General features: G+C 70.3%; 45 protein-coding genes. 43 read left to right on the top strand and 2 right to left on the bottom strand.

From position 1 onward, the window contains the following. The 15 genes from rho to IFT36_RS05155 form a co-directional block, all read left to right on the top strand. Positions 1–1308 (top strand): transcription termination factor Rho (gene rho / locus IFT36_RS05225; RefSeq protein ID WP_200412589.1); only part of this gene is annotated, 1308 nt, incomplete at its 5' end. Positions 1309–1310: 2 nt separating this feature from the next. Then, positions 1311–2393 (top strand): peptide chain release factor 1, encoded by a 1083-nt coding sequence (gene prfA, locus IFT36_RS05220; RefSeq protein WP_056045910.1) that lies wholly within the window; start codon positions 1311–1313, stop codon positions 2391–2393. Then, the gene (prmC, locus tag IFT36_RS05215) at positions 2390–3280 is read left to right on the top strand and encodes a peptide chain release factor N(5)-glutamine methyltransferase (RefSeq protein ID WP_370516159.1); all 891 of its coding nucleotides are present in this window, start codon (positions 2390–2392) and stop codon (positions 3278–3280) included. Before prfA ends, prmC begins: the two co-directional genes overlap by 4 nt. Before the next feature lie 39 nt (positions 3281–3319). After that, positions 3320–3997: an L-threonylcarbamoyladenylate synthase gene (locus tag IFT36_RS05210; protein ID WP_123570238.1), complete on the top strand. Its 678-nt coding sequence runs from the start codon at positions 3320–3322 to the stop codon at positions 3995–3997. After that, positions 3994–5274 carry an MraY family glycosyltransferase gene (locus IFT36_RS05205; RefSeq protein WP_123570237.1) on the top strand — a complete coding sequence of 427 codons (1281 nt, stop codon included), beginning with the start codon at positions 3994–3996 and terminating at the stop codon, positions 5272–5274. The genes IFT36_RS05210 and IFT36_RS05205 overlap by 4 nt, the downstream gene beginning before the upstream one ends. Then, positions 5271–5696 carry a hypothetical protein gene (locus IFT36_RS05200; RefSeq protein ID WP_123570236.1) on the top strand — a complete coding sequence of 142 codons (426 nt, stop codon included), beginning with the start codon at positions 5271–5273 and terminating at the stop codon, positions 5694–5696. The genes IFT36_RS05205 and IFT36_RS05200 overlap by 4 nt, the downstream gene beginning before the upstream one ends. Positions 5697–5878: 182 nt before the next feature. Next, positions 5879–6685 (top strand): F0F1 ATP synthase subunit A, encoded by an 807-nt coding sequence (gene atpB / locus IFT36_RS05195; RefSeq protein ID WP_043594504.1) that lies wholly within the window; start codon positions 5879–5881, stop codon positions 6683–6685. Positions 6686–6739: 54 nt separating this feature from the next. Beyond that, positions 6740–6973: an ATP synthase F0 subunit C gene (atpE, locus tag IFT36_RS05190; RefSeq protein WP_043594505.1), complete on the top strand. Its 234-nt coding sequence runs from the start codon at positions 6740–6742 to the stop codon at positions 6971–6973. A gap of 20 nt (positions 6974–6993) precedes the next feature. Beyond that, positions 6994–7554 (top strand): F0F1 ATP synthase subunit B, encoded by a 561-nt coding sequence (locus tag IFT36_RS05185; protein ID WP_056045898.1) that lies wholly within the window; start codon positions 6994–6996, stop codon positions 7552–7554. 2 nt (positions 7555–7556) lie between these two features. Continuing rightward, the gene (locus IFT36_RS05180; RefSeq protein WP_056045895.1) at positions 7557–8351 is read left to right on the top strand and encodes a F0F1 ATP synthase subunit delta; all 795 of its coding nucleotides are present in this window, start codon (positions 7557–7559) and stop codon (positions 8349–8351) included. Between the two features lie 59 nt (positions 8352–8410). Beyond that, entirely contained in the window at positions 8411–10048 is a 1638-nt protein-coding gene (gene atpA, locus IFT36_RS05175; protein WP_056045891.1) for a F0F1 ATP synthase subunit alpha, read from the top strand. Between the two features lie 44 nt (positions 10049–10092). Beyond that, entirely contained in the window at positions 10093–10992 is a 900-nt protein-coding gene (locus IFT36_RS05170; protein ID WP_056045889.1) for a F0F1 ATP synthase subunit gamma, read from the top strand. 41 nt (positions 10993–11033) lie between these two features. Beyond that, positions 11034–12494 carry a F0F1 ATP synthase subunit beta gene (atpD, locus tag IFT36_RS05165; RefSeq protein WP_043594513.1) on the top strand — a complete coding sequence of 487 codons (1461 nt, stop codon included), beginning with the start codon at positions 11034–11036 and terminating at the stop codon, positions 12492–12494. Positions 12495–12496: 2 nt separating this feature from the next. Continuing rightward, entirely contained in the window at positions 12497–12757 is a 261-nt protein-coding gene (locus IFT36_RS05160) for a F0F1 ATP synthase subunit epsilon (protein WP_043594515.1), read from the top strand. A gap of 28 nt (positions 12758–12785) precedes the next feature. After that, a complete protein-coding gene (locus IFT36_RS05155; RefSeq protein WP_123570233.1) occupies positions 12786–13541 on the top strand; it encodes a YaaA family protein in 756 nt (251 codons plus the stop codon). 33 nt (positions 13542–13574) lie between these two features. Here the strand turns inward: IFT36_RS05155 and IFT36_RS05150 are convergent, their stop codons facing one another. Then, on the bottom strand, positions 13575–14135 hold the full coding sequence (locus IFT36_RS05150; RefSeq protein WP_123570232.1) for a methylated-DNA--[protein]-cysteine S-methyltransferase: 561 nt from the start codon (positions 14133–14135) through the stop codon (positions 13575–13577). Between the two features lie 211 nt (positions 14136–14346). On the opposite strand from IFT36_RS05150, the gene IFT36_RS17075 reads away from it, so the two are divergent. The 9 genes from IFT36_RS17075 to IFT36_RS05110 all read left to right on the top strand — a co-directional run bounded on the left by IFT36_RS17075 (position 14347) and on the right by IFT36_RS05110 (position 30782). Then, positions 14347–14901, top strand: a complete 555-nt coding sequence (locus tag IFT36_RS17075) for an FHA domain-containing protein (protein WP_374058383.1) — start codon at positions 14347–14349, stop codon at positions 14899–14901. Next, positions 14898–15695, top strand: a complete 798-nt coding sequence (locus IFT36_RS05145) for a PP2C family protein-serine/threonine phosphatase (protein WP_123570230.1) — start codon at positions 14898–14900, stop codon at positions 15693–15695. The genes IFT36_RS17075 and IFT36_RS05145 overlap by 4 nt, the downstream gene beginning before the upstream one ends. A gap of 175 nt (positions 15696–15870) precedes the next feature. Beyond that, the gene (locus IFT36_RS05140) at positions 15871–17292 is read left to right on the top strand and encodes a serine/threonine-protein kinase (RefSeq protein ID WP_123570229.1); all 1422 of its coding nucleotides are present in this window, start codon (positions 15871–15873) and stop codon (positions 17290–17292) included. Between the two features lie 44 nt (positions 17293–17336). Beyond that, entirely contained in the window at positions 17337–23096 is a 5760-nt protein-coding gene (locus IFT36_RS05135) for an Ig-like domain-containing protein (RefSeq protein WP_200412588.1), read from the top strand. Between the two features lie 34 nt (positions 23097–23130). Further along, a complete protein-coding gene (locus tag IFT36_RS05130; protein WP_200412587.1) occupies positions 23131–24102 on the top strand; it encodes an AAA family ATPase in 972 nt (323 codons plus the stop codon). A gap of 53 nt (positions 24103–24155) precedes the next feature. After that, positions 24156–25562: a DUF58 domain-containing protein gene (locus IFT36_RS05125; protein ID WP_173150992.1), complete on the top strand. Its 1407-nt coding sequence runs from the start codon at positions 24156–24158 to the stop codon at positions 25560–25562. Beyond that, positions 25559–27931 (top strand): transglutaminase domain-containing protein, encoded by a 2373-nt coding sequence (locus tag IFT36_RS05120; protein ID WP_200412586.1) that lies wholly within the window; start codon positions 25559–25561, stop codon positions 27929–27931. The genes IFT36_RS05125 and IFT36_RS05120 overlap by 4 nt, the downstream gene beginning before the upstream one ends. After that, on the top strand, positions 27931–29826 hold the full coding sequence (locus tag IFT36_RS05115) for a zinc-ribbon domain-containing protein (RefSeq protein ID WP_200412585.1): 1896 nt from the start codon (positions 27931–27933) through the stop codon (positions 29824–29826). Before IFT36_RS05120 ends, IFT36_RS05115 begins: the two co-directional genes overlap by 1 nt. A gap of 95 nt (positions 29827–29921) precedes the next feature. After that, entirely contained in the window at positions 29922–30782 is an 861-nt protein-coding gene (locus tag IFT36_RS05110; RefSeq protein WP_200412584.1) for a hypothetical protein, read from the top strand. Here IFT36_RS05110 and IFT36_RS05105 read toward each other — a convergent pair. Then, positions 30779–31795: an asparaginase gene (locus tag IFT36_RS05105; protein WP_200412583.1), complete on the bottom strand. Its 1017-nt coding sequence runs from the start codon at positions 31793–31795 to the stop codon at positions 30779–30781. The two genes, IFT36_RS05110 and IFT36_RS05105, sit on opposite strands and share 4 nt — an antisense overlap. A gap of 69 nt (positions 31796–31864) precedes the next feature. On the opposite strand from IFT36_RS05105, the gene IFT36_RS05100 reads away from it, so the two are divergent. The 19 genes from IFT36_RS05100 to IFT36_RS05010 all read left to right on the top strand — a co-directional run. Next, positions 31865–32356: an OsmC family protein gene (locus tag IFT36_RS05100; protein ID WP_056045857.1), complete on the top strand. Its 492-nt coding sequence runs from the start codon at positions 31865–31867 to the stop codon at positions 32354–32356. Positions 32357–32430: 74 nt separating this feature from the next. After that, entirely contained in the window at positions 32431–32991 is a 561-nt protein-coding gene (locus IFT36_RS05095; RefSeq protein ID WP_056045854.1) for an FKBP-type peptidyl-prolyl cis-trans isomerase, read from the top strand. A gap of 36 nt (positions 32992–33027) precedes the next feature. After that, on the top strand, positions 33028–34041 hold the full coding sequence (locus IFT36_RS05090; RefSeq protein ID WP_200412582.1) for an FKBP-type peptidyl-prolyl cis-trans isomerase: 1014 nt from the start codon (positions 33028–33030) through the stop codon (positions 34039–34041). Between the two features lie 74 nt (positions 34042–34115). Then, positions 34116–35192, top strand: a complete 1077-nt coding sequence (dxr, locus tag IFT36_RS05085) for a 1-deoxy-D-xylulose-5-phosphate reductoisomerase (protein WP_123570223.1) — start codon at positions 34116–34118, stop codon at positions 35190–35192. Between the two features lie 84 nt (positions 35193–35276). Further along, entirely contained in the window at positions 35277–36608 is a 1332-nt protein-coding gene (locus IFT36_RS05080) for a M50 family metallopeptidase (RefSeq protein ID WP_199736192.1), read from the top strand. 80 nt (positions 36609–36688) lie between these two features. Continuing rightward, positions 36689–37837: a flavodoxin-dependent (E)-4-hydroxy-3-methylbut-2-enyl-diphosphate synthase gene (ispG, locus tag IFT36_RS05075; protein ID WP_171007237.1), complete on the top strand. Its 1149-nt coding sequence runs from the start codon at positions 36689–36691 to the stop codon at positions 37835–37837. A gap of 230 nt (positions 37838–38067) precedes the next feature. Continuing rightward, a complete protein-coding gene (locus IFT36_RS05070; RefSeq protein ID WP_056045848.1) occupies positions 38068–38991 on the top strand; it encodes a MetQ/NlpA family ABC transporter substrate-binding protein in 924 nt (307 codons plus the stop codon). Positions 38992–39072: 81 nt separating this feature from the next. Continuing rightward, a complete protein-coding gene (locus IFT36_RS05065) occupies positions 39073–40134 on the top strand; it encodes a methionine ABC transporter ATP-binding protein (RefSeq protein ID WP_200412581.1) in 1062 nt (353 codons plus the stop codon). Beyond that, the gene (locus IFT36_RS05060; protein WP_056045843.1) at positions 40134–40793 is read left to right on the top strand and encodes a methionine ABC transporter permease; all 660 of its coding nucleotides are present in this window, start codon (positions 40134–40136) and stop codon (positions 40791–40793) included. Before IFT36_RS05065 ends, IFT36_RS05060 begins: the two co-directional genes overlap by 1 nt. A 55-nt stretch (positions 40794–40848) precedes the next feature. Next, entirely contained in the window at positions 40849–41880 is a 1032-nt protein-coding gene (locus IFT36_RS05055; RefSeq protein ID WP_200412580.1) for an AAA family ATPase, read from the top strand. Positions 41881–41885: 5 nt separating this feature from the next. Next, entirely contained in the window at positions 41886–42773 is an 888-nt protein-coding gene (locus IFT36_RS05050; RefSeq protein ID WP_192123398.1) for a DUF58 domain-containing protein, read from the top strand. Continuing rightward, complete coding sequence (locus IFT36_RS05045; RefSeq protein ID WP_123570222.1) at positions 42760–43242, top strand: hypothetical protein; 483 nt, start codon at positions 42760–42762, stop codon at positions 43240–43242. Before IFT36_RS05050 ends, IFT36_RS05045 begins: the two co-directional genes overlap by 14 nt. After that, entirely contained in the window at positions 43233–44231 is a 999-nt protein-coding gene (locus IFT36_RS05040) for a vWA domain-containing protein (protein WP_056045834.1), read from the top strand. The genes IFT36_RS05045 and IFT36_RS05040 overlap by 10 nt, the downstream gene beginning before the upstream one ends. After that, positions 44228–45322 carry a VWA domain-containing protein gene (locus tag IFT36_RS05035; protein ID WP_056045832.1) on the top strand — a complete coding sequence of 365 codons (1095 nt, stop codon included), beginning with the start codon at positions 44228–44230 and terminating at the stop codon, positions 45320–45322. Before IFT36_RS05040 ends, IFT36_RS05035 begins: the two co-directional genes overlap by 4 nt. Next, positions 45319–46155, top strand: coding sequence for a hypothetical protein (locus tag IFT36_RS05030; protein WP_056045829.1), 837 nt, complete (start codon positions 45319–45321; stop codon positions 46153–46155). Before IFT36_RS05035 ends, IFT36_RS05030 begins: the two co-directional genes overlap by 4 nt. Positions 46156–46181: 26 nt before the next feature. Next, the gene (locus IFT36_RS05025) at positions 46182–47942 is read left to right on the top strand and encodes a proline--tRNA ligase (protein ID WP_200412579.1); all 1761 of its coding nucleotides are present in this window, start codon (positions 46182–46184) and stop codon (positions 47940–47942) included. 163 nt (positions 47943–48105) lie between these two features. Beyond that, the gene (nusA, locus tag IFT36_RS05020) at positions 48106–49095 is read left to right on the top strand and encodes a transcription termination factor NusA (protein ID WP_056045823.1); all 990 of its coding nucleotides are present in this window, start codon (positions 48106–48108) and stop codon (positions 49093–49095) included. A gap of 4 nt (positions 49096–49099) precedes the next feature. Next, positions 49100–49591, top strand: coding sequence for a YlxR family protein (locus tag IFT36_RS05015; RefSeq protein WP_307785028.1), 492 nt, complete (start codon positions 49100–49102; stop codon positions 49589–49591). An 88-nt stretch (positions 49592–49679) separates the two neighbouring features. Beyond that, the coding region (locus IFT36_RS05010) for a translation initiation factor IF-2 N-terminal domain-containing protein (protein ID WP_200412578.1) at positions 49680–50284 on the top strand (605 nt) is incomplete at its 3' end.

Genomic DNA, 50284 nt, shown 5'->3' with positions numbered 1-50284 from the left:
CGCGGCGAGCAGTCCGGCAACGGGCCCCAGTCCGGCGGTCAGAACGACGAGGGCGGCCGACAGGGCCGTGGCCGTCAGAGGGACCGCAAGCGCGGTCGTGGGGCGCAGAACGACGACGTCGAGCCCGAGATCGGCGAGGACGACGTCCTCATCCCCGTCGCGGGCATCCTCGACGTGCTCGAGAACTACGCCTTCGTGCGCACCACGGGCTACCTGCCCGGTGCCAGCGACGTCTACGTCTCGCTCGGTCAGGTCAAGAAGTACCACCTGCGCAAGGGCGACGCGGTCGTCGGCGCCATCCGTCAGCCCCGCGAGGGCGACCAGGGCCAGGGGCGCCAGAAGTACAACGCGATCGTCAGGATCGACTCGATCAACGGTCAGCCCGTCGACGAGGCCGCCAAGCGCGTCGAGTTCAGCAAGCTGACCCCGCTCTACCCGCAGGAGCGCCTCCGTCTCGAGACCGAGCCCCAGAAGCTCTCGACCCGCATCATCGACCTCGTGTCGCCGATCGGCAAGGGGCAGCGTGGTCTGATCGTCTCGCCGCCGAAGGCGGGCAAGACGCTCGTGCTGCAGTCGATCGCCAACGCCATCGCGATCAACAACCCCGAGGTCCACCTCATGGTCGTGCTCGTCGACGAGCGCCCCGAAGAGGTCACCGACATGCAGCGGACGGTCAAGGGCGAGGTCATCGCCTCGACGTTCGACCGTCCGGCGGAGGACCACACCACCGTCGCCGAGCTGGCCATCGAGCGCGCCAAGCGCCTCGTCGAGCTGGGCCACGACGTCGTCGTGCTGCTCGACTCGATCACGCGTCTCGGCCGTGCGTACAACCTGGCCGCACCCGCGTCGGGCCGCATCCTCTCGGGTGGCGTCGACTCGTCGGCCCTGTACCCGCCCAAGCGCTTCTTCGGTGCCGCGCGCAACATCGAGAACGGTGGCTCGCTCACCATCCTCGCGACCGCACTCGTCGAGACCGGTTCGAAGATGGACGAGGTCATCTTCGAGGAGTTCAAGGGCACCGGCAACATGGAGCTCCGCCTGTCGCGCCACCTGGCCGACAAGCGCATCTTCCCCGCGGTCGACGTCAACGCCTCGGGCACGCGACGTGAAGAGATGCTGCTCAGCCCCGACGAGGTCAAGATCACCTGGCGTCTGCGCCGCGCCCTGGCCGGGCTCGACCAGCAGCAGGCCCTCGAGATCGTCCTGCGCAACCTGCGCGAGACGCAGTCGAACGTCGAGTTCCTCGTCCAGGTCCAGAAGTCGGTCCCCGCGTCGAACGGACACGACTCCGGCCACAAGGAGCACTGAGCGTGTTCGAGTCGGTGGCCGTGCTGCTGGCCGAGCACGACGACCTGCAGACGCAGCTCAGCGATCCGGCGGTCCACGCCGACGCCGCACGCGCCAAGAAGATCAACCGCCGCTACGCCGAGCTCAGCCGCATCGTGGCTGCTCACTCGACGTGGCAGCAGGCGGCTGAAGACCTCGAGGCCGCGCGCGAACTCGCGAAGGAGGACGAGGCGTTCGCCGACGAGGTGCCCGTCCTCGAGCAGGCGCTCGACGAGTCCCAGGAGCGCTTGCGGCGCCTCCTGATCCCGCGCGACCCGGACGACGGGCGCGACGTCATCATGGAGATCAAGGGCGGCGAGGGCGGGGCCGAGAGCGCCCTGTTCGCGGCCGACCTGCTGCGCATGTACCTGCACTACGCCGAGTCGAAGGGCTGGAAGTCCGAGATGATCGCGAGCGACGACTCCGACCTCGGTGGCTACAAGAACGTGCAGGTCGCGCTCAAGTCGAACGCGTCCGACCCCTCGCAGGGCGTCTGGGCGCACCTCAAGTACGAGGGTGGCGTCCACCGCGTGCAGCGGGTGCCGGCGACCGAGTCGCAGGGCCGCATCCACACCTCGACCACGGGCGTGCTCGTGTTCCCCGAGGTCGACGAGCCCGAAGAGGTCGACATCAACCAGAACGACCTCAAGATCGACGTCTACCGGTCGAGCGGCCCCGGCGGCCAGTCGGTCAACACGACCGACTCCGCCGTCCGCATCACCCACCTGCCCACGGGCATCGTGGTCGCGATGCAGAACGAGAAGAGCCAGCTGCAGAACCGCGAGGCGGGCATGCGCGTCCTGCGGGCCCGCATCCTGGCCCGTCAGCAAGAAGAGCAGGCGGCCATCGCGTCGGACGCCCGCAAGAGCCAGATCCGGGGCATGGACCGGTCGGAACGCATCCGCACCTACAACTTCCCCGAGAACCGCATCGCCGACCACCGCACCGGCTACAAGGCGTACAACCTCGACGCCGTCATGGACGGTGCGCTCGACGCGGTCGTCGAGTCGTGCATCCAGGCCGACGAAGAGGCACGTCTCGCCGAGATCGGTGACACCGCGTCGTGACCGATGCGATCGCCACGGCCTTCGACGGCGTGACGACGGTCGACGTGGCCCTCCGGGTCGCGTCGACCGTCCTCGTCGACGCCGGGGTACCGTCGCCCGACGTCGACGCCGAACTCCTGCTCGGCCACGTCACGGGCCTGACCAGGGGAGCCGTGCGGGCGAGGGCCGTCACGGCCGCGTCGTTGACACCGGACGAGCAGGAGGCGCTGGTCGCCGCGATCACGCGCCGCGCCTCCCGCGAGCCCCTGCAGCACATCACGGGGCGGGCGTCGTTCCGCCACCTCGAGTTGCGCGTGGGGCCGGGTGTCTTCGTCCCGCGACCCGAGACCGAAGGCGTCGCCCAGTTGGCGATCGACGCCCTGCGCTCCAGGGCGGACGCGTCACCCGTCGCCGTCGACCTCGGGACCGGGAGCGGCGCCCTGGCCCTGGCGATGGCCTCCGAGGTGCCGACGGCCACGGTCGTCGCCGTCGAGCTGTCTCCCGAGGCGGCCGTCTGGACCCGTCGCAACATCGACGCGGTGGGGGTCGACAACGTGCGCCTCGTCGAGGGCGACCTCGCCGACGCCCTGCCCGAACTCGACGGCACGGTCTCGGTCGTGGTGTCGAACCCGCCGTACGTGCCCGTCGGCATGGTCCCGCGCGACCCCGAGGTGAGACTCCACGATCCTGCGCTCGCCCTCTACGGCGGTGAGGACGGCCTCGACCTGGTCCGCGCACTGTCCCTCACGGCCCGGCGGCTGCTGCGCCCGGGCGGAGCGCTCGTCATCGAGCACGGCGAGCTCCAAGGAGGCGCCATCCGCGACCTCCTGACGGCCGACGGTTGGCGCTCCCCGGCCACGCATCCCGACCTCACCGGCCGCGACCGGGCCACGACGGCGGTGCGCTGACCGGGTTCTCCCGGTCCGTCGCACTATCATCGTCAGGTCATGGCCACTTTTCACGACTGCTCCGTCGACTCCGAACTCCTCGCCGGCATGCGCATGGCGCGCGGTGCCGTCGGTCGAGGCGAGCTCGTCGTCCTGCCGACCGACACGGTGTACGGCGTCGCGGCCGACGCGTTCGACCCGACCGCCGTCCAGCGCCTGCTCGACGCCAAGGGTCGTGGTCGCCAGTCCCCGCCTCCGGTGCTGATCAAGGGTCAAGAGACCCTCGCCGCTCTCACCGACCGGGTGCCCGAGGTCGTCCGTCCGTTGCTTGACGAGTTCTGGCCCGGCCCGCTCACGGTCATCTTCCGTGCCCAGGCGTCGCTCAGCTGGGATCTCGGCGAGACGCGCGGCACCGTCGCCCTGCGCGTGCCGAGCCACCGCATCGCCCTCGAGCTGCTCGAAGAGACCGGCCCGCTCGCGGTGTCGAGCGCCAACCTCACGGGCCAGCCCGCGGCCGAGACGGCAGGCGACGCCCGCCGCATGCTCGGCGACTCCGTGTCGGTGTACCTCGACGACGGCCCCGCGGGTGCCACGTACGAACACCGGGCCGGCGCCAACACGGGGTCGACGATCGTCGACGCGACGGGCGGTGCCGACGGGGTGTTGCGCATCGTGCGCCACGGCGTCCTGTCCGACGCCGAGATCATCCGCGTCGTCGGGGTCGACGCCCTCGCGTGAGGTACTACCTCCTCGCGCTGGCGATCTCGGCGGGGGTCAGCTTCGTGTTGTCCGTCGTCGTCTGGCGGGTGGGCCTCAAGTACCGCCTCTATCCCCAGATCCGCGAGCGGGACGTCCACCAGACGCCCACGCCGCGTCTCGGGGGAATCGCGATGTGGGCCGGCATCGTGGTCGCGCTGCTCGCGGCGTGGTTCGTCTTCCCCTTGATCTCGGGTGTCGACTACTTCCGTCTCGTCTTCGCCGACGCGGGGCCTCCTCTTGCCATCATCGGCGCCGCCACGATCATCGTCGTCATCGGAGTCGTCGACGACCTGTACGACCTCGACTGGATGACCAAGCTGGCGGGCCAGATCGTCGCCGCGGGAGTCCTCGCGTGGCAGGGCGTCCAACTCGTCTCGTTGCCCATCGGGGGCAGCCTGGCCATCGGCTCGCCCTACATGTCGCTCGTCCTCACGGTCCTCACGATCGTCCTCGTCATGAACGCCGTGAACTTCATCGACGGACTCGACGGTCTCGTGGCCGGGGTCGCGATCATCGCGAACGGCGTCTTCTTCGTCTACAGCTTCGTGATCTCGATCACCATCGGCCAGACCGAATACTTCAACCTCGCCGCCCTCCTCTCCGCCGTGTTGATCGGGGCCTGCCTCGGCTTCCTCCCGCTGAACTGGCACCCGGCGAAGCTCTTCATGGGCGACGCGGGTGCGCTCCTCACCGGACTCGTCATGGCGACGAGTGCGATCTCGGTCACCGGGCAGATCGACCCGGCCGGGATCTCCCGGACGGCACTCCTGCCGGCGTTCATCCCGATCGTCCTGCCCTTCGCGATCCTCGTCGTGCCGTTGCTCGACTTCGGCCTGGCCGTCCTCCGCCGACTCAGTGCCGGGAAGTCCCCCTTCACCGCCGACCGCAAGCACCTGCACCACCGCCTGCTCGACATGGGACACTCGCACTTCCAGGCCGTCCTGATCTTCTACGCCTGGACGATCGTGGCGGCCGTCGGGGGCCTGATGTTCCTCTTCGTGAAGCCGACCTACCTGGTCGCCGTCTTCCTCGGCGTCGGCCTGGTCGCCTGCACCGCCGCCACGTTGTCTCCCCTCAGCCGTCGCAAGAAGGTCGAGATCGCCGTCCAGACGACCCGCACGGGTGACCTGTCGACGACGGAGTCCGACCGGTTCGACCCACTCGACGCCGCCGCGGACGTCCTCGACCCGCACGACACCGACACCGCGGCCAAGGCCGAGGTGCCCGAACTGACGAACCCGAAGGACCACCCATGAACGCCAGCTCGATCTTCACCCAGATCCTCAAGTACACGGGCGCACTCGCCCTCGTCATCGCCGTGGTCGGAGGAGGGCTCGGCTACCTCTTCGCCGGCACCGACGGCCTGTGGAGCGCCCTCGTGGGGGTGGGGCTCGCGATCCTCTTCGCGGCGATCACGGCCGCGAGCATGCTCGTGGCGATCCGCTTCACCCTCGGTGCGTTCTTCGGCATCGTGATGGGTGCCTGGCTCCTCAAGCTGGTCATCTTCATCGTCTTGCTCGTCCTGCTGCGCGACCAACCGTTCGTGGACGACGTCGTGTTGTTCCTGGCCCTCGTGGTCTCGATCATCGGCACGCTGGCAGTCGACGCCCTCGTGGTCGTCCGGGGGCGCCTGTCGTACGTGAGCGATGCCACGCTTCCCCCTGCTCCGCAGGACTGACGACCATGCGTGCACACGGTGAAAATACCTCGACCGATTCGTGGAAGCAACCATTACCTTGATAGGGTTGACGACGTTCCCCGGCCGCGTCTCCAGCGTGCACGGATGACAAACCCCACCAATCGTCGCGACACTTCAGGGTGCTCGCCCCGACACAGGAGATAGCGCTGATAGCGAACGCTGTGAACCTGCTCTCCGCTGCCGAAGCCGGCCACGGGGACGGGGGATTCCATGCCCCGACTCTTGACGAGTTCTTCCCTCCCGCCATCTTCTTCGAGGGCACCCCCTTCGAGCTGAACCGCATCATGCTGGTCCGCCTCTTCGCGATCGCCGTCATGTTGCTGCTGTTCTGGCTGGCCCTGCGCAAGGGGCGGCTCATCCCGTCCCGCGGGCAGAGCATCGCCGAGCTGGGCCTCGACTTCGTCCGCATCCAGATCGTCGAAGAGATCCTCGGCGAGAAGCTCGGACGCAAATACCTGCCGTTGCTGGCCGCCATGTTCTTCGGCATCTTCGCCATGAACATCACGGGAATCATCCCCGGCCTCAACATCGCAGGCACGTCGGTCATCGCCATGCCCCTGCTGCTGGCGGTCGTGGCCTACATCATGTTCATCTACGCGGGCTTCCGCGAGGCCGGTGGCGCGACGTTCCTGCGCAACGCCCTCTTCCCGCCCGGTGTGCCGTGGGTCATGTACATCCTGCTGACGCCCATCGAGTTCATCAACATCTTCATCGTGCGGCCGATCTCCCTGGCCCTCCGACTCCTGTTGAACATGATGGTCGGCCACCTCTTGCTGGTGCTCTGCTTCGCGGCGACGCACTTCTTCTTCTTCAGCATGAGCGGGGGCTTCATGGCCTTCGGTGCTCTCACCCTCATCGGTGGCTTCGTGATGACCATCGTCGAGATGGCCGTCGCCGTGCTGCAGGCCTACGTCTTCACGCTCCTCGCCTCGGTCTACATCCAACAGGCCGCGGCGAAAGAACACTAAATACAGACGACGCACGTCATCCGACGTGCATCGCCCAACCGGAAGGAAACACAAGTGGACACCACCACGATCCTCGCTGAGATCAACGGCAACATCGCGACCGTCGGCTACGGCCTCGCTGCGATCGGCCCCGGCATCGGTATCGGCATCGTCGCGGGCAAGACCGTCGAGGCCATGGCCCGCCAGCCCGAGCTGGCCGGCCGCCTGCAGGTCACGATGTTCCTCGGCATCGCGTTCACCGAGCTGCTGGGCTTCATCGGCCTCGCCGCCGGCTTCATCTTCTCCTGATCAGTTAGGACGACACACCGATGATCGAGACGATCCTCGCGGCCGAGGGTGGTGCGCCCGAAGGCGCCGCCATCTTCTTCCCCGCTGGTTACGACATCCTCTGGTCCTTGGTCGTCTTCGTGGTCATCGCCGCGTTCTTCGGGCTCTTCGCGATCCCCAAGTTCCGCAGGATCCTCGACGAGCGTGCCGAGCGCATCGAAGGCGGCATCAAGCACGCCGAGGCCGCACAGGCCGAGGCTGCCAAGGCCCTCGACGAATACAAGAAGCAGCTGGCCGACGCTCGTGCCGAGGCCGCTCGCATCCGTGAGGCTGCGCGCGCCGAGGGCAACGAGATCATCGCCGAGCTCAAGCAGCAGGCGCAGGCCGAGGCCGACCGCATCACCGCCTCCGCCCACGCGCAGATCGAGGCCGAGCGCCAGGCCGCCGTGGCCTCGCTCCGGTCCGAAGTCGGATCGCTGGCCATCGACCTCGCCTCCGGCGTCATCGGTGAGTCGCTGAGCGACGACGCGAAGGCGTCGGCCGTGGTCGACCGCTTCCTGGCCGACCTCGAGGCGGACGAGAACGCTAAGGCGGGCAACTGACGATGGGTTCCATGTCCCGAGAAGCACTCGGTTCGGCGCGGTCGGTCTTGTCCGACCTCGGCGGGTCGGTCGACCTGACGACCGGCGAGCAATTGCTCGACGCCGGTCGGGTCATCGGCGGCTCCGTTCAGCTGCAGTCGTACCTCGCCGACCCCGCTGTCGACGTGGCGACGAAGAAGCAGCTGCTCGACCGGCTCTTCGGGTCGTTCTCCGAGTCGACGCGAGCGGTGCTCGTATCGGTCGTCGGCAGCCGCTGGTCGTCGTCCGACGATCTGCTCGCCGGCATCGAAGAGGTCGCCTTCCGAGCGATCGCGACGACCACGCCGGCCGACAGCAGCATCGAGAACGAGCTCTTCGCCTTCGATGCCGCCGTCCGCACGGATTCGCAGCTCGAATTGGCCCTCGGCTCCAAGCTGGGCGATCCCGCCGCCAAGGCGGACCTCGTCGAGCGCCTGCTCGGAGGGAAGGCCAGTCGTCAGACGGTCGCCATCGTGATGCACCTGGTGCAGCAGCCCCGTGGCCGTCGGATCGGTGAGCTCCTCCGTCACGCAGCCGACATCGTCGCCGACCAGTCCGATCAGCTCGTCGCCACCGTCACGAGCGCCGTCCACCTCGACGACGCCCACGTCACTCGGTTGCAGCACGGTTTGGCCAGGCAGTTCGGGCGTAGCCTGCGCATCAACCAGGTCATCGATCCCGCCGTCGTCGGCGGCCTCCGCGTCCAGGTGGGCGACGAGGTCATCGACGGCACCGTTGCGACGAAGCTCAGCCTGCTCCGCCTGCAGCTCGCCGGCTAGTCACGCTCTCACACACAGACTCGAGGCCTCCCGAAGCCTCGCTACGAATAGGAATCACAATGGCAGACATCAAGATCAGCCCGGATGAGATTCGCGACGCGCTGAAGGATTTCGTCTCGTCGTACGACCCTTCGAAGGCCTCCACCACCGAGGTCGGCCACGTCACGGACGCAGCCGATGGCATCGCCCACGTCCAGGGGCTCCCCGGCGTCATGGCCAACGAGCTCATCCGCTTCGCGGACGGCACGCAGGGTCTCGCTCAGAACCTCGACGAAGACGAGATCGGCGCCATCGTCCTCGGCGAGTTCTCCGGCATCGAAGAGGGCATGGAGGTCACCCGCACGGGTGAGGTCCTCTCCGTCCCCGTCGGCGACGGCTACCTGGGTCGCGTCGTCGACCCGCTGGGCGCACCCATCGACGGTCTCGGCGACATCGCCACCGAGGGTCGTCGGGCCCTCGAACTCCAGGCCCCCGGTGTCATGCAGCGCAAGTCGGTCCACGAGCCCATGCAGACCGGCATCAAGGCGATCGACGCCATGATCCCCGTCGGTCGAGGGCAGCGCCAGCTCATCATCGGCGACCGCCAGACCGGCAAGACGGCCATCGCGATCGACACGATCATCAACCAGAAGGCCAACTGGGAGTCCGGCGACGAGAACAAGCAGGTCCGCTGCATCTACGTCGCCATCGGCCAGAAGGGCTCCACGATCGCCTCGGTCAAGGGTGCCCTCGAAGAGGCCGGAGCCATGGAGTACACGACGATCGTCGCCGCTCCCGCCTCGGACCCCGCCGGCTTCAAGTACCTCGCTCCGTACACCGGGTCTGCCATCGGTCAGCACTGGATGTACAGCGGCAAGCACGTCCTCATCATCTTCGACGACCTGTCGAAGCAGGCCGAGGCCTACCGTGCCGTCTCGCTCCTCCTTCGTCGTCCGCCGGGACGCGAGGCCTACCCGGGTGACGTCTTCTACCTGCACTCGCGTCTGCTCGAGCGTTGCGCGAAGCTGTCCGACGAGCTGGGCGCCGGCTCCATGACGGGTCTGCCCATCATCGAGACCAAGGCCAACGACGTCTCGGCGTACATCCCGACCAACGTGATCTCCATCACCGACGGCCAGATCTTCCTGCAGTCCGACCTCTTCAACGCGAACCAGCGTCCCGCGGTCGACGTCGGCATCTCGGTGTCGCGCGTCGGCGGTGACGCCCAGGTCAAGTCGATCAAGAAGGTCTCCGGCACGCTCAAGCTCGAACTGGCCCAGTACCGCTCGCTCGAAGCTTTCGCGATGTTCGCGTCCGACCTCGACGCGGCGAGCCGTCGTCAGCTCGCACGTGGTGCACGTCTCACCGAGCTCCTCAAGCAGCCGCAGTACTCGCCCTACCCGGTCGAGGACCAGGTCGTCTCGATCTGGGCCGGCACCAACGGCAAGCTCGACGAGGTCCCCGTGCCCGACATCCTGCGTTTCGAGCGCGAGTTGCTCGACTACATGGGTCGGAACACGTCGGTGTTGTCCGATCTCAGGGAGAAGAACGTGCTGTCGGACGACATCGTCGCGGCTCTCGAGAGCGGCATCGACTCGTTCAAGCAAGAATTCCAGACCGGTGAGGGCAAGCCTCTCGCTTCGGTGGGACGTGAAGAGTTCGAGGCCACCGACGCCGACGACGTCAACCAGGAGAAGATCGTCAAGACGAAGCGCTGACGCGCCCGTTCGACGTTCACGACTGACGAGACAACAGGAGAGTAATGGGAGCCCAACTCCGGGTCTACCGGCAGAGGATCCGCTCTGCGCAGACGACCAAGAAGGTCACTCGCGCGATGGAGCTCATCTCGGCCTCGCGCATCCAGAAGGCGCAGGCCCGGATGAAAGCCTCCGGGCCGTACTCGCGAGCCATCACCCGCGCGGTGTCGGCCGTGGCGACGTTCTCGGACGTCGACCACGTGCTGACCACCGAGCCCGAGACGGTCGAGCGTGCCGCGATCGTCGTGTTCACGTCGGACCGCGGCCTCAACGGTGCATTCAGCTCGAACACGCTGAAAGAGAGCGAGCAGCTCGCGCAGCTGCTGCGGAGTCAGGGCAAAGAGGTCGTCTACTACCTCGTGGGTCGCAAGGCCCAGGGGTACTTCGCCTTCCGTCGTCGTGACGCCGAGCAGGTGTGGACGGGCAACACGGACCAGCCCGAGTTCGTCACGGCGAAAGAGATCGGCGACGCGGTCGTCTCCAAGTTCCTCACCGAGGCGGCCGAGGGTGGCGTGGACGAGATCCACATCGTCTACAACCGTTTCGTGAACATGGTCAGCCAGGTTCCCGAGGTCGTCCGTCTGCTTCCCCTCGAGGTCGTCGAGGGCATCGAAGAGCCCGGAGAGGACGAGGTCCTGCCGCTGTACGACTTCGAACCCGATCCGACCGAGGTCCTCGACGCCCTGTTGCCGGTCTACATCGAGAGCCGCATCTTCAACGCCATGCTGCAGTCGGCCGCCTCCGAGCACGCCGCCCGTCAGAAGGCCATGAAGGCTGCCAGCGACAACGCCGACACCCTCATCCGCGACTTCACCCGTCTGGCCAACAACGCGCGTCAGGCCGAGATCACGCAGCAGATCTCCGAGATCGTGGGCGGCGCAGACGCCCTCGGGTCGGCCAAGTAGAGCTCTGCACCACAGCATCATCATCCGAAGAGAGAGAAGCCATGACTGACACCGCAACCGCACCGGTCGCGACCGAGTCGGCTCCCGGCGTCGGGCGCATCGCCCGGGTCACGGGCCCCGTCGTCGACATCGAGTTCCCGCACGATGCCATCCCCGGCGTCTACAACGCGCTGACCACGAAGATCACCATCGGTGACACGACCACGCAGATCACGCTCGAGGTCGCCCAGCACCTCGGTGACGACCTCGTCCGTGCCATCGCCCTCAAGCCCACCGACGGCATCGTCCGTGGGCAAGAGGTCATCGACACCGGCGCGCCCATCTCCGTGCCCGTCGGCGACGTCACCAAGGGCAAGGTCTTCAGCGTCACGGGCGAGATCCTCAACCTCGAGGGTGACGAGACGGTCGAGATCACCGAGCGCTGGCCCATCCACCGCAAGCCCCCTAAGTTCGACCAGCTCGAGTCCAAGACCCAGCTGTTCGAGACGGGCATCAAGTCCATCGACCTCCTCACGCCTTACGTGCAGGGCGGCAAGATCGGTCTCTTCGGTGGTGCGGGTGTCGGCAAGACCGTCCTCATCCAGGAGATGATCCAGCGTGTCGCGCAGGACCACGGTGGTGTGTCGGTCTTCGCCGGCGTCGGTGAGCGTACCCGCGAGGGCAACGACCTCATCGCCGAGATGGACGAAGCGGGCGTGTTCGACAAGACCGCGTTGGTCTTCGGCCAGATGGACGAGCCGCCGGGAACCCGTCTCCGCGTCGCGCTGTCGGCCCTCACGATGGCCGAGTACTTCCGCGACGTGCAGAAGCAGGACGTGCTCCTCTTCATCGACAACATCTTCCGCTTCACGCAGGCCGGTTCCGAGGTCTCGACCCTTCTGGGTCGCATGCCCTCGGCCGTGGGTTACCAGCCCAACCTGGCCGACGAGATGGGCGTCCTCCAAGAGCGCATCACCTCGACGCGCGGTCACTCGATCACCTCGCTGCAGGCGATCTACGTGCCGGCCGACGACTACACCGACCCGGCTCCCGCGACGACGTTCGCGCACCTCGACGCGACCACCGAGTTGTCGCGTGAGATCGCGTCGCAGGGTCTCTACCCCGCGATCGACCCGCTGACCTCGACCAGCCGCATCCTCGACCCGCGTTACCTGGGCCAGGCGCACTACGACACGGCGATCCGGGTCAAGGCCATCCTGCAGAAGAACAAGGAGCTGCAAGAGATCATCGCCATCCTCGGTGTCGACGAGCTCTCCGAAGAGGACAAGATCACGGTGTCGCGTGCGCGCCGCATCCAGCAGTTCCTCTCGCAGAACACCTACATGGCCAAGAAGTTCACGGGTGTCGAGGGCTCGACCGTCCCGCTGAAGGACACCATCGAGTCCTTCACGGCGATCGCCGACGGCGAATTCGACCACGTGGCCACGCAGGCATTCTTCAACGTCGGCTCCATCTCGGACGTCGAAGAGAAGTGGGCTCAGATCCAGAAGGAGAACGGCTGATCGTGGCTGCTCTCACTGTCAGCGTCGTCTCGGCCGACCACGAAGTGTGGTCGGGCGAGGCGTCGTCGATCGTCGCTCGCACCGCCGAGGGTGAGATCGGGATCCTTCCCGGTCACGAGCCGATCCTCGCCATCCTGGCCTCGGGTCAGGTCAGGGTCCGGTTGTCCGACGGCACCACCGTCGAGGCGACTGCCGACGACGGTTTCCTGTCCGTCGAGAACGACACCGTGACGGTCGTCGCGCGCAACGCACAGCTCAACTGAGCTCCGCCCGTCTGCACCACCGAACGACATGCTTTTCCTGCTGCCCCCGTCCGAGACCAAACTCGACGGGGGCAGCGTCGGTTCGCGGCTCGATGTGACGGCACTGTCGTTCGACGAGCTCGACGGCCCTCGCCGCGCCTCCTTGGCCTTGCTCGACGAGATGTCGGCCGACGTCGCGGCGGCCGCCGCTGCCCTCAAACTCGGTCCCACGCAGGCTCACGAGGTCGAGCGCAACCGGCTCGTGACCGTGTCGCCCACGATGCCCGCTCTGTCGCGCTACACGGGGGTCCTCTTCGACCCTCTCGGTGTGGCAGGCATGAGTGCCGACGCGTGGACGTGGGCTCACCGGCACGTACTCGTGCATTCGGCCCTGTTCGGCTTGCTCAGGGCTGGTGACGAGATCCCCGCGTACCGGCTCTCGCACGACTCGAGGGTTCCCCGGACGTCGTTGAAGAAACTCTGGCGAGGGCCCGTGTCCTCGGTCCTGGCAGGCGTCGGCGACCTCGTCGTCGACCTGCGATCCGAGGGGTACGTCGCTCTGGGGCCGGCTGGGACGCCGTCGACGTACGTCCGTGTCGTCTCGGACGCGGGCGACCGACGCCGAGCCCTCAACCACTTCAACAAGAAGAGCAAGGGGTTGCTCGTTCGCGCCCTCCTGGCCGATCGTCCGGACCTGGCCGACATCGGCGACCTGACGGAGTGGGCCCGCGGTCGAGGTTTCGTGCTCGAACCCGGAGACGAGAGCGTGCTCGTGGCCGAGTCGGTCCTGCAGGCGTCCGTCTGATCGCCGGGCGGGCGGCGACGCTTCGGCTCTGTCTCAGTCCAGGGGCACGGGACCCTCTCGGAACGCGATGCCCTCGTGGCGGAGGAGCCACTTCTTCGTCTCGACCCCTGTGCCCACGGTGTAGCCGGTGACGCCGCCCGTCCGGCCCAGGACGCGGTGGCACGGGACGAGCAGGGGGAGCGGATTCACCGCCACCGCTCCACCGACGGCTCGCCCGGCCCGAGGATTGCCGAAGGTCCCGCCGAGTCGTCCATAGGTCGTGGCCCGTCCCCACTCGACCTCGAGCAGCGCAGACCAGACCGAGCGCTGGAAGCTCGAACCGACCAGGCGGAGCGGAAGATCGAAGCGCGTGCGCACTCCTTCGAAGTAGCCATCGACCTGACGTCGGGCTGCATCGAGCAGGTTGTCGGGCCGCTCGGGTTGACCGTCGTGAGGCAGGACGCCCTCACGCTCGATCGCGAGGCCCTCGACGGCGAAGTGGCGACCGACGATCTCGATGCGTCCCACGGGGGAGTCGAGTCGGACGAGCCCCGGTGGTTCGTCGTCGTCGGCACGGCCGGGTGGCAGCGGGGGTACGAGGACGAGGTCGGTCATGGCGTCACGCTAGGGCGGCCGCCCGGTCGGGACGCCGGAGAACGGGCCGGGTGTGCACCGGCGGCTGCCGCACCCGGCGTGGGGAGGAGACGTGCGGTGATGCAGCCTGGGCGCCGGTGTGGACGCGGCACCCGAACGGACCGGTCACCGGGCGCTAGCGTGGAGGTCGTGGTCGCCGACCCGCGTCAGAGCCCCCGGTGAGAGGAACGAGATGCCCACCGAACAGTCACCAGGATCGTGGCACCGAGTCGGCTCGATCGACGACACGGTCGTCGGTCGCCCTGCCCGCCCCTCGGGCGTCGACGAGACGGACGCGGACGACACGGTGCTCCGCGTCTCTCCACCGGCACGGCCGCCGACGAGCCAGGAGCCGAGCCCGTCGGGCCGACCCACCCCGCGCCTCCACGGGGTGAGGGTCGCCGGGCAGGACCTGTCGCTCGACGTGCCCGTCATCGTGGGGCGTCGCCCGACCGGGCCGCGCGTGGGCTCTGGGCCCCTGCCACGGTTGGTGACCGTGCCGTCTCCGCGACACGAGGTCTCGGGGGCGCACGTCGACGTGCGCCAGCACGGGGGCACCGTCGTCGTCACCGACCTGCGTTCGACGAACGGGACCCGGGTGATCGAGCCCGGACGCGTTCCCGTCGTTCTCCGGCAAGGCGAGTCGCTCGTCGCCCGTGCAGGCACGATAGTGGACGTAGGTGACGGGAACCTTCTCGAGATCCTGCCTCCCCAGCGCATCATCCCGACGAAAGAACCCCTCCTGTGACAGAGCTCGGCCGCCCCACGACCGCCCACGCCCTCGGCCTCGACGGCCCGGGGCTCACCTTCGACTGGGCGGGGGTGACCGACGTGGGTCGTCGCCGAGCGCACAACGAGGACAGCTACCTCGCAGAGGCGCCGCTGTTCGTCGTGGCCGACGGCATGGGAGGGCACAGCGCGGGCGACGTGGCGAGCGACGCGGTCGTGCGCCGCATGAGCGAGATCGCGTCACGCCCGTTCGCCACCACGGACGACGTCGAGACGGCGCTCCGCGTGGCCACGGAGGACATCGCGGTGGCGGCGGCCGACACCGAGCTCGGGGTCGGCACGACGGCCACCGGGGCGTTCCTCTCACGAGAGGGTGAAGGCGCCGAGGTCGACTTCACGGTCTTCAACGTGGGCGACTCCCGCGTGTACATGTTCGAGGACGGCCGTCTCCGCCAGGTGACCGTCGACCATTCCGTCGTCCAGGAGATGGTCGACGCGGGGCTCCTGCACGCGGACGACGCCGAGAAGCACCCCGACAGCAACGTGATCACCCGGGCGGTCGGGTTCGACGTCGACCCGCGTCCGGATTACTGGAGGGTGCCCGCCCGACCCGGCCTGCGCCTCCTCGTCTGCTCGGACGGCCTGACCAAAGAACTGTCCGCCGGGCGGATCGCCGAGCTCCTCGGCGGCGTCGACGGTGCCGAGCCGGCGGCGACGGCCCTCGTCGAGGCCGCCGTCGAGGCGGGTGGACGCGACAACGTCACGGCCGTCGTCGTGGACGTCCGGAGCGCCGAGACGACGGACGCCGAGTAGGCGCGACACGCGGACACGGACGGCCCCGCCCCCGAAATGGGGGGACCGGGTCCGTCCACAGGGGGGCCCACGGGCCTCTCGGGCGTCGGGGACCCCCACGTAGAATGGCTGCGGTCGGACCGACGCCGACCTGTTCCGCCCAGCCGACCCGGCATCGATCCCCAGAGGAGGCGACGTGGCTCGACGACTGCCTTCGGCGCCCCCCGTGCTGCCGGGATTCTCGCATGTGCGCGTGCTCGGGTCGGGCGGCTTCGCCGACGTGTTCCTCTACGAACAGAACATGCCGCGCCGGCAGGTCGCGGTGAAGGTCATGCTCAGCGAGGTCGTGAACGACCAGGTCCGCCAGATGTTCCAGGCCGAGGCGAACCTCATGGCCCAGCTGAGTGCCCACCCGTCGATCCTCACGGTGTTCCAGGCCAGCGTCTCGGCCGACGGCCGTCCGTACCTGGTGATGGAACTCTGTTCGTCGTCGTTGAGCGAGCGGTACCGGCGCGACCGCATCCCCGTCGCCGACGTGCTGCGCATCGGTGTCAAGATCGGCAGCGCGGTCGAGACGGCCCACCGGCAGGGCGTCCTGCACCGCGACCTGAAACCGTCGAACATCCTCATGACGGCCTACGGACACCCCGTGCTGTCCGACTTCGGCATCGCCGCGTCCCTCAGCGAGAGCGAGCCGCAAGAGGTCGTCGGCATGTCGATCCCGTGGTCGGCCCCCGAGGTGCTGCTCGACGAGACCAACGGCACCATCGAGTCCGAGGTGTGGTCCCTCGGGGCGACGGTGTACTCGCTGCTCGCGGGCCGGAGCCCCTTCGAGGTCCTCGGCGGCGACAAGAACGGTGCGTCCGACCTGATCGGTCGAATCGACAAGGCCAAGCTCGTGCCCACCGGACGGACGGACGTCCCTCCCACCCTCGAGCGACTGCTCGCGAGGTCCATGTCGCGGCGCCCCGAGAACCGCCAGGCCAGCGTCCTCGAGTTCGTGCGCGAGCTCCAGCAGGTCGAGAGCGAGATCGGCGTCGCGCAGACCCCCATCGAGGTGGCGGTCGACGACTGGGCCCTGGCGACCGTGGCCGACCTCGAGGACAAGACGCGCCTCCGGGGTGTGACCCCCGTGCAGGCCTCGCGGCGTCGCCGCCGGCGCCGGGCGACCGAGGCCCAGGTCCAGGCGCAGCACGGCGGTTCGCTCCAGCAGAGCCGCGCCGTGCCTCGCAGCACGGGCACACGTCCGACGCGGCGTCGGTCGTTGCTCGTCGTGACGTGGGCCCTCGTCGCGGCGTCGGTGGTGGGGATCGGCCTCGCGGCCGCCGCGACGCTGGTGCTCGTCCGCTCGACGTCGACCGACATCCCCCGGGTGGCCGACGTCGCGTCGTCGAGCGACGGCTCCTCGGTGGTCTTCACCTGGAGCGACCCGGGGCTCCGGGCGGGTGACACCTACGTCATCTCGACCGGGGGGCAGACGAGCCAGCAATCCGCCGACCGGTTCGTCGCCACCCCCGCCGACCCGGGTGACGAGGTCTGCATCACCGTCTCCGTGAGCCGCGGTGGTTCGACCGGCCCGGAGAGCAACGAGAACTGCGCGACGGCGGGTCAGGGCTGATGGGGCGGCTGCTCGACTGGGCCTCCCGTCGTCGATCCGCTGTCGTGACCGGGGTCGGAGTGGTCGTGGTGGCCACGCTCGTCACGACCGTTGCCGTGGCCAGCGGTGGCTACGAGGCCCAGCGCGTCGACCTCTCCGACGGAACGGTCTGGGTCGCCAACGGAGAACGCGCCGCGATCGGTCGGGCGAACACCGACGTCCTGCAGCTCAACTCCGCCGTGCGCGGCACCGGTGCCGACCTCTCGGTCGTCCAGCGCGAGCAGGACGTCCTGCTTGTGGATCGCAGCAACGCCACGGTCGGTGTCGTCGACACCGCCACGGCCGAGGTGGCCGAGAGCGTCCCGCTCCCGCCCGAATCGCCCGACGTGTCGATCGCCGGGGACCGTGTGCTCGTCGTGTCACAGGGCACGGGGGAGGTCTGGAGCCAACCGCTCTCCGACCTGGCGTCCTTCAGCAACGAGGTCGACCCCGATCTCAGCCTCGGCAAGGGACTGGTCACCGACGTCACGCCCGACGGCCGTGTGGTCGCCTACTCGTCCGACACCGGCAGGGTGTCGATCTTCGACGGAACGGTGTCACCCGACGTCGCCGAGACGCACGACGTGCCCGCCTCGTCGTCCTCCGGGTACCAGGTGGCCTCGGTCGGCGGTCACTGGGCCGTGCTCGATGCCGTCACGGGGGAACTGGTCGTCGACGGACGGCAGGTCGACCTGTCCGACCGGGCCTCGGGCGGGCTCGCCCTGCAGACGGGGTCCGACACGGGCGACGAGGTCCTGGTCGCGACGTCCACCGGCCTCTTGTCCGTGTCGATCGACTCCTCACGGGTCGCCGAGGTCGTCGGCGGACGCGAGGGCAAGCCCGCGCGACCCGTCGTCGTCGGCGACTGCCGCTTCGGCGCCTGGGCGGGCGGGTCGGCGTGGAGCGACTGTGCGTCGGCCCGCGGGGGAGTCCTCGACCTCGAACAGGTCACCGGAGGGGCGAGCCTGGTCTTCGACGTCAACGCGCGCCGGGTCGTGCTCAACGATCCGGCGTCGGGTCGGTCCTGGGCGGTCCAGCGTTCCGGCGAGCTCATCGACAACTGGTCGGACCTCTTCCAAGAGGACCGCGACCAAGAAGAGCAACAGGAGAACGACGACCGGCAACCGCCCGAGTTGGATCTCGACCAGAAACCACCGGTCGCCGTGGACGACGCGTTCGGCGCACGACCCGGTCGAGCGAGCACCCTGCCCGTGCTGCTCAACGACTACGACCCGAACGGCGACCCGCTCGTGATCGACGACGTGTCCGCACTCGACGACGCCGTCGGCCGGGTCGACCTCGTCAACGACCGACAACAGGTGCTCCTCACCCTCACCGACTCGGCTTCCGGCACGTTCTCGGTCGACTACACCATCTCCGACGGACGTGGCGGTCAGGCCAGCGCGACGGTCGCCCTCACCGTGCGCCAACCGTCGGAGAACTCGCCGCCGCAGCAGGCGCGCAGGACGTCGGCGTCGGTGTCGTCCTCGGGCCGGGTCACCACCTCGGTGCTCGGCGACTGGATCGACCCCGACGGTGATGCCTTCTACCTGACCTCGGCAGGAGGGGCGGCGGGGCTCTCGTACAAGCCCTCGGGGGACGTCGTCTACCAGGACGCCGGTGCGGGCGACACGACCGTCGACGTCCCGCTGACGGTCTCGGACGGCCGTGACGAGGGGCGAGGATCGCTCGCGATCACGGTGATGGGGGCAGGGCAGGTGCCCCTCGAAGCCCTGCCCTTCTCGCAGCAGGCCTATGCGGGCCAGCAGCTGACCGTGCGGCCGCTGACCTACGCTCGAGGCGGCACGGGCACCGTCAAGCTGAACAGCGTCCCGGCGAAGGCCGACGTCACCGTCACGCCGAACTACGAACAGGGCACGTTCCGGTTCCTCAGCGACGTGCCCGGGACCCACCTGCTCGAGTACACCGTGACGGACGGCGACCAGACGGCGACCGGCACGGTCAGGGTGGACGTCCAGTCCCCTCCGGACGCGGGCACACCCCCCGTCACGACGCCCAAGACGATCTTCGTCGAGACGTTGGGCACGCAGACGCTCGACGTCGTCGCGACCGATCGTGACCCGGCCAACAACGTCCTCATGCTCACGGCGACCGATGCCGTGCCCGCCGCATCCGGGGTCAGGGTCGAGACGCTCGATCAGCGCTACGCCCGCATCACGCTCGCGGCCCCGCTCGACGACGGGCCGGTCACCTTCGGCTACACCGTCAGCAACGGCCTCGCCTCCGCGACCGGCACCGTGACGGTGGTCGAGATCCCGCGCCGGGCGATCACCCAGCCGCCGATCGCGACCGACGACCAGGTGACCGTCCGGGTGGGGGACTCCATCGACATCGACGTCCTCGCCAACGACGAGCAGCCCGACGGCGACGAGTTGACGCTGGTGCCGCGACTCGAGAGGGACGTCCCGGCCGGCAGCGGGTTGCTCTTCGCGTCGGGTAACCGTCTCCGGTACCTGGCCCCCACCACCCCGGGCAACGTCACGGCGACCTACACCGTCGAGGGCCCCGACGGGCAGCGGGCCTCGGCCCAGGTCGCCATCGCGGTCCGCGAGGTCGACGCGGGCAGCAACGCCGCCCCCGCGCCCCAGTCGGTGACGGCGCGCGTCGTCGCAGGCGAGACCGTGCGCATCGGCGTTCCGCTCGACGGCATCGATCCCGACGGCGACTCGGTCCAGCTGCTCGGGGTGGGCACGAGCCCCGAGAAGGGCAGCGTGTCGACCGTCGGCACCGACTACGTCGAGTACCAGGCGAACGCCAGCTCGGCGGGCACCGACAGCTTCACCTACGCGGTCGTGGACGGCTTGGGTGCCCGGGCCACCGGCACGGTCCGCGTGGGGATCTCGACCCGCGCCGACGGATCGCGCAACCCGATCGCCGTCGCAGACGCCGTGACGATGCGACCCGGGGGGTCCATCACGGTCCGGGTGCTCGACAACGACTCCGACCCCGACGGGGGCGCGTTGTCGGTCGACGCCGTCGAGCCGAACGGCGAGGGTGTCGTCGCCAAGGTCGTGTCGGGGACGATGGTGTCGGTGACGCCCCCCGAGACCCCCGGGACGTACGGCCTCGTCTACACGGTGTCGAACGAGCGCGGCGGGCAGAGCTCGACCTTCGTCACCGTGACCGTCGATCCCGACGCACCACTGAACTACCCGCTCGCCGACGACACGGTCCTCGGACTCAGCGACATCGCCGGTCGGCAGACCGTGACGGTCAACCCCCTGACCAACGTGTTCTTCTCGGACGGCAGCACCTCGCAGCTCGACCTCGGACTTGCCCCGGGATTCGGCTCGACGGCCGAGGTGACGCCGAACTCGCGCGTGACCGTCCGCATCACCGATTCGAGCCAGATCGTCCCGTTCTCGGTCTCGAGGAAGGACGACCCGGGCGTCCGCTCCTACGCGTTCATCGTCGTGCCCGGTTTCGACGACGCCCTGCCGCAGGTCGACCGGACGGTCCGTCCGATCACGGTCGAGAGCGAGAAGGCCGTCACGATCGACCTCGACCGTTACGTGATCTCCGCCGGCACCAACGGAGTCAGACTGACCGACCCCGCGACGGTCCGGGCGACGAACTCGAACGGCGACGACCTCGTGGTCGACGACACGACCCTCCGGTTCACGTCCGCCGACCTGTTCTCGGGTACGGCCTCGATCTCGTTCCAGGTGACCGACGGTCGCTCGGCCGACGACCCGGACGGTCGGACGGCGTCGCTCGTGCTGCCCATCACGGTGACGTCGCGAGAGAACCAGCCACCCGTCTTCAACGGCACCTCGATCGACCTCGAACCGGGCCAGTCCCGCACGCTCGACCTCGCTCGGCTCACCACGTACCCCTATCCGGACGACGTCGACGAGCTCCGGTACTCGGTCGAACAGGGCGGCGTCGCGGGCTTCGGCTTCGACCTGTCCGGGTCGAAGCTCACCGTCTCGGCCGAGGCCGGCACCGCGAAGGGGACGAGCAGGTCGCTCCCCGTCGCCGTCAGCGATGCCCTCAACCCGGGTCGGAGCGGTGCCGTCACCGTGTCGGTCGTGGGATCGACCCGCCCGCTCGCTCAACCGGCCGCCGATCGTGCCGTCGTCAAGCGCGGGGCCTCGACCTCGGTCGACGTGTTGCAGAACGACCAGGCGACCAATCCCTTCCCCGGGCAGGCGCTGCGGGTGGTGGCGATCCGTGGGCTGAACGGGTCGAGCGTGCCGGCAGGCGTCTCGATCACGCCGAGCGGTGACAACCGGAGTCTCGCCGTCTCGGTCGCGGCTTCCGCGGCCCCCGGCGACACGAACCTCCAGTACCAGGTCGCCGACGTCACGGACGACCCCGACCGATACGTCTGGGGCACCGTCACCATCAGCGTGCAGGACGTCCCGAACGCCCCCAATGCCCCGGTCCGAACGGGCACCTTCACGGGGGGACAGCTCACCCTGAGCTACACGGCTCCCGCGGCCAACAACTCGCCGCTGACCGGTTACCGTCTGACCGGGGCGGGTTCGGCCGGGGGCTCGTACTCCAAGGCCTGCGGGCTGGCGACGGTCTGCACCCTGACCGACCTGCCCGCGGGCCAGCGGTTCTCCTTCACGGTCGTCGCCACCAACGGCGTCGGGGACTCCGCTGCATCGGCGCCGAGTCCCGCTTACAGTGCCGACTACGTGCCCGCCGCACCCACGGGCCTGAGCGCGACTGCGGTGCCGTCGGGCCAGGGCGACACCCGGATCACGTGGACGGACTCGCCGGATCCCCGGCCGGGCTCCGCGATCCAGTCGTACGTCGTCGAATGGTCCGGGCCCACGACGGGATCCCAGACCGTTCGCCGTGGGGTGCAGCAGAGCGTCATCCCCGGCCTCGTCCCGAACCAGAACTACACGGTGAACGTCTTCGCGAAGAACGACGCCGACGTCGACAGCGAGGCGGCGTGGGCCCGGGCGTCCCTGACGCGGGTGGTACCCGTCGGGAGCCCCGGGGTACCCCAGGTCACGGCCACCCCCGTGAGCGGCGGCGTGCAGATCACCTGGACGCCGTCGACCGCGAACGGCGGATCGGCTCCCACGTACCGGGTGGTCCGCGTCGCCGGCTCGGACGGGCCGGTGTCCTGCGACACCCCGGGTGACCCCGTTCCCCTCGCCGGCGGGGGAGCGACGGACTCGTCCGCAGAGGACGGCGTCACCTACCTCTACGTCGTGAAGGCGGACAACGGCACCTTCTGTTCCGCGGGTTCGGGTCGCACCACGGCACTCAAGGCCCCGGGTGCTGCTCGCGCGACCGTGGCGTCGATCGAGAACGGTGGGGGACGCTTCGACGTCAGGGTCTCCGCGACCGACGTGGTGTCGGGTACGGCAGCCCGATTCGAGTGGTCGCAGAACGGGCAGACGGGTTGGCAGCCCCTGGCCGCCGACGGCTTCGTCTCCACCGGGGGATACGGCACCGAACTCCAGGTCTACGTCCGAGGCTGTCGAGACGCTTCCGAGACGTTCTGTGGCGCCGCGTCCGATCGTCAGGCCGCGACGCCCGTGACGGTGCGGCCCGTCATCGTCTCGTGCGTCCCCGGCGAACCCCTCGTGGTCAACCCGCCGTCGAACGGTAACCTCGACTTCTTGGCGACGGTCGAGTTCAACGTGTCGCCCCTCATCCTGGACAACTGGCAGTCCGGAGACAGGAACGGCGCGTACACGACGACGTCCCGGGTCGATCCCTCGGCGACGGAGGTCCGCATCCGCGGGACGGTCGACGGCAAGACCGACAGCGGCTACGCACGGGTCACCTGCGGCTGAAGCCCATGAACGACACATCGAGGAACGAAGACACATGAGCATGACCCCCGAGCAGGCGACCTGGTTCTCCGACATCTTCGGGCGACTGGTGGCCAACGTCGACCAGGTGCTGCTGGGCAAGACCTTCGTCGTGCGACTGTCGTTCACGGCTCTGCTGAGCGAGGGGCATCTGCTGCTCGAGGACTTCCCGGGCACGGGCAAGACCTCGCTCGCCCGCGCGATCGCCCAGAGCGTCCAGGGCTCGAGCAACCGTGTGCAGTTCACCCCCGACCTCCTGCCCGGCGACATCACCGGCGTCAGCATCTACGACCAGAAGGCCGGTGGGTTCGAGTTCCACCGCGGGCCGATCTTCTCCAACATCGTCCTCGCCGACGAGATCAACCGCGCCAGCCCCAAGACGCAGTCCGCCCTCCTCGAGGTGATGGAAGAGAGCCGCGTGACCGTGGACGGCGTCAGCCACGCCGTGGGTTCGCCGTTCATGGTGATCGCCACCCAGAACCCGGTCGAGCAGGCCGGCACCTACCGTCTTCCCGAGGCCCAGCTCGACCGGTTCATCATGAAGACCTCGATCGGCTACCCCGATCACGCGGCGACCGTCCGCATCCTCGAGGGCTCCGCCACGAGGGTCCACGAGGGCAGCCTCAACCCGATCGTCCAGGCCGGGGTCATCACCGAGATGGCGCAACTCGCCCGCACCGTGCACGTCGAGCCCACCATCAGTGACTACGTCGCCCGGCTCGTCGACGGGACGCGAACGGCCCAGGAGGTCCGTCTCGGTGTGAGCGTCCGCGGTGCGCTGGCCCTCGTCCGTTCGGCCAAGACCTACGCGGCGTCCCTCGGTCGTCACTACGTGATCCCGGACGACGTCAAGTCGCTCGCCGAGCCCGTGCTCGCCCACCGTCTCGTGCTCGACCCCGAAGCGGAGTTCGACGGGGTCACGCCGTCCAGCGTCGTGAGCCAGCTGCTCATCGAGACGGCGCCACCCGCCGAGCGGGTAGCCGTGTGAGCGAGCGTCCTCGAGGCACCGACCGGGCCGCCCGGCCCGCGCCGGGGTCGACCGTGGACGGGTCCCGCGCCGGCCGGACACGACCGCGGGTCGGCACCCGCGGCGCCGACCAGCGATTCGATTCCGCGTTCTCGACGGGAACGCAAGGACTGACGAACGCCCGGACCCGGATCGTCGGCGACCGTACCGGCATCGGAGCGGACCTGCTCGTCCTGCTGGTCAGGACGACGCGTGGGGCTCGCCGTTCCGTCCGCCGGGCGTTCACCAGCGCCTCCTCGGTGGTCACGCCCTTCGGGTGGTCGATGCTCGTCGCCGCACCGGTCGGGCTGCTCGTCGGCTACCTGCTCGGCTGGACCGAGCTCGTGGTGGTCGGCTTCGCCGCGATCGTCCTGCTGCTCGTCGCAGGGCTCGCTCTCGTCGGACGGAACACCGTCCGCATCACGCTCGAGATCCCGCACGAGCGCGTGGCCGTCGGCGCCCCGGCGGCCGGCACCGTGCGGGTGCGCAACGCGAGCGCCCGCCGCATCCTCGGAGTGTCCGTCGAGGTCCCCGTCGGACCGGGGCTCGCCGAGATCGGCCTGCCGAGCCTCCGCTCGGGAGACGAGGTCGCCGAGTCGTTCGACCTGCCCACCACCCGACGCGGCGTCGTGGCCGTGGGTCCGGTCAGCACCGTGCGAGGCGACCCGGTCGGCCTCGCCCGACGCGAGATCGAATGGACCGGCGTCACCGAGGTGTTCGTGCACCCCCGCACCATCGGCATCCCGAGCACGAGCACGGGTCTCATCCGTGACCTCGAGGGCAATCCGACGCGTGACCTCTCGCCCAGCGACATCTCGTTCCACGCCCTGCGCGAGTACCAGCCGGGCGACGAACGACGGAACATCCACTGGAAGTCGACCGCCAAGACGGGCACCTACATGGTGCGGCAGTTCGAGGAGAGCAGGCGCAGCCACCTGGTCATCGCCCTGAGCCTCGCGGCCGGTGACTTCGCCAACGACGACGAGTTCGAACTGGCCGTCAGCGTCGCGGGTTCTCTCGGTGCTCGCGCCATCCGTGACGCGCGTGAGGTCAGCGTCGTCGTCGGCGAGACCACCCCCGAGTTCGCCAAGCGGAAGAACCTCGAGATCCGCTCCCTGAGCACGCTGACCCGGAACCGCCTGCTCGACGAACTCGCGGTCGTCACGTCGGCGGAGTCGGCGCTGGCCATCACCGACGTCGCGCGGGTGGCGGGTGATCAGGTCGTGGGGATCTCGGTGGCGTTCCTCGTCGTCGGGTCCACGACGACGGTCACCGAGATGCGCGCCGCAGCCCTGCAGTTCCCCCTGGGGGTGGAGGCGGTGGCGATCGTGTGCGACCCCGAGACGGTCCCCGGCATGAGGCGCATCGCCGATCTCACCGTGCTGACCATCGGGTTCCTCGAGGACCTGCAGAAGTCGCTCGCCCGAACGGCGAGCGCATGAGCGTCGTCGACGGGGTCCGGACGCCCGCGGGGCCAGCGGCGCCTGCTCCGCGCGCACGGTCCCGCGCGCGGCCGTCACGACTGCGAGCCCCGTTCGTCGCCTGGGTCGTCGCGTTGTTCGCGGCCTCGCTCGGCGCCGCCACCGTGACCTTCTGGCCGGTGTACGAGAGCGCTGCCTTCGTCGTGCTCGTCGTCGTCGCCTTCGCCGTCGGCGTGGTCATCGCGCTGGGCACCGCCGCCCTCCGGCTGTCGAGCGTGTGGGTGTTCGCGGCGACGATCGTGGCGTACCTGTTGCTCGGGGTGCCGCTCGCCGTGCCGTCGCAAGCCTTCGGCGGCGTGCTGCCCACGGGTCGGGGCCTCCTGACGTTGGTCTCGGCGACCGCTCTCGGCTGGAAGCAGCTCGTCACCATCGCCTTGCCGGTGGGCAGCTACGAGGCCCTGCTGGTGCCGGTCTTCGCGCTGGTCCTCGTCGGCACGGTCGTCGGCCTGTCCGTCGCGCTCCGCAGCCGACGCGGAGAACTCGCCGTCGTCGTTCCCGTCGTCGTCTGGATCGCGGCGATCGTGCTCGGTCCGGGCGAGGCCTGGTGGCCCCGCGTCACCGGTCTCGCCGTGTTGGTGACGGTGGTCGCCTGGGTCGTCTGGTGGCGCCTCCGTCGACGTCGCATCGCGCTCGGGGCCCTCACCACCCGTGCTGTCACGACGTCTGCCGGGCACCGCCCGGTGGCCGTCCGGGCCGTCGTCGGTGCGTTCGCCACGCTGGCCGTCGCGGGGACGGCCGGCACGGTCGCCGTCGCCGCGATCCCGCCGGTCACCTCGCGGACCGTGGCGCGCACGGTCGTCGAGCAACCGTTCGACCCGCGGGACCACGTCAGCCCGCTCAGCGGCTTCCGGGCGTACGAACAGGAGCCCACCGTCGACCAGACGCTCCTCACGGTCTCGGGCCTCCGTGACGGTCAACGACTGCGCGTGGCCACGCTCGACACCTACGACGGTGTCGTCTACAGCGTCGGCAGCGGCCAGGTCGACAGCGCCTCCGGGTTCTTCACCCGCGTGCCGTCCGACGTCGACCAATCCCGGGTCGACGGGCAGGCGACCGCGGTGGACGTCACGATCGGTGCCTACGACGACCTCTGGCTCCCCACCGTCGGCCGACTCGAATCCGTCTCGTTCGGAGGACCCACGGCGGATGCGCGGCGGGACGCGTTCTTCTACAACGACCTCACGGGCACGGCGGCCGTCCTCGGCGGACTGCGGCAGGGCGATTCGTACCGACTGGACGCGGTCGAGCCCCGCCAGCCCGGCGACGACGAACTCGACGCGCTCACACCGGGGACCGCCACCGTGCCGACGCCGCGGGACGTACCGGACGAGCTCACCTCCTCGCTCGAGGAGGACGTCGCCGGGGTCCAGGGCCCCGGGGCGCGCCTCCGGGCGGCGCTGAGCGCCCTGCGCGAGGACGGTTACGTGAGCCACGGCGTCACCGCCGACGAACCCGTCAGCCGATCCGGGCACGGTGCGGACCGCATCGCCCAGCTCTTCACCGACCCCGTCATGATCGGCGACGCCGAGCAGTACGCGACGGCCGCCGCGCTGATGGCCGACCGGCTGGGGTTCCCGGCGAGGGTCGTCATGGGATTCGCCCCCGAGACGGACGGGGGCCCCGTCGACGTCACGGGGTCGAGCGTGACCGCCTGGATCGAGGTCGACACCGCTCAGTACGGCTGGGTGGCGCTCGACCCGAACCCGGCCGAACGTCCCATACCCGAGGACCAGGTGCAGGACCCGACGCAGATCTCCCGGCCCGAGTCCGTCGTCCAGCCCCCACCCCAGGACCCTCAGATGCGGGACGACCAGACGCCGCCGCAGTCCGAGCAGGACGATCCCGAGACGCCCCCGGCCTGGTTGGCCATCGTCCTGGCGGTCGTGCGGGTCGTCGGCTGGAGCGCCCTCGTCGCCGGTCTGCTCGCGGCCCCGTTCGTGACGATCGTGGTCCTGAAGGCGCGGAGGCGTCGTCGCCGCCGGACGGCGACGAGTCCCTCCGACCGCATCAGCGGCGGCTGGCACGAGTTCCAGGACGCCGTGGTCGACCACGGCATCCGCACCCCGCCCGCGGCGACCCGGAGCGAGGTCGCCGCCGTCGTCGGTGGCTCGCGTCCTGCGGTGCTCGCCCGGGTGGCGGACCGTGCGGTGTTCTCGCCGAACCCGCCCGCGGAGTCCGACGCCGACCGCGTCTGGACGGCCGTCGCCGAGATGAGACACGCCCTCGGCGTCGGGCTCACGAGGCGGCAGCGGTTCGCCGCGGCGGTCTCGCTCCGGTCTTTGCGTGGTTACCATGGGCGCACCCCTCCCGAGCGACAGAGGAACGACTGATGTACTGCCCCACCTGTGCCAGCCCCCTGCCCGTCGGCGCGATGTTCTGCGGCGAGTGCGGTCGGGCGGTCTCGAGCGCAGACCTCGCGGCTGCCCGACGTCGGGCCGACGCCGCCGCCGAGCACGTCGACGCCACCAGTGCGCCCGACCTGCCCGAGGCTCCTCCGCGTGCGACCTCGCACCCCCGCCGCAGCGATGCGCAACCCCCGTGGTGGGTGCGCGACCGTCAGGCCGACACCGGCGTGCCCGGGGTCGAGGTCGAGCCGACCCGTGTCGATCACGCGCGGTCCGAAGCGCCCGCGTCGGCTCCCGAGCCCCCGGTGTGGCCGGTCGACGATCGAACCGTCGTGCCCACGGGCGAGGACGACCGCCCGACGGCCTCCGAGGAGGCGCGGGCCGAGTCCCCGAAGGCCCCTGACCCCGGCAACACCACCGTCTCCGGCATCCCCGCCGTCCCCGACGGCCCCGTCGGGGCCCTCGCGACGCCGGCACCCGAGACGGTCGGATCGCCGACACCGCTCCGAGTGCCCTCCGAGCACCCCGACAACGGGCCCCGCCCCTCGTCCGCCCCGCTCTGGACGGCGTCGTTGACGCCTCTCGCATCGGACGAGTCCTCTCCCGACGTGGTGACCGCCGTCGAACCCCCCTCCGCCGAGGCGTCCCACGGACGTCGAGACGACGACGGCGAGGTCCGGTCAGGCGAGGTCGAGACGTCCACCGCCCCTGACGGAACCCGGCCGGTCGAGAACGACCACACCGAGGGCGCGACCGACCCCGAGGCGACGGTGATGCCGGACGAGTCCGCTCCCTCGTCCGACTCCTCCTCCGAGGTCGTCCCCGGCGACCGGGTCGCGCCTCCTGCGGGCCCGCCGCCTCTCGTGCGGCCGACGGCCGACGGGCCGCGGGACGGCGACACCGCCCCGGTGGCCGCCCTCGGCCGTGACCTCCGCCCGCCGGTCCCGAGCGGGTCCCGGCCCGCCCTCCCCGACTCCGACCGCCCCGAGCCCGTACCGCTCGTCGAGCCCGCACCGCTCGTGGACCCCGTACCGCTCGTCGAACCGGGCTCCGCCGTCGTCCCCGAACGGTGCACGCACTGTGGCGCACCCATCGACGAGGACGACATCTTCTGCGGCGAATGCGGTGCGGTCGTGCAGTCGGTCGCCTTGTCGTTCACGGGGCCTGTCGTCCCGCTCCCGCCCGAATGGCGACCCGACGACGAGTCCGTCCTCCGCCGTCGTCCCGCCACACAGGACCGTGAGGGCGCCGGATCGGGCTCCGACGACGCCGGGACCTCTCCGGACGGCCCGGGCTCCGGCGACGACGTACCCGTCCGAGACGGCGCCGACGACCGGCAGGACGACACGCCACGCCCGGCACCCGAACCGATCGACCACGTCCCGGGCTTCCGCGCCGAACGACCGGCGGCGACTCCGACTTCGAGCGTCGCCGACCTCCCCCCTGCTCCCACGTCGTCGTCGGCTCCGTCCTGGCGCCCGCGTCGGGTGCCCGTGGACCTGCCCGACGACGCCGACGTCGACGAGACCCGGATCGTCCGTCGTGGTGCACTCGGAACCGAGTACGTGCTGCAGTTAAGCACCGGTGAGAGCATCACGGTCGACGGGACCGGCCTCGTCGGCCGTGCACCGACGCCCCAGCCGGGGGAGCGCTTCGACCAGCTCGTCCGCATCGTCGATCCCGGCAAGTCCGTGTCGAAGACGCATCTGGAGTTCGGTCAGGAGGCCGGAGCCCTCTGGGTCAGCGACCGGTGGTCCGGCAACGGGACGGTCGTCCGTCCTCGTGACCTCCCGCCCCGCCGTGCCGATCCCGGAGTCCGCGTCCGCGTGACGCGTGGCACCCGGGTCGAGATCGGCGAGCAGTTCTTCGTCGTGGTCTGACCCACGGCTCCTCCCCACGCGGCAGGGTGGTCGGTCCTTCCCCCGACCCGACCACCCGGTACCCGCCGCGGCCGGTGCTCCGCTCCACTGGAGTCATGAACTCCTCGACCACCGCGGCGTCACCGGTCCTGCCGTCCCGCGTCCGGCTGCCGTCCGGGCCGGCCAGACCCCGCCCGACGGCGACGCCCGTGGCGGCGATGTCGACGGGTGCCGTCGTGTCCGCGTGCGGTGCTCTCGTCCCGTGGACCGCGCCGCCTGCCGTCCTCGGGCTCTCGCTCGCGACGGCTCTCGCGGTCCTCGTCGGCTGGGCCGTCGACCGTGTCGTCGGGGCGACGCTCACGGCACGGCGCGAACGGTCGAGGTTCCTGGCCGCCCTCGACGACGTCGACGAGGTCGTCGCGCGCCTCCGGGCGGTGCGGTCGCGTGAGCTGGCCGACTGGTACCCGACGGCCGATCGGCTCGACGAGTGCGACGTCGCACGTCGTCCGACCCGGGTGCTGGTGCTCGGGGTGGGTCGCGCCTCCAGCGGGCTCGTCCTCGAGGGGCGTCCCGAGGACGACCTCGAGCCGGGCGACCCGCTCGCCGATCGTCTGGCACGCCTCCGGGCCGAGGCGGCCACCCTCGACGAGGCCCCGCTGTGCGTGCCCCTCTCGTCGGCCGTGAGGGTCGTCGGTCCACCCGTGGTGGCCGAGGCCGTCGCGTCGGGCCTCCGCCGTCAGCTCCGGGCCGCAGGGGCATCGTCGGTCGACGCGGCCGCGGCGATCGACTGCGTGGTGGTCCGGGCGCCGACCTCGGGCGGGGCACGGCCCGAGGCCGAGCCACCCCCGGTCGACACCGTCGTCGTGATGGGTCAGGACGGAGGAGCGACGGTCACCCTCAAGGACGGCCGGCCGTGCCGACAGAGCCTGCGGGTCGCCTTCGTGTCGGTGCTCGACGACGTCGCGCGGTGCGCCTAGCGGTCGACCCCGCTGCCCAGGCGGATGCGGCCCGCCAGGCCGTCACCGCCGGTGACCTTCTCGAGCGTGCGCTCGACGACGCGAGCGGCGGCGGCGGCGTCGACGGCCCCTTCGTCGACCAGGAGGCGCAGCGCGACCAGGGTGCCGGCCCTCACGTTCCCGTCGAGCACCTTCACGGCCACCGCGACGCCGTCGGTCGTGCCCATCACCATGACGCCCTCGGCGCCGAGCTTGGCCAGCACGCCCAGCTCGTCGATCGTCACCGTGTTGGCTCGACCGGGACCGTCGATCGCCCAGGCGTCGCCCAGGACGGCCTCGACGAGATGCGCGGCGTGGCCGTCGCGTCCCGACCCGGTCGCGCCGACCGACCCGGTGATGCGCGCGATCGCCCGGGCCAGGCCGACCACGGTGGTCGCGATCACCGGGGCACCGCAGCCGTCGACGCCGGAGTGGTCAGCGGCCTCGCCGGTGAACTCGGCGACCGTCTCGCGCACCGCGGCCTGCAGGGGGTGGTCGGTGGCGACGTAGCGGGACGGGTCCCAGTCGTTCTCGGCACAGGCGAGGAGGAACGCGGCGTGCTTGCCCGAGCAGTTCATCGCGAGCCGGCGCGGCGCGGTGGCCTCGCGGGCGCTGGCCCGGTCACCGGGCCAGTCCGGCGGGCAGAAGAGGTCGTCCTCGGTGCTGCCTGACCGGCCGAGCAACGCCTCGACCACCTCGAGGTGGGCGGGCGTGCCCGCGTGGCTCGCCGTGGCCAGCACGGCCTGGGGGCCGTCGAGGGAGACCCCCGACCGCAGCACCGTGAGCGCTTGCAACGGCTTGAGGCACGAGCGCGGGTAGATGGTCGCGTCGGCGTCCCCGATCCGACGCAGTTCGCGTCCGTCGGCGTCCACGACGACACCGGCTCCGAGGTGACGGCTCTCGTCCCAACCCGAGCGCTCGAGCACGGCCAGCTCGACGCTGGCCGAGGCGGTCAGGGGGTGACGGGAGGGCGCGGCGGGGCGGGGGTCGGTCATGATGGGGAGTGTACCGAGGCCCGCCACGCGACCACGTCGCACCGACGAGGGGCCCGAGAGGGAGGCAGCATGCTCGACCACGACTACGCCGTCGACGTCCGTTGGACGGGCGACCGGGGCGAGGGCACGACCTCGTACCGTTCGTACGGCCGCGACGCCACGATCGTCGCCACCGGCAAGCAGCACGACGTCCTGGCGTCGGCCGACCGCACCTTCCACGGTGACGCGGACCGCTGGAACCCCGAGGAGCTGCTGCTCGCCGCACTGGCGCAGTGCCACCTGCTCAGCTACCTGCACGTGGCCGCGGCCGCCGGGGTGGTCGTGGTCGCGTACGAGGACGCCGCCGTGGGACGGATGACCCAGACGCACGACGGGGGTGGTCGCTTCACCTCGGTGACCCTGCGGCCCCGGGTGACCGTCGCCGACGACGACATGGTCGAGCGCGCCCTCGAGCTGCACGCCGAGGCGAGCCGCAAGTGCTTCATCGCCGCGTCGGTCGCCTTCCCGGTCGGTCACGAGCCCACCGTCGTGGCGGTGTCCAGAGAAGCCGACCCGGCGTGAGGCAGAATGGCACGGCACCTCCGCCGCGCCGAGCCCCACGGCACGACCCCCGTCACCCCGACCGAGAGATCCCCATGCGCCGTTCCCTCGCCCTCCTGGCCGTCCCCGCCCTCCTCCTGTCGCTCGCGGCCTGTGCCGGTGACGCCGGCGGGTCCTCCGATGCGGCGACGCCGAGCAGCTCGTCGCAGGCGACCTCCGACGTCCCGCTGCGCGCCTCGGGCGAGCCCCAGGCCCCGCAGGACGGGTTCCCGACGGTCGAGCTCGACGCCGACGGCCGCCCGACGGTGACCGTCCCCGACGCGGACGCTCCGACCGAACTCGGTGTCGAGACCCTGATCAAGGGCGACGGAGCCACGGTCCAGGCCGGTGACACCGTCACCGTCCAGTACCAGGGCGTCATCTGGAACACGGGCGAGATCTTCGACGAGAGCTGGTCGCGCGGTGCACCGGCCACCTTCTCGACCGACCAGGTCATCACCGGCTTCGCGGACGGCATGGTCGGGCAGACCGTCGGATCGCAGACCGTCGTCGTCATCCCGCCGGCCGACGGTTACGGCGAGGCCGGCGCCCCGCAGGCCGGCATCTCGGGCACCGACACGCTCGTCTTCGTCATCGACATCCTCGCCGTCTCCTAGTCGACCGTCGCCGCCGACCCCCGACACGACTCCCCGATGATCCGCACCGCGCCTCCTCGTCCGTCCGCCCGTGTCCGCCGAGGACGGTTCGCCGCCGTGGCGGCCGTTCCGCTCGTCGTCCTCGTGCTGAGCGGATGCACGAGTGGTTCCGACCAGCCGTCGCCGACGGCGAGTGGCGCGGCGGGTGACTGCAAGGCTCCGGCGTCCGGGGAGCTCTCCGATGGCGTCGACGTCACGGGCGAGGTCGAGAGCAAGCCCGAGGTCGTCTTCGACACCCCGCTCGAGGTCCCGACGACCCAGCGCACCACCCTGGTCGAGGGCAGCGGCGAGGTCGCCGGGCAGGGTGCGGTGGCCAACGTCCGCATCGCGGTCTACGACGCGACCACCGGGGCCGAGGTCACCTCGGCCGGTTTCGACGAGGGTCAGCAGCCCACGCAGCTCACGGTGAGCACCGACTACTACGTGCCGGGCATCGTGGACGCGATCGCCTGCGTGCCCTCGGGCAGCCGCACGGTGACCGTCGCCTCGGCGGCCGACATGACGACCGCGACCGCGGGGGAGCAGGCGGCCACACCCACGCCCGTGGTGATCGTCGCGGACGTCGTCTCGATCGTGCCGACCAAGGCGACGGGTGAGGCCCAGCCCCCGAAGGACGGTTTCCCGACGATCGAGCTCGCCGACGACGGTCGGCCCACCGTGACGATCCCGCCCGGCACCGAACCGCCGTCCGACCTGCAGATCGAGGTCCTGAAGAAGGGCGACGGCCCCGTCGTCCCCGACCCTGCGAACGTCACCGTCCAGTACCAGGGCGTGAACTGGACCACCGGCGAGGTCTTCGACCAGAGTTGGGGAAAGGGCACGCCGACACCGTTCTCGACCGACCAGGTCGTGCCCGGGTTCGCCAAGGCCATGATCGGTCAGACGGTCGGCTCGCAGGTCGTGGTGATCATCCCGCCCGCCGAGGGCTACGGCGAGGCCGGTCAACCGTCGGCCGGCATCGGGGGCACCGACACACTCGTCTTCGTCATCGACATCCTCTCCGTCGCCTAGCCCCCGGTCCGCCCGACCACGGCTCGCCTCATGGCGGTGGGCGGCCCGGACGACGCTCGCCCTAGGCTGACCCCATGCGTCGCATCACGATCCTCGGCTCCACCGGTTCGATCGGGGTCCAGGCCCTCGACGTCGTCCGGGCCCATCCCGACCTCTTCGAGGTGGTCGGCCTCTCCGCCGGTTCCGACCGTGAGGGCGTGGCCGCGCAGGCCGCCGAGTTCGGGGTCGAGCACACGGCGCTCGGCACCGACGAGTCGGTGCAGCTCGTCCGCGACGTCCGGGCCGACGTCGTCCTGAACGGCATCACGGGCTCGGTCGGCCTCGCGCCGACCCTCGCCGCCCTCGACTCGGGGGCGTCGCTCGCCCTGGCCAACAAGGAGAGTCTGATCGTCGGAGGCGACCTCGTGACGAAGCGCGCCGCCCCCGGCCAGATCGTGCCGGTCGACTCCGAGCACTCGGCGATCGCGCAGGCGCTGCGGTCGGGCTCCGACCGCGAGGTGCGTCGGCTCGTCCTGACGGCGTCGGGTGGGCCGTTCCGCGGCCGGACACGGGAATCGCTGGCCGACGTCACCCCGCGCGAAGCGCTCGCGCACCCCACCTGGGACATGGGCCTGGTGGTGACGACGAACTCGTCGACCCTCGTCAACAAGGGGCTCGAGGTGATCGAGGCGCACCTGCTCTTCGACGTCGACTACGACCACATCGACGTCACGGTGCACCCGCAGTCGATCGTCCACTCGATGGTCGAGTTCGTCGACGGCTCGACCATCGCCCAGGCCTCGCCTCCCGACATGCGCCTCCCGATCTCGCTCGGGCTCGCCTGGCCGGACCGCGTCGCGGGCGTGGGGGTCCCGCTCGACTGGACCCGCGCCTCCACCTGGACGTTCGAGCCCCTCGACGAACAGGCCTTCCCGGCCGTGCGACTCGCCAAGCAGGTCGGGCGCGCGGGGGGGACGTACCCGGCCGTCTTCAACGCGGCCAACGAGCAGGCCGTCCTGGCGTTCCACGCGGGACGCGTCGGGTACCTCGACATCCTCGACGTGGTCGAGGCCGTCGTCGACCGGCACACCGCGGGCGAGAGCAGCCTCGAGGGCGTGCTCGAGGCCGAACGCTGGGCCCGTGCCGAGGCGGACGCGCTGCTGGCCCGCTGAGCCCGCCGCCCCAGTTCGGGGCTCCCAGCGTCGTCATGGCCCCGGCGCGGTGGACGTCCGGGCACGGGCGGCTACCCTTGCCCGGTGCAGACGATCCTCCTCTTCGTGCTCGGCGTCCTGGTCATGGTCGTCGGGCTGGCCGTGTCGATCGCCCTGCACGAGGTGGGCCACCTCGTGCCGGCGAAGAAGTTCGGCGTGAAGGTCGGCCAGTACATGATCGGCTTCGGGCCGACCGTCTTCTCGCGCAAGAAGGGCGAGACCGAGTACGGCGTCAAGGCCCTGCCGCTCGGCGGCTACATCTCGATGTCGGGCATGTTCCCCCCGGGAAGGACCGGGGGAGGCGCGCGCCAGTCGAGCACCGGCTTCTTCAACACCCTCGTGCAGGACGCCCGGACGGCCAGCGCCGAGACCGTCGACGAGGGCGACGAGTCGCGCACCTTCTACCGTCTGCCCGTGTACAAGCGCGTCATCATCATGCTCGGCGGCCCGTTCATGAACCTGCTCATCGCGATCGCCCTGTTCGCGGTGCTGCTCTGCGGCTTCGGCGTCCAGCAGGCGAGCACGACGGTCGGCAGCGTCAGCACCTGCGTCCTGCCCGCCGGCTCCACCGAGACGAGCTGCCCCTCGGACGCGCCCGAGGCCCCGGCCTACGCCGCGGGCATGCTGAACGGCGACCGCATCGTGTCGATCGACGGGACGACCGTGACCGACGGCGACCAGATCACGGGCATCCTGCAGCGTTCTCCCGGCGACACCCTCGACGTCGTGGTCGATCGCGACGGCACCGAGCGCACGCTCCAGGTGACTCCGGCCCTGTCCGAGCGCTACGTGACGACGTCGAGCGGGGCCGTGGCGACGAACCCCGACGGCAGCTCCCAGACGCAGGAGGTCGGTTTCGTCGGCATCGGGTTCGCCTACGAGAAGGTGCGCGAGCCCGTGACGGCCGTGCTGCCGGCGGTCGGCGACAACATCTCGCACGTCGTCGGTGTCATCGTCACCCTGCCGCAGCGTCTGGTCGGGGTGGCCCAGGCCGCCTTCGGCGGGGCCGAGCGCGACCCGAACGGACCGGTCAGCGTCGTCGGCGTCGGTCGCATGGCGGGCGAGATCGCCAGCCTCGACACGATCCCGGTGGTCGACCGCATCAGCACCCTCGTCGGGCTGCTCGCGAGCCTCAACGTCGCCCTCTTCGTGTTCAACCTGGTGCCGCTGATGCCGCTCGACGGCGGTCACGTGGCCGGGGCCCTGATCGAGGCGATCCGCCGCGGCTTCGCCAAGCTCCTCCGCCGGCCCGACCCGGGCCCGGTCGACACGGCCAAGGCCATCCCCGTGACCTTCGCCATCGTGATCCTCCTCGGCGGCATGACCGTCCTGCTCACCTACGCCGACATCGTGAACCCGATCGACATCTTCGGCTGACGTCCGGTCGCGAGCGACCCGTGACGCACCGGTCACGCGTCCGTCACTCGGCGTCCAGCGCCGAGGTTTACGATGACTCCGTGCCAGCAGTCAATCTCGGAATGCCGAAGGTCCCCGAAGTCCTCGCCCCGCGCCGCAAGACGCGGCAGATCAAGGTCGGCAAGGTGCTCGTGGGTGGCGACGCCCCCGTCAGCGTGCAGTCGATGACCACGACTCCGACCCCCAACATCAACGCCACCCTGCAGCAGATCGCCGAGCTCACGGCCAGCGGCTGCGACATCGTGCGCGTCGCCGTGCCGAGCCGTGACGACGCCGAGGCCCTTCCGATCATCGCGAAGAAGAGCCAGATCCCGGTCATCGCCGACATCCACTTCCAGCCCAACTACGTCTACCAGGCGATCGACGCCGGGTGCGCGGCGGTCCGGGTCAACCCCGGCAACATCCGCAAGTTCGACGACCAGGTCGGCAAGATCGCCGCCGCGGCGAAGGCCGCCGGCGTCTCGATCCGCATCGGCGTCAACGCCGGCTCGCTCGAGCCCAGCATCCTGCAGAAGTACGGCAAGGCCACCCCCGAGGCGCTCGTCGAGTCCGCCGTGTGGGAGGCCTCGCTCTTCGAGGAGCACGACTTCCACGACTTCAAGATCTCGGTCAAGCACAACGACCCGATCGTCATGGTCAAGGCGTACCGCCAGCTCGCCGAACGCGGCGACTGGCCCCTGCACCTCGGCGTGACCGAGGCCGGGCCCGAGTTCCAGGGCACGATCAAGTCGGCCACGGCCTTCGGCATCCTGCTGAGCGAGGGCATCGGCGACACCATCCGCGTCAGCCTCAGTGCCCCGCCCGCCCAAGAGGTCAAGGTCGGCCTGCAGATCCTGCAGTCGCTCAACCTGCGCGAGCGCAAGCTCGAGATCGTCAGCTGCCCGAGCTGCGGTCGCGCCCAGGTCGACGTCTACAAGCTGGCCAACGACGTCACCGACGGGCTCGAGGGCATGACCGTCCCGCTGCGCGTCGCCGTCATGGGTTGTGTCGTCAACGGTCCTGGCGAGGCCCGCGAGGCCGACCTCGGCGTCGCCTCGGGCAACGGCAAGGGTCAGATCTTCGTCAAGGGCGAGGTCATCAAGACCGTTCCCGAGTCCGAGATCGTCCAGACCCTCATCGACGAGGCGAACCGTCTCGCCGCCGAGATGCCCCCCGGCGAGCTGGGCTCGCCCGAGGTCGTCACCGTCTGATCGGGTCCACCCCGGGGGCGACGCGACCCCCGTCAGGAGGCGCGGTGCGAGATCTCTCGCACCGCGCCTCCTTCGTGTGGTCGCGTCCGCGGCCGGGCCGACGGGGCCGTGTGTCGTCGTGTGACGCCCCGATGTGACGCGCCCCGGGGCGTCCGCCAGCATGGACGACGCACCGTGACGGCCCCGGCCCACCCCCGAGCGGTGCTCCCGCAGCGCCCCGAGAGGAACCCATGACCAGCAGCGCCCCCCTGATCGACGCCCCCAAGAAGGGCCCCGGTCGTCTGATCGCCGTCATCGTCGCGGTCGTCGTCGTGCTCGCCGCCGTCGGCATCGCGATCGGAGTCACCCGTGGCGGTGGCGACGACGAGACCGTCCGCATCGGCGTCGTGGGCGCGAGCGACCCGTACTGGGCCGACTTCGTGCAGGCCGCGGCCGACGAGGGCATCACGGTCGACCTCGTGGACTACTCGGACTACGAGCAGCCCAACCCCGCCCTCGCCGACGGCGAGATCGACCTGAACCAGTTCCAGCACATCGTCTACCTCGCGCAGTACGACGTGGCATCCGGCAACGACATCGTGCCGATCGGTTCGACGGCGATCTACCCCCTGCCCCTGTACTCGTCGAAGTACACCGAGCTGAGCGACTTCCAGGAGGGTGACACCATCGCGATCCCCGACGACTCGAGCAACCTGGCCCGCGCCCTGCTCGTCCTGCAGTCGAACGGGCTGGTCTCGCTGAAGGACGGCGGGACGATCTTCTCGGGCGTCAACGACGTCGACGAGTCGAAGTCGAAGGTGAAGGTCGCGACGGTGAGCGCCGACCTCGCCGCCACGTCACTGCCCGACTACGCCGGTGCGATCATCAACAACGACTTCGCGACGAAGGCCGGTCTGTCGACCGACGACGTCATCGCCCAGGACGACCCCAACGACCCCTCGTCGGTGCCCTACGCCAACGTCTTCGCCGCCCGTGCGGAAGACAAGGACGATGCCACCTACCAGAAGCTCGTCCAGATCTACCAGGACACCAAGGCCGTCACCGACGGCGTCGTCGACAACTCGGGTGGCACGGCGATCATCACGAAGATCCCCGCGAGCGACCTCGAGAAGTCGCTGACCGAGACCGAGAAGCTCGTCGAACAGAACGGCTGACCCACCAGGTCGCCACCCCGGCCCGGACCGCGCGCAGCATCCGCTCGCGGTCCGGGCCTCCGCCCGTGCCGAGGAGAACGTGTGCCCGCCATCACCCTGACCGACGTCGTCAAGACGTACCCGCCCCGTGAGAAGGGCGCCGCACCGCTGACCGCGGTCGACGGCGTCAGCCTCGAGATCGCCGAGGGCGAGATCTTCGGCATCATCGGCTACTCGGGCGCGGGGAAGAGCACCCTCGTCCGCCTCGTCAACGCCCTCGAGCCCACGACGAGCGGGAGCATCCGCGTCGACGGCCGCGAGATCACCGGCCTCCGTGAGCGCGAACTGCGCTCGGTCCGGGCCGGCATCGGCATGATCTTCCAGCAGTTCAACCTGTTCTCGTCGAAGACGGTCTGGGGCAACGTCGAGTTCCCGCTCAAGGCGGCGGGGGTACCCAAGGACGAGCACCAGCGGCGGATCAGCGACCTGCTGCACTTCGTCGGCCTCGGTGACAAGGCCCACGCGCGGCCGGACCAGCTCTCGGGCGGTCAGAAGCAACGCGTCGGCATCGCCCGCGCGCTCGCGACGAACCCCCGCATCCTGCTCGCCGACGAGGCGACGAGCGCCCTCGACCCCGAGACGACCAGCGAGGTGCTCGCCCTGCTCAAACGCGTCAACGCCGAGCTCGGCATCACCATCGTCGTGATCACCCACGAGATGGACGTCATCAAGTCGATCGCCGACCGGGTGGCCGTGATGGACTCCGGTCGTGTCGTCGAGACCGGCCCCACCTTCGAGGTGTTCTCCGACCCGAAGCAGGCGTCGACCAAACGGTTCGTCTCGACGGTCATCGCGGGCACGCCGCACGGTGACGAACTCGATGCGCTGCGGGCCCGCCACCCCGGCGTCCTGGTGTCGGTGCGCATCGCCGAGGGTGGCGTCGACCAGCGCGACGTCTTCGCGCTGCTCGCGCGGCACGGCCTGTCGTTCGAGATCGTCTTCGGCGGCGTGAACGACATCCAGGGACGCACGTTCGGCACCCTGACCCTCGCCGTGACCGGCGACGACGCGGCCGTCCGAGCGGCCGTCTCCGACCTGGGCGACGACGCGACCGAGCTGCCCACCTCGCCGACGACGTCGGTCCGACCCACGGAAGGACGCTGATGGACTCCCTGATCGAACTGCAGCCGATGCTGTGGCAGGCGGCCGTCGAGACCGTCTACATCGTCGCCCTGACCCTCCTCTTCGGCGGCATCGGCGGACTTCTGCTCGGCCTCGCGCTGTACCTGACGCGGGGCGGAGCCCTCTTCGCGAACCGCGTCGTCTACGGCGTGCTGAACGTGGTCGTCAACGTGTTCCGACCGATCCCGTTCATCATCTTCCTGGCCGCGGCCCAGCCGTTGGCGAGGTTCGTCATCGGGTCGGGCAGCGGCAACCCGGCCATCATCTTCACCCTGTCGCTCGCCGCGTCGTTCGCCATCTCGCGCATCGTGGAACAGAACCTGCTCACCGTGCAGCCGGGCGTCATCGAGGCCGCACGTGCGGCGGGGGCCGGCCCGGCCCGCATCATCGGGACGGTGCTGCTGCCGGAGGCGCTCGGACCGCTCGTCCTCGGCTACACGTTCATCTTCGTCGCGCTGGTCGACATGTCGGCGGTGGCCGGCTACATCGGCGGCGGCGGGCTCGGCAACTTCGCCCTGCTCTACGGCTACCGGCAGTTCGACCCGGTCGTGACCTGGGCCGCGGTGCTGCTGATCATCGTGCTGGTGCAGCTCGTCCAGTTCTTGGGCAACTGGCTGGCGAGGCGCGCGCTGCGGCGATGAGGTGTGGTGTCCGGGGGCACGGGAGCTGTCGGGGGACTGGTTTACAGTGGGGCGCGTGACCGACACCGCCACCGCCAGCCAGACCCCGCCGCCGGCTCCGGCCCCCGTGACGCCCGCCGAGCTCGAGCGGGCTCGGCAGATCGTCGGGGCGGTGTCGCAGGCGTTCGGTCGCAAGGTCGTGGGTCAGACCGCACTCCGCGACACCCTGCTCGTCGCCCTCATCACCGGCGGGCACGTCCTGCTCGAGAGCGTCCCGGGGTTGGCCAAGACGACCGCGGCCCAGACCATCGCGCAGTCGATCGACGCGAGCTTCCGTCGCATCCAGTGCACGCCCGACCTCCTGCCGAGCGACATCACGGGCACCCAGATCTACGACGCCCAGAAATCGACCTTCGTCACCCAGCTCGGGCCGGTCCACTCGAACTTCGTCCTGCTCGACGAGATCAACCGCTCGAGCGCCAAGACCCAGAGCGCCATGCTCGAGGCGATGCAAGAGCGCCAGACGACCATCGGGGGGACGGTCTACCGACTGCCGTCGCCCTTCCTCGTCCTGGCCACCCAGAACCCGATCGAGCAAGAGGGCACCTACCAACTGCCCGAGGCGCAGCTCGACCGCTTCCTGTTAAAAGAGATCCTCGACTACCCGACCCCCGCCGAAGAGGCCGAGATCATCCGGCGCATCGAGAGCGGCGTCTACGACGAGGCCGCCGCACCGTCCACGGGCATCGGCCTGGCCGACGTCGTCTACCTGCAAGACCTGGCCAAGCGCGTCTACGTCGACGCGTCGATCGTCAACTACATCGTGCAGCTCATCTACGTCACGCGGCATCCGCAGCAGTACATCCCGGCGACCCTCGCCGACTACGTCGAGTTCGGGGCCAGCCCCCGGGCCAGCATCGCCTTCATGCAGGCGGCCCGTGCCCTCGCCCTGCTGCACGGGCGCGACTACGTCATCCCCGAAGACGTCAAGCACCTGCGGCACTCCGTGCTGCGACACCGCATGATCCTCAACTACGAGGCCACGGCCGACGAGGTCGCGCCCGAGACGATCATCGACGCCGTGTTCGGCGCCGTCCAGACCCCCTGACGCCGGTGGCCAGCCTGTTGCTGCGCGTCCGGACGAAGATGGGGCTGTTCGCCCACCGACGCACGATCGACCTGCTCGAGGGCGGCTACGCCTCGGTGCACCACGGGCGCAGCCACGACTTCGACGACCTCCGGGCCTACGTCCCGGGCGACGAGGTGAAAGACATCGACTGGAAGGCCACGGCCCGCCACGGCGAGCCGCTGGTCAAGCGGTACATCGCGAGCCGTCGGCAGAACCTCGTCCTCGTGATGGACACCGGTCGCAACATGGCCGCGACGGCCACGAGCGGCGAATCGAAGAAAGACATCGCCCTGATGGCGGCCGGCGCCCTCGCCTACATCGCCGCCAAGCACGGGGACGTCGTGTCACTGGTGGCGGGTGATTCGTCGGGCACTCGCGCGCACCCGGCGGGCGCGACCGAAGCCCACCTCGAGACCCTCCTGCGGCAGGTCGACCGACGCGTCGACCTCGACGCCCCGACGAGCGACCTCGCGGCCGTGCTCGAGTGGGTCGCGCGGGGCATCCGGCGGCGCTCCATGTTGCTCGTGGTCACCGACGACTTGGCGATCGACGATCGCATCACCCGGTTGCTCCGGCGTCTTCGCGCGCAGCACGAGGTCGTGTGGCTCACGATCGGCGACGCCGACCTGATGACGCGCGCGGGCCGGGCGGGCGAGGTCTTCGACGTCCGTGAGATGGCCGGACTGCCGGCGTACCTGCGCGAGAACGCGCAGCTCCGCCGAGAGTTCGACGACTCCTCCCTGCGGCGCGTCGGCGACACCGAACGCGAGCTCCTGGCCCTCGGCATCAGCAGCCAACGGCTCGGCAGCCAGGCCGAGGTCGTTCCCGGGCTGTTCACCCTGATCGAGAAGCACCGTCGTGTCGGGCGCTGACGACTTCTTCGGGCCCTACCAGTACCCGCTCTGGGTGCTCTGGCTGGTGCTCGGCCTGGTCGGGCTGGCGCTCGTGGCCGCCTGGTACGTCTTCGTGATCCGTTTCTCGGCCCGCCGCCTCCCTCCGGCCCAGCGGGCGGCCCGCGCGGCCTCCCGACCGGTCGCCCTCGCCGACACCAAGGCGAAGTACCTCGCCCTGATCGACGAGGTCGAGACGGCCGCCTCCTCGGGGCGGCTGAACGACCGTGGCGTGCACTCCCGGCTCAGCCTGCTCCTGCGGTTCTTCGCGCACGAGACGAACGGGGTCGACACCCACGTGATGACCCTCGCCGACCTCCGCGAGTCGAACCTGCCCCGGCTCGTCGGTGCGGTCGAGCAGTACTACCCGCCGGCCTTCCGGCTCGAAGCGCCCGGCGACCCGGCCCGTGCCGTCGCCACCGCGAGGGACCTGGTGTCGTCATGGGGCTGATCTTCTGGTGGGTCCCGTTGGTCGCACTGGCGGTCGTGGCGGTCGCGGCATGGCTCTACGTGCGGTGGAGGCGCCGCGACAGAGCGCGCCTCCGTCGCCTCGGCGTCCCGGTCGCGCACGGCGAGCGGCTGACCGCGCTGCCCGCGTACCAGCGCGTCGTCCGGCGCTACCGTGCCGCGCTCGCGGTCGTCCTCGTCGCCATGGTGGCGCTGACCGGCATCAGCGTCCTGCTCGCGGCCCGCGTCTCGAGCACCGACGTCGTCGAGCCCCAGTCGTACAAGCGCGACATCATGCTCTGCCTCGACGTGTCGGGTTCGATGACCGAGGTCGACTCCCAGATCGTCGACACCTTCTCGACCCTCTCGCAGGGGCTCGACGGCGAACGCGTCGGGCTGTACCTCTTCGACAGCTCGGCCGTGCAGGCGTTCCCGCTCACCGACGACTACGACTTCGTGCGCACGCAACTCGAGCAGTACCGCGACTCGTTCGACACCATGGGCGAGAACGGGACCCGCTACTGGACGGGCACCGACCTCGGTGACGGTGCGTCGCTGATCGGCGACGGTCTGGCGTCGTGCGTCCTCGGGTTCGGCGACGACGACAGCACGCGGCCCAAGTCGGTCGTGCTCGCCACCGACAACTACGTCAACGGCAAGGCCCTGCTCACGCTCACCGAGGCTGCCGACCTGGCGACCGAGCGCGACGTCCGCGTGTACGCGGTGAACCCCGCCGACCACGCCACGGACGCCGTGGCCGACCAGGTCGCCGCCGAACTGCGCACCGCGGCCGAGTCGACCGACGGTGGCTACTACGCCCTCGACGACTCGACGACCGTGCCGCAGATCGTCGACGAGATCGACGCCCGCGAGGCGGGGCTCTTCACCGGTGCCCGACGGCTCGTGGTGACCGACCACCCGCAGGCCCTGGCGATCGCCGCCCTGCTCGTCGCGATGGGCGGGCTCGTCTTGCTCTGGCGGGTGCGCCTGTGATCGCCCGGGCGCTGGTGTTCCAGCCCGTCCTGCCCTGGTGGCTCCTCGCCGTGGCCGCCGTCGCCCTGCTCGGGTTCACGGGCTGGCGCGTGGTGGCCGAGCGGGGCCGACGACGGGCCCTTCTCACCTGGGTGCGACGTCTGGTCATCGTCGCCCTGCTCCTCGTCGTCGCCGTGCGGCCGAGCCTGCCGGGCGGGTCGGCGCAGGCGTCGGTCGCCCAGCTCAACGTCTTCTTCGTGGTCGACACGACGTCGAGCATCGCGGCGGAGGACTGGGGCGACGGTCGGCGTCGACTCGACGGGGTGCGGGCCGACATCGCCGAGGTCACCTCGCAGCTGGCGGGAGCCCGGTTCTCGCTGCTGTCCTTCGACAGCACCGCCGTCCTGCGGACGCCGCTGACCGACGACGCCTCCGCCGTGGTCGCCGCGGCCGACGCCATGAACCAAGAGGTCACCTACTACTCGAGCGGCAGTTCCGTCAGCGAGGCGAACGACCTGCTGGCCGAGCGGCTGTCCGAGGCCCGGCAGAGTGCGCCCGAACGGGCCAACGTCGTCTACTACCTCGGCGACGGCGAGCAGACCAGCGGCACCGAGCCCGAGAGCTTCGCGGCATCCGCCGGCGACGTCGACGGCGGTGCCGTCTTCGGCTACGGCACCGAGCGGGGAGGCAAGATGCGCGTCTTCGACGGCTACGGCGACGAGTACTCGACGAAGGAGTACATCCAGGACCGCACACAGCCCGGCGATCCCGATGCCGTCTCGACGATCGACGAGGACGCCCTGCGGCGCATCGCCGATCAGCTCGGCGTGCCGTACGTGCACCGCACGGCCGACACATCCGTCGACGCTGCGGTCGCGGACGTCCGCGACGGCGCCGTGGCCTCCGACGAGGGACGGGCCGACAGCCTGATCGACCTCTACTGGATCGCCGCGATCCCTCTGTTCGTCCTGCTGCTCCTCGACGTCGCACTCGTGGCGAGGGCACTGGGCGAGGTCCGTCCACCACGGCCCGTCCGCGCCGGACGCGGTCGAGGGCGCGGTGCGCCGTCGGGACCCGACGCCTCACGACCCGAGAGGCGAGTCCGCCCGTGACCGACACCCTCGTCCCCCCGCCCGTCGACGAGATCCGCCGCGCCCACGAGGCCGAGGCCGGGCCCGACGTCGAGCAGTACCGGAGACGCCTCCGGCGTCGGCTGCTGCTCTGGTCGGCCCCGGTCGTGCTCGTGGTGCTGCTCGTGGCCCTGAAGCTGCTCAGCCTGCCCGCCTTCGCCGCCCTGACGCAGTGGTCGTACGGCGACAGGGAGTTCGAGCGCAGCGCCTCCTGGTCCGAACCCCTCGGCGTCGCCAACGTGGTCGAGCCCTGGGTGCACCACTTCGACCGGGGGACCGCCTACGCCCAGATCGGCGTGCTCGACGTCGCGCGTCAGGAGTTCGTCACGGCACTCGACCTCGCCCCCGACGACGCCACGATCTCGTGCGTCATCCGGGTCAACCTGGTGCTCACGATCGAGGCCCAGGGCGATGCCGCCCTGCTCGAACTGCGCTACGCCGACGCCGAGGCGCTGTACGAACTCGGGGCGAAGACCGTCGACGAGGCTCCCGAGGGGTGCTTCCAGCCGCCGGAGGACCCCCGGCAGCCCGACACCTCCCAGCCTCTCGACGACGCCCAGCAGCGCCTCGACGAGAAGGGGCAGCAGGCCCAGGGGGGCGAGGGCGACGAGCAGCAGCCCGGAGGGGACGACGGCAGCGATCCCGGCGCCGGGGGAGACGAGCCCGGCGAGGGCGAGGGGCAGGCCGAGTCCGACGACCCGCTCGACCAGCTGCAGCAGCAGGGCGAACAGAGCCAGCAGCAGCAACAGCAGGACACCGACCGCGACCGCTACTACGAGCAGAACCCGGGTGACTACGACGGCAAGCCGTGGTGACCCGGGCACGCCCCTAAGCTGGACGGGTGTCCACACGTCTCTCCCAGCTCTTCGTCCGCACCCTCCGAGAAGACCCCTCCGACGCCGAGGTGACCAGCCACCGGCTGCTCGTCCGTGCCGGGTACATCCGCCGTCAGGCACCGGGGGTCTTCGCCTGGCTGCCGCTCGGCCTGCGCGTCAAGGCGAAGATCGAGGCGGTCATCCGTGACGAGATGCAGGCCGCCGGCGCCCAAGAGGTGCACTTCCCCGCCTTGCTGCCTCGCGAGCCCTACGAGGCCACCGGGCGGTGGACCGAGTACGGCGACGGCATGTTCCGCCTCAAGGACAGGAAGGACGCCGACTACCTCCTGGCCCCCACGCACGAGGAAGCTTTCACCCTCTTGGTGAAGGACCTCTACTCGTCCTACAAGGACCTCCCGCTGACCCTGTTCCAGATCCAGGACAAGTACCGCGACGAGGCTCGACCCCGGGCCGGCCTGCTGCGCGGCCGCGAGTTCACCATGAAGGACGCCTACTCGTTCGACGCGTCCGACGCCGGTCTGGACGACAGCTACCAGAAGCAGCGCGACGCCTACGAGCGCATCTTCACGCGGCTCGGCCTCGAGTACGTCATCGTCAAGGCGGATGCCGGGGCCATGGGTGGTTCGCGCAGCGAGGAGTTCCTGCACCCCACCACCATCGGCGAGGACACCTTCGTCCGCTCGGCGGGCGGCTACACCGCCAACGTCGAGGCCTTCACGACGATCGTCCCCGACACGGTCCCGCTCGAGGGCCTGGCCCCCTCCCGACGCCTGGCCCCGGCCGACACGCCGACCATCGACTCGCTGGTCGCCCAGCTCAACGCCGACGAGTCCCGCGACTCCGGGCCCTGGACGGCCGCCGACACGCTCAAGAACGTCGTCGTCGCACTCAGCCACCTCGACGGACGCCGTGAGCTCGTCGTGGTCGGCCTGCCGGGTGACCGAGAAGTCGACATGAAGCGGCTCGAGGTCGCCTTCGCCCCGGCCGAGGTCGAGGCCGCCGGCGACGCCGACTTCGCGAAGAACCCCGTGCTGGTCCGCGGTTACCTCGGCCCCCAGGTGCTCGGCGGCGAGTCCGACTCGGGCATCCGCTACTTCGTCGACCCGCGCGTGGTCGAGGGCTCGGCCTGGGTCACCGGGGCGAACGAGAAGGGCGTGCACGTCGCCGACCTCGTCATGGGCCGCGACTTCACCGCGGACGGCACCATCGAGGCCGCGCAGGTCCGCGAGGGCGACCCCGCGCCCGACGGTTCCGGCCCCATCGAGACCGCCCGCGGCATGGAGATCGGCCACGTCTTCCAGCTCGGCCGCAAGTACGCCGAGGCGCTCGGCCTCAAGGTGCTCGACGAGAACGGCAAGCAGGTCACGGTCACGATGGGCTCGTACGGCATCGGCGTCACGCGCATCCTCGCGGTGATCGCCGAGGCGAACAACGACGCCAAGGGCCTGATCTGGCCAGCCAACGTCGCCCCCTTCGACGTCCACGTCGTGGCCACGGGCAAGGACCCCGTGGTCTACGAGGTCGCCGAGAAACTCACCGCCGACCTCGAGGCCCACCGTCTCGACGTCCTCTACGACGACCGACCAAAGGTCTCGCCCGGCGTCAAGTTCGGCGACGCCGAACTCCTCGGCGTGCCGCAGATCGTCGTCGTCGGCCGTTCGGCCGGCGAGGGCGTCGTCGAGCTCTGGGACCGCCGCACGGGCGAGCGCACGCCGGTCCCCGTGGCCGAGGCCGTCGCGACCCTGACGGCCCCGCGAGCGTCCTGAGCGTCGGCACCGCGCCTCCTCGTCCCGGTCGTGACGACCCCGAGGAGGCGCGGTGCGGAGCTCGCGGACGGTCCGCCGTCCACCCCGCTCTCGGGTACCGTAGGGGGATGCTGCGCGCGCCATCGTGCGTGCAGCCTGCAGATCTGAATAGTGGAGGCCCTCAGTGGACATCGACCTGAGCGTGCTGCGTCTCATGGAGCGCGAGCGTGAAATCCCCTTCGACGAACTCGTGCGCATCATCGAGCAGGCCATCCTCACGGCCTACCTCAAGCACACGAACCAGCCCGAGAGCCGCATCCCGGTCGCTCGCGTCGAACTCGACCGCAAGACCGGGCACGTCTCGGTCTTCGCCATCGAACGCGACGACGAGGGCGAGGTCGTGGGCGAGTCCGTCGACAGCCCCAGCGACTTCGGCCGCATCGCGGCCTTCGCGGCCAAGCAGGTCATCAACCAGCGCCTGCGCGACATCGGTGACGACAAGGTGCTCGGCCAGTTCAAGGGCCGTGAGGGCGACATCGTCGCGGGCGTGATCCAGCAGGGGCCGAACCCCCGCATGATCCACGTCGACCTCGGCACCGTCGAGGCGATCCTCCCGCCCGAGGAGCAGGTGCCGGGTGAGAAGTACGCCCACGGCTCGCGCATCCGCGTGTACGTCACGGGTGTCAGCAAGGGCACCAAGGGGCCGCAGATCACGGTCTCGCGCACCCACCCGTCGCTCGTGCGCAAGCTCTTCGCCCTCGAGGTGCCCGAGATCGCCAGCGGCGTCGTCGAGATCGTCTCCCTGGCCCGCGAGGCCGGCCACCGCACCAAGATGGCCGTCCGTGCGACCGAGCCCGGCGTCAACGCCAAGGGTGCCTGCATCGGCGAGATGGGGCAGCGCGTCCGCGCCGTCACCACCGAGCTCAACGACGAGAAGATCGACATCGTCGACTACTCGAGCGACCTCCCCACCTTCGTCGCCAGCGCCCTGTCGCCGGCCAAGGTGTCGTCGGCCTTCGTGATCGACGCCTCCACCAAGGCCGTCCGGGCCCTCGTCCCCGACTACCAGCTGTCGCTCGCCATCGGCAAGGAGGGCCAGAACGCCCGCCTCGCCGCGAAGCTCACGGGCGCGCGGATCGACATCCAGCCCGACAGCATCCTCGAAGACGACTGAGTGGATGTCGATCCGCGCGCCGGGTCGACGACGCGCCAGCGTCGGCGGCCCGGTCACGGGAATGACCCATCCAGCCCGACAGCATCCTCGAAGACGACTGATCGCCCCGACGAGAACCCGGGTGGCCGAGGGCGACCGGCGCACCACGCCGTTCGCCCTCGGCGTCTCCCGTCCGACGACCCGAGGGGGTAAGGTGGAACCCGTCAGAACGTGCATCGGTACTCGAGCGCGCGCTCCACGATCCGCACTCGTGCGGGTCGTCGCCCGAAACGGACGTCTCGTGGTCGATCCGACCGCGACCCTTCCCGGGCGGGGTGCGTGGTTGACGCCGTCGATCGACGCGTTCGAGTCGGCAGTGAAGCGCAAGGCCTTCCGCCGTGCACTCCGCCTCGACTCCGAACCCGATGTCGACGAGCTCCGCGCCCACCTCACGCGGATCACCACTTCACGACCCATCGCCACGACAGAACAGGCTGAACGGCACATGGACAACTAATGAGCAACCACTAATGAGCGGCTCGAAATGAGACCCGTCCAGAACTAAGGCTCTTCCCGTCTCGGGAAGGGCCCGAGACAGGAGAACTGTGGCTAAACCACGCGTACACGAGATCGCCAGCGAGCTGGGGATCGACAGCAAGACCGCACTAGAGAAGCTCAAAGAGATGGGTGAGTTCGTCAAGGGACCGTCCTCCAGCGTCGAGCCTCCCGTTGCCCGCAAGCTGCGCCAGGCCTTCGCCGGTGCCGCGAAGCCCGCGACCCCCGCCGCCAAGGCCCCCTCGGCCGGTGCCGCCGCACAGCCCGCGAGCTCGGCGCCCAAGCCCGGCGGTCCCCGTCCGGCAGCCCCCAAGCCTCCCGTCGCCGAGCCGACGCCCGCCCCCGTGGCGGCTGCCGAGCCCGACGTCGACGCGGCACCCGCACCCGTCGCCCCGCTGACGGTCGCCGAGCGCCAGGCCCAGGCCGAGGCGCAGCGTGCCGCAGCAGCCGCAGCAGCCAAGGACGACGCGGCAGCTCCGGCCGACGACGCCGCCAAGCCCGGCGCCGCGGGTCCCAAGCCCGGCGGCCCGCGCCCCGGTGCCCCTCGTCCCGGCAACAACCCCTTCGCCAGCAACCAGGGCATGGGGCGCCCCAGTGCTCCTCGTCCCGGCGGCTCCGGTGCGGCCAGCAGCATGCCCCGTCCCGGCGGCGCCGC

The sequence above is a fragment of the Frigoribacterium sp. CFBP 13605 genome (assembly GCF_014839405.1).
Taxonomy (GTDB): domain Bacteria; phylum Actinomycetota; class Actinomycetes; order Actinomycetales; family Microbacteriaceae; genus Frigoribacterium.
This window is presented reverse-complemented; position numbering and strand designations above follow the sequence as displayed.

Coding starts and splice junctions, on each gene's coding strand:
- atpD (WP_043594513.1), top strand. CDS start 11,034: ATGACTGACACCGCAACCGCACCGGTCGCGACCGAGTCGGCTCCCGGC.
- IFT36_RS05170 (WP_056045889.1), top strand. CDS start 10,093: ATGGGAGCCCAACTCCGGGTCTACCGGCAGAGGATCCGCTCTGCGCAG.
- IFT36_RS17075 (WP_374058383.1), top strand. CDS start 14,347: ATGCCCACCGAACAGTCACCAGGATCGTGGCACCGAGTCGGCTCGATC.
- IFT36_RS05115 (WP_200412585.1), top strand. CDS start 27,931: ATGTACTGCCCCACCTGTGCCAGCCCCCTGCCCGTCGGCGCGATGTTC.
- IFT36_RS05155 (WP_123570233.1), top strand. CDS start 12,786: ATGCTTTTCCTGCTGCCCCCGTCCGAGACCAAACTCGACGGGGGCAGC.
- IFT36_RS05200 (WP_123570236.1), top strand. CDS start 5,271: ATGAACGCCAGCTCGATCTTCACCCAGATCCTCAAGTACACGGGCGCA.
- IFT36_RS05180 (WP_056045895.1), top strand. CDS start 7,557: ATGGGTTCCATGTCCCGAGAAGCACTCGGTTCGGCGCGGTCGGTCTTG.
- IFT36_RS05185 (WP_056045898.1), top strand. CDS start 6,994: ATGATCGAGACGATCCTCGCGGCCGAGGGTGGTGCGCCCGAAGGCGCC.
- IFT36_RS05110 (WP_200412584.1), top strand. CDS start 29,922: ATGAACTCCTCGACCACCGCGGCGTCACCGGTCCTGCCGTCCCGCGTC.
- IFT36_RS05130 (WP_200412587.1), top strand. CDS start 23,131: ATGAGCATGACCCCCGAGCAGGCGACCTGGTTCTCCGACATCTTCGGG.
- IFT36_RS05100 (WP_056045857.1), top strand. CDS start 31,865: ATGCTCGACCACGACTACGCCGTCGACGTCCGTTGGACGGGCGACCGG.
- IFT36_RS05060 (WP_056045843.1), top strand. CDS start 40,134: ATGGACTCCCTGATCGAACTGCAGCCGATGCTGTGGCAGGCGGCCGTC.
- IFT36_RS05090 (WP_200412582.1), top strand. CDS start 33,028: ATGATCCGCACCGCGCCTCCTCGTCCGTCCGCCCGTGTCCGCCGAGGA.
- IFT36_RS05105 (WP_200412583.1), bottom strand. CDS start 31,795: ATGACCGACCCCCGCCCCGCCGCGCCCTCCCGTCACCCCCTGACCGCC.
- IFT36_RS05040 (WP_056045834.1), top strand. CDS start 43,233: ATGGGGCTGATCTTCTGGTGGGTCCCGTTGGTCGCACTGGCGGTCGTG.
- IFT36_RS05070 (WP_056045848.1), top strand. CDS start 38,068: ATGACCAGCAGCGCCCCCCTGATCGACGCCCCCAAGAAGGGCCCCGGT.
- IFT36_RS05150 (WP_123570232.1), bottom strand. CDS start 14,135: ATGACCGACCTCGTCCTCGTACCCCCGCTGCCACCCGGCCGTGCCGAC.
- IFT36_RS05120 (WP_200412586.1), top strand. CDS start 25,559: ATGAGCGTCGTCGACGGGGTCCGGACGCCCGCGGGGCCAGCGGCGCCT.
- dxr (WP_123570223.1), top strand. CDS start 34,116: ATGCGTCGCATCACGATCCTCGGCTCCACCGGTTCGATCGGGGTCCAG.
- IFT36_RS05015 (WP_307785028.1), top strand. CDS start 49,100: ATGTCGATCCGCGCGCCGGGTCGACGACGCGCCAGCGTCGGCGGCCCG.
- IFT36_RS05210 (WP_123570238.1), top strand. CDS start 3,320: ATGGCCACTTTTCACGACTGCTCCGTCGACTCCGAACTCCTCGCCGGC.
- IFT36_RS05095 (WP_056045854.1), top strand. CDS start 32,431: ATGCGCCGTTCCCTCGCCCTCCTGGCCGTCCCCGCCCTCCTCCTGTCG.
- atpA (WP_056045891.1), top strand. CDS start 8,411: ATGGCAGACATCAAGATCAGCCCGGATGAGATTCGCGACGCGCTGAAG.